The organism is Alkalicoccus luteus (assembly GCF_052061695.1).
GTDB classification, from domain to species: domain Bacteria; phylum Bacillota; class Bacilli; order Bacillales; family Salisediminibacteriaceae; genus Alkalicoccus; species Alkalicoccus luteus.
The window spans coordinates 57,672-115,342 of sequence record NZ_JBPZEY010000005.1; the positions used below are offsets into that span (position 1 = coordinate 57,672).

54 protein-coding genes, 1 other RNA gene and 2 riboswitches (2 of these 57 cut by a window edge) are annotated in these 57,671 nt (G+C 51.1%); of the genes, 4 read left to right on the forward strand and 51 right to left on the reverse strand.

Annotated features, from left to right (window positions below; all coding sequences use genetic code 11):
* A riboswitch (SAM riboswitch) is annotated at window positions 1-20 on the reverse strand; it reaches 97 nt to the left of the window's first position.
* Window positions 21-200: 180 nt separating this feature from the next.
* Window positions 201-308, reverse strand: a riboswitch (SAM riboswitch).
* Window positions 309-366: 58 nt separating this feature from the next.
* On the reverse strand, window positions 367-2,067 hold the full coding sequence (ilvD, locus tag ACSZLD_RS08080; RefSeq protein WP_444684853.1) for a dihydroxy-acid dehydratase: 1,701 nt from the start codon (window positions 2,065-2,067) through the stop codon (window positions 367-369).
* 194 nt (window positions 2,068-2,261) lie between these two features.
* On the opposite strand from ilvD, the gene ACSZLD_RS08085 reads away from it, so the two are divergent.
* Window positions 2,262-3,623, forward strand: coding sequence for a dipeptidase (locus tag ACSZLD_RS08085; protein ID WP_444684854.1), 1,362 nt, complete (start codon window positions 2,262-2,264; stop codon window positions 3,621-3,623).
* Window positions 3,624-4,037: 414 nt separating this feature from the next.
* Here ACSZLD_RS08085 and ssrA read toward each other — a convergent pair.
* From ssrA to rpoN, 15 genes are all read right to left on the reverse strand, one after another.
* Window positions 4,038-4,405: a transfer-messenger RNA gene (ssrA, locus tag ACSZLD_RS08090) on the reverse strand.
* Between the two features lie 76 nt (window positions 4,406-4,481).
* Complete coding sequence (smpB, locus tag ACSZLD_RS08095) at window positions 4,482-4,949, reverse strand: SsrA-binding protein SmpB (protein WP_168005485.1); 468 nt, start codon at window positions 4,947-4,949, stop codon at window positions 4,482-4,484.
* Window positions 4,950-5,024: 75 nt separating this feature from the next.
* Window positions 5,025-7,340: a ribonuclease R gene (rnr, locus tag ACSZLD_RS08100; RefSeq protein ID WP_444684855.1), complete on the reverse strand. Its 2,316-nt coding sequence runs from the start codon at window positions 7,338-7,340 to the stop codon at window positions 5,025-5,027.
* Between the two features lie 40 nt (window positions 7,341-7,380).
* The gene (locus ACSZLD_RS08105; RefSeq protein WP_444685010.1) at window positions 7,381-8,127 is read right to left on the reverse strand and encodes an alpha/beta hydrolase; all 747 of its coding nucleotides are present in this window, start codon (window positions 8,125-8,127) and stop codon (window positions 7,381-7,383) included.
* Window positions 8,093-8,857 (reverse strand): alpha/beta hydrolase, encoded by a 765-nt coding sequence (locus tag ACSZLD_RS08110; protein ID WP_377909658.1) that lies wholly within the window; start codon window positions 8,855-8,857, stop codon window positions 8,093-8,095. Before ACSZLD_RS08110 ends, ACSZLD_RS08105 begins: the two co-directional genes overlap by 35 nt.
* Before the next feature lie 134 nt (window positions 8,858-8,991).
* Window positions 8,992-9,222, reverse strand: a complete 231-nt coding sequence (gene secG, locus ACSZLD_RS08115; protein ID WP_168005481.1) for a preprotein translocase subunit SecG — start codon at window positions 9,220-9,222, stop codon at window positions 8,992-8,994.
* A 98-nt stretch (window positions 9,223-9,320) separates the two neighbouring features.
* Window positions 9,321-10,364, reverse strand: a complete 1,044-nt coding sequence (locus ACSZLD_RS08120; protein ID WP_444684856.1) for a Gfo/Idh/MocA family protein — start codon at window positions 10,362-10,364, stop codon at window positions 9,321-9,323.
* Window positions 10,365-10,785: 421 nt separating this feature from the next.
* Window positions 10,786-12,069: a phosphopyruvate hydratase gene (gene eno / locus ACSZLD_RS08125; RefSeq protein ID WP_377909656.1), complete on the reverse strand. Its 1,284-nt coding sequence runs from the start codon at window positions 12,067-12,069 to the stop codon at window positions 10,786-10,788.
* Between the two features lie 109 nt (window positions 12,070-12,178).
* On the reverse strand, window positions 12,179-13,714 hold the full coding sequence (gene gpmI, locus ACSZLD_RS08130; protein ID WP_444684857.1) for a 2,3-bisphosphoglycerate-independent phosphoglycerate mutase: 1,536 nt from the start codon (window positions 13,712-13,714) through the stop codon (window positions 12,179-12,181).
* Window positions 13,707-14,465, reverse strand: a complete 759-nt coding sequence (gene tpiA, locus ACSZLD_RS08135; RefSeq protein ID WP_444684858.1) for a triose-phosphate isomerase — start codon at window positions 14,463-14,465, stop codon at window positions 13,707-13,709. The genes gpmI and tpiA overlap by 8 nt, the downstream gene beginning before the upstream one ends.
* A gap of 24 nt (window positions 14,466-14,489) precedes the next feature.
* Entirely contained in the window at window positions 14,490-15,674 is a 1,185-nt protein-coding gene (locus tag ACSZLD_RS08140; protein ID WP_444684859.1) for a phosphoglycerate kinase, read from the reverse strand.
* A 247-nt stretch (window positions 15,675-15,921) separates the two neighbouring features.
* Window positions 15,922-16,929 carry a type I glyceraldehyde-3-phosphate dehydrogenase gene (gene gap, locus ACSZLD_RS08145; RefSeq protein WP_444684860.1) on the reverse strand — a complete coding sequence of 336 codons (1,008 nt, stop codon included), beginning with the start codon at window positions 16,927-16,929 and terminating at the stop codon, window positions 15,922-15,924.
* A 78-nt stretch (window positions 16,930-17,007) separates the two neighbouring features.
* Entirely contained in the window at window positions 17,008-18,033 is a 1,026-nt protein-coding gene (locus ACSZLD_RS08150) for a sugar-binding transcriptional regulator (protein WP_377909651.1), read from the reverse strand.
* A gap of 153 nt (window positions 18,034-18,186) precedes the next feature.
* Entirely contained in the window at window positions 18,187-18,426 is a 240-nt protein-coding gene (locus ACSZLD_RS08155) for a glutaredoxin family protein (protein ID WP_444684861.1), read from the reverse strand.
* Window positions 18,427-18,447: 21 nt separating this feature from the next.
* Window positions 18,448-19,752, reverse strand: a complete 1,305-nt coding sequence (rpoN, locus tag ACSZLD_RS08160) for an RNA polymerase factor sigma-54 (RefSeq protein ID WP_444685011.1) — start codon at window positions 19,750-19,752, stop codon at window positions 18,448-18,450.
* A gap of 215 nt (window positions 19,753-19,967) precedes the next feature.
* On the opposite strand from rpoN, the gene clpP reads away from it, so the two are divergent.
* Entirely contained in the window at window positions 19,968-20,558 is a 591-nt protein-coding gene (gene clpP / locus ACSZLD_RS08165) for an ATP-dependent Clp endopeptidase proteolytic subunit ClpP (protein ID WP_377909649.1), read from the forward strand.
* A 217-nt stretch (window positions 20,559-20,775) separates the two neighbouring features.
* Here the strand turns inward: clpP and ACSZLD_RS08170 are convergent, their stop codons facing one another.
* The 7 genes from ACSZLD_RS08170 to ACSZLD_RS08200 form a co-directional block, all read right to left on the reverse strand.
* Window positions 20,776-21,033: an HPr family phosphocarrier protein gene (locus tag ACSZLD_RS08170; protein WP_444684862.1), complete on the reverse strand. Its 258-nt coding sequence runs from the start codon at window positions 21,031-21,033 to the stop codon at window positions 20,776-20,778.
* Window positions 21,034-21,108: 75 nt separating this feature from the next.
* Window positions 21,109-22,050: a DNA-binding protein WhiA gene (whiA, locus tag ACSZLD_RS08175; RefSeq protein ID WP_377909648.1), complete on the reverse strand. Its 942-nt coding sequence runs from the start codon at window positions 22,048-22,050 to the stop codon at window positions 21,109-21,111.
* Between the two features lie 26 nt (window positions 22,051-22,076).
* Window positions 22,077-23,021, reverse strand: a complete 945-nt coding sequence (gene mgfK, locus ACSZLD_RS08180) for a gluconeogenesis morphogenetic factor MgfK (protein ID WP_377909647.1) — start codon at window positions 23,019-23,021, stop codon at window positions 22,077-22,079.
* Window positions 23,018-23,914 (reverse strand): RNase adapter RapZ, encoded by an 897-nt coding sequence (gene rapZ, locus ACSZLD_RS08185; RefSeq protein ID WP_377909646.1) that lies wholly within the window; start codon window positions 23,912-23,914, stop codon window positions 23,018-23,020. Before rapZ ends, mgfK begins: the two co-directional genes overlap by 4 nt.
* Window positions 23,915-23,926: 12 nt before the next feature.
* A complete protein-coding gene (locus ACSZLD_RS08190; protein ID WP_444684863.1) occupies window positions 23,927-24,406 on the reverse strand; it encodes an NUDIX domain-containing protein in 480 nt (159 codons plus the stop codon).
* Between the two features lie 214 nt (window positions 24,407-24,620).
* Window positions 24,621-25,580, reverse strand: a complete 960-nt coding sequence (trxB, locus tag ACSZLD_RS08195) for a thioredoxin-disulfide reductase (protein ID WP_377909644.1) — start codon at window positions 25,578-25,580, stop codon at window positions 24,621-24,623.
* A gap of 138 nt (window positions 25,581-25,718) precedes the next feature.
* Window positions 25,719-26,717, reverse strand: coding sequence for a tetratricopeptide repeat protein (locus ACSZLD_RS08200; RefSeq protein WP_377909643.1), 999 nt, complete (start codon window positions 26,715-26,717; stop codon window positions 25,719-25,721).
* A 217-nt stretch (window positions 26,718-26,934) separates the two neighbouring features.
* On the opposite strand from ACSZLD_RS08200, the gene ACSZLD_RS08205 reads away from it, so the two are divergent.
* A complete protein-coding gene (locus ACSZLD_RS08205; RefSeq protein ID WP_444684864.1) occupies window positions 26,935-27,486 on the forward strand; it encodes an isoprenylcysteine carboxylmethyltransferase family protein in 552 nt (183 codons plus the stop codon).
* Window positions 27,487-27,584: 98 nt separating this feature from the next.
* Window positions 27,585-29,096: a phytoene desaturase family protein gene (locus ACSZLD_RS08210; RefSeq protein ID WP_444684865.1), complete on the forward strand. Its 1,512-nt coding sequence runs from the start codon at window positions 27,585-27,587 to the stop codon at window positions 29,094-29,096.
* A gap of 617 nt (window positions 29,097-29,713) precedes the next feature.
* Here ACSZLD_RS08210 and ACSZLD_RS08215 read toward each other — a convergent pair.
* The 28 genes from ACSZLD_RS08215 to prfB form a co-directional block, all read right to left on the reverse strand.
* Window positions 29,714-30,505, reverse strand: a complete 792-nt coding sequence (locus ACSZLD_RS08215) for an ion transporter (RefSeq protein WP_444684866.1) — start codon at window positions 30,503-30,505, stop codon at window positions 29,714-29,716.
* 384 nt (window positions 30,506-30,889) lie between these two features.
* Window positions 30,890-31,525 carry a bifunctional phosphoribosyl-AMP cyclohydrolase/phosphoribosyl-ATP diphosphatase HisIE gene (hisIE, locus tag ACSZLD_RS08220; RefSeq protein ID WP_444684867.1) on the reverse strand — a complete coding sequence of 212 codons (636 nt, stop codon included), beginning with the start codon at window positions 31,523-31,525 and terminating at the stop codon, window positions 30,890-30,892.
* Window positions 31,522-32,280 carry an imidazole glycerol phosphate synthase subunit HisF gene (hisF, locus tag ACSZLD_RS08225; RefSeq protein ID WP_377909638.1) on the reverse strand — a complete coding sequence of 253 codons (759 nt, stop codon included), beginning with the start codon at window positions 32,278-32,280 and terminating at the stop codon, window positions 31,522-31,524. The genes hisIE and hisF overlap by 4 nt, the downstream gene beginning before the upstream one ends.
* 2 nt (window positions 32,281-32,282) lie before the next feature.
* Window positions 32,283-33,014, reverse strand: a complete 732-nt coding sequence (hisA, locus tag ACSZLD_RS08230; RefSeq protein ID WP_444684868.1) for a 1-(5-phosphoribosyl)-5-[(5-phosphoribosylamino)methylideneamino]imidazole-4-carboxamide isomerase — start codon at window positions 33,012-33,014, stop codon at window positions 32,283-32,285.
* Complete coding sequence (gene hisH / locus ACSZLD_RS08235; RefSeq protein ID WP_377909636.1) at window positions 33,007-33,633, reverse strand: imidazole glycerol phosphate synthase subunit HisH; 627 nt, start codon at window positions 33,631-33,633, stop codon at window positions 33,007-33,009. Before hisH ends, hisA begins: the two co-directional genes overlap by 8 nt.
* Window positions 33,630-34,220, reverse strand: coding sequence for an imidazoleglycerol-phosphate dehydratase HisB (hisB, locus tag ACSZLD_RS08240; RefSeq protein WP_377909635.1), 591 nt, complete (start codon window positions 34,218-34,220; stop codon window positions 33,630-33,632). Before hisB ends, hisH begins: the two co-directional genes overlap by 4 nt.
* Window positions 34,217-35,497, reverse strand: coding sequence for a histidinol dehydrogenase (hisD, locus tag ACSZLD_RS08245; RefSeq protein WP_377909634.1), 1,281 nt, complete (start codon window positions 35,495-35,497; stop codon window positions 34,217-34,219). The genes hisB and hisD overlap by 4 nt, the downstream gene beginning before the upstream one ends.
* Window positions 35,494-36,141, reverse strand: a complete 648-nt coding sequence (gene hisG / locus ACSZLD_RS08250; protein ID WP_444684869.1) for an ATP phosphoribosyltransferase — start codon at window positions 36,139-36,141, stop codon at window positions 35,494-35,496. Before hisG ends, hisD begins: the two co-directional genes overlap by 4 nt.
* Complete coding sequence (locus ACSZLD_RS08255; RefSeq protein WP_377909632.1) at window positions 36,138-37,328, reverse strand: ATP phosphoribosyltransferase regulatory subunit; 1,191 nt, start codon at window positions 37,326-37,328, stop codon at window positions 36,138-36,140. The genes hisG and ACSZLD_RS08255 overlap by 4 nt, the downstream gene beginning before the upstream one ends.
* 212 nt (window positions 37,329-37,540) lie before the next feature.
* Window positions 37,541-38,038, reverse strand: coding sequence for an acyltransferase (locus ACSZLD_RS08260; RefSeq protein ID WP_377909631.1), 498 nt, complete (start codon window positions 38,036-38,038; stop codon window positions 37,541-37,543).
* Window positions 38,039-38,051: 13 nt separating this feature from the next.
* A complete protein-coding gene (gene ppaX / locus ACSZLD_RS08265; protein WP_377909630.1) occupies window positions 38,052-38,702 on the reverse strand; it encodes a pyrophosphatase PpaX in 651 nt (216 codons plus the stop codon).
* A gap of 15 nt (window positions 38,703-38,717) precedes the next feature.
* Window positions 38,718-39,677, reverse strand: a complete 960-nt coding sequence (locus ACSZLD_RS08270; RefSeq protein WP_444684870.1) for a nucleoside recognition domain-containing protein — start codon at window positions 39,675-39,677, stop codon at window positions 38,718-38,720.
* 31 nt (window positions 39,678-39,708) lie between these two features.
* A complete protein-coding gene (gene lgt / locus ACSZLD_RS08275) occupies window positions 39,709-40,521 on the reverse strand; it encodes a prolipoprotein diacylglyceryl transferase (RefSeq protein WP_440898567.1) in 813 nt (270 codons plus the stop codon).
* 18 nt (window positions 40,522-40,539) lie between these two features.
* Entirely contained in the window at window positions 40,540-41,478 is a 939-nt protein-coding gene (hprK, locus tag ACSZLD_RS08280) for an HPr(Ser) kinase/phosphatase (protein WP_444684871.1), read from the reverse strand.
* A gap of 137 nt (window positions 41,479-41,615) precedes the next feature.
* The gene (locus ACSZLD_RS08285; RefSeq protein ID WP_377909627.1) at window positions 41,616-41,972 is read right to left on the reverse strand and encodes a phage holin family protein; all 357 of its coding nucleotides are present in this window, start codon (window positions 41,970-41,972) and stop codon (window positions 41,616-41,618) included.
* Window positions 41,969-42,169, reverse strand: coding sequence for a PspC domain-containing protein (locus tag ACSZLD_RS08290; protein ID WP_377909626.1), 201 nt, complete (start codon window positions 42,167-42,169; stop codon window positions 41,969-41,971). The genes ACSZLD_RS08285 and ACSZLD_RS08290 overlap by 4 nt, the downstream gene beginning before the upstream one ends.
* A gap of 15 nt (window positions 42,170-42,184) precedes the next feature.
* Complete coding sequence (locus ACSZLD_RS08295) at window positions 42,185-43,294, reverse strand: DUF4097 family beta strand repeat-containing protein (RefSeq protein WP_444684872.1); 1,110 nt, start codon at window positions 43,292-43,294, stop codon at window positions 42,185-42,187.
* A gap of 144 nt (window positions 43,295-43,438) precedes the next feature.
* Entirely contained in the window at window positions 43,439-46,306 is a 2,868-nt protein-coding gene (uvrA, locus tag ACSZLD_RS08300) for an excinuclease ABC subunit UvrA (RefSeq protein ID WP_444684873.1), read from the reverse strand.
* Window positions 46,307-46,313: 7 nt separating this feature from the next.
* Complete coding sequence (gene uvrB / locus ACSZLD_RS08305) at window positions 46,314-48,308, reverse strand: excinuclease ABC subunit UvrB (protein ID WP_377909623.1); 1,995 nt, start codon at window positions 48,306-48,308, stop codon at window positions 46,314-46,316.
* 196 nt (window positions 48,309-48,504) lie between these two features.
* Window positions 48,505-49,779 carry a hypothetical protein gene (locus ACSZLD_RS08310; protein WP_444684874.1) on the reverse strand — a complete coding sequence of 425 codons (1,275 nt, stop codon included), beginning with the start codon at window positions 49,777-49,779 and terminating at the stop codon, window positions 48,505-48,507.
* A gap of 235 nt (window positions 49,780-50,014) precedes the next feature.
* The gene (locus tag ACSZLD_RS08315) at window positions 50,015-51,505 is read right to left on the reverse strand and encodes a S41 family peptidase (protein WP_444684875.1); all 1,491 of its coding nucleotides are present in this window, start codon (window positions 51,503-51,505) and stop codon (window positions 50,015-50,017) included.
* A gap of 188 nt (window positions 51,506-51,693) precedes the next feature.
* On the reverse strand, window positions 51,694-52,062 hold the full coding sequence (locus ACSZLD_RS08320; protein WP_444684876.1) for a DUF2500 domain-containing protein: 369 nt from the start codon (window positions 52,060-52,062) through the stop codon (window positions 51,694-51,696).
* 151 nt (window positions 52,063-52,213) lie between these two features.
* Window positions 52,214-53,821 carry a peptidoglycan DD-metalloendopeptidase family protein gene (locus ACSZLD_RS08325; protein WP_444684877.1) on the reverse strand — a complete coding sequence of 536 codons (1,608 nt, stop codon included), beginning with the start codon at window positions 53,819-53,821 and terminating at the stop codon, window positions 52,214-52,216.
* 34 nt (window positions 53,822-53,855) lie between these two features.
* Window positions 53,856-54,749, reverse strand: a complete 894-nt coding sequence (gene ftsX / locus ACSZLD_RS08330; protein WP_444684878.1) for a permease-like cell division protein FtsX — start codon at window positions 54,747-54,749, stop codon at window positions 53,856-53,858.
* Window positions 54,739-55,425, reverse strand: a complete 687-nt coding sequence (gene ftsE / locus ACSZLD_RS08335; RefSeq protein ID WP_444684879.1) for a cell division ATP-binding protein FtsE — start codon at window positions 55,423-55,425, stop codon at window positions 54,739-54,741. Before ftsE ends, ftsX begins: the two co-directional genes overlap by 11 nt.
* Before the next feature lie 237 nt (window positions 55,426-55,662).
* On the reverse strand, window positions 55,663-56,037 hold the full coding sequence (locus ACSZLD_RS08340; RefSeq protein WP_377909616.1) for a c-type cytochrome: 375 nt from the start codon (window positions 56,035-56,037) through the stop codon (window positions 55,663-55,665).
* Between the two features lie 79 nt (window positions 56,038-56,116).
* A complete protein-coding gene (locus ACSZLD_RS08345) occupies window positions 56,117-57,013 on the reverse strand; it encodes a YitT family protein (RefSeq protein ID WP_444684880.1) in 897 nt (298 codons plus the stop codon).
* A 202-nt stretch (window positions 57,014-57,215) separates the two neighbouring features.
* Window positions 57,216-57,671 (reverse strand): peptide chain release factor 2 gene (gene prfB / locus ACSZLD_RS08350; protein ID WP_444684881.1) (it continues 646 nt past the right edge of the window). Within the gene, window positions 57,216-57,671 belong to an annotated coding region that runs on past the window's edge; the region does not span the whole gene.

Here is a 57,671-nt window from a genome sequence, read left to right on the forward strand (position 1 = left end):
TCCGCCTCTCTGGATAAGAGATATCGTTATTATGAAGTTAGGATTAATCTTGAGTTTTTCACTTTGATTAATCTGATAAATTGAATTAGTTTGAATCTTACCAGGCTTCTGATACGCCGTCAACTGGTTTCAGAAAAAAGAAAAACTCCCGGCCTGCCTGCTTAGCAGAAAGGACACGGGAGAGTTCGTTAAAATAAACGGACTTATCTCCCAAAGAGTCGCCTCTCTGCAGGAAGTAGCACCTTTCAGCATACGCTGATGGTTGCCGGGTTTCATCGGGCCAGTCCCTCCACCACTCTGGATAAGTAATCTGTTCAATTGGTTGAACGTATCATATCACGGGACGTTCCCGTCTGTAAAGCAGAATCAGAATTTATCGAGTCCGGCATCTGTAACTGCCCCTTTGGCAGAAGAAGATACAAGCGCCGCATATTTAGCGAGCACGCCGGTTTTGTAACGCGGTTCAGGCGCCTTCCAATTCGCTTTTCGTGCTGCAAGCTCTGCTTCATCGACGTGCATGTTAATTTCCTGCGTGTCACTGTCGATGGTCACCTTGTCACCTGTTTGAAGCAGACCGATCGGACCTCCCATTGCCGCTTCAGGCGCAATGTGCCCAATGACAAATCCGTGCGAACCTCCTGAAAAACGGCCGTCTGTCATAAGCGCTACTTTCCCATTGAGTCCACGCCCGACGATCATCGCCGTGATGGACAGCATCTCCGGCATGCCGGGTCCACCTTTCGGACCGACGTTGCGGATAACAAGTACGTCGTGTTCCACAATTTCACCCGCTTCAATCGCCTTCGTTGCTTCTGCCTCTGAATCATAAACTTTCGCTGTTCCTTCAAAGCGGCTGATTTTCTGACCGGACATCTTCGCAACGGATCCTTCCGGCGCAAGGTTTCCTTTCAGCACGACGAGCGGTCCTGTCGGCTTGAATGGGTTGTCGAGCGGCCGGATAACGTCCTGGCCTTCTTTCAGGGCAGGCGCTTCAGCAAGATTTTCCGCCATCGTCTTTCCCGTTACAGTCAGGCAGTCCCCGTGCAGCAGGCCTGCTGCAAGCAGCTCTTTCATTACGGCTGGCACGCCGCCGACTTCATACAGGTCCTGCATAACGTAACGGCCGCTCGGCTTCAGATCTGCGATATGCGGAACCTGCTTGCGAATACGCTCAAAATCGTCGAAATCGAGCTCTACGCCAGCAGAGTGAGCCATAGCCGTCAGATGCAAAAATGCATTTGTGGAGCCGCCAAGCGCCATCACGACCGTAATTGCATTCTCAAATGCTTTTTTCGTCATGATATCCCGAGGATAAATGTCGTTTCGGAGCAGATCGACAACGAGTTCGCCAGCCTGGCGGCACTCCTCTTCTTTATAATCGTTGACCGCCGGAGTCGAGGAGGAGCCAGGAATACTCATGCCTAAAGCCTCCACAGCAGACGCCATCGTATTCGCCGTGTACATGCCGCCGCATGCGCCGGCTCCTGGACAAGCGCTGCACTCTACTTTATGCAACTGTTCATCGTCGATGATGCCTTCCTGATACTGCCCAACCGCTTCAAACGACGATACGATGTCAATATCCCTGCCGTCGAGCTTGCCCGGCGCAATCGTTCCTCCATATACATAAACAGCCGGCAGGTTCAACCGTCCCATTGCCATCAGACAGGCAGGAGTAGTCTTATCACATCCGCCGACTGCAACAATGCCATCAAGCCGCTCTGCTCCGACAACCGTTTCAATCGAGTCTGCGATCACTTCCCGGCTCGGCAGGGAAAAGCTCATCCCTTCATGCCCCATTGCAATTCCATCCGCTACCGTAATCGTATTAAAAATCATCGGTGCACCGCCGCCCGCGGCAGCCCCGCTTTTCGCCTTCACAGCAAGCTTGTCAATATGTACGTTACACGGCGTCACTTCGCTCCACGTGCTCGCGATGCCGATCATCGGTTTTTTGAAATCGTCATCGGTAAATCCTACCGCCCTTAGCATCGACCGGTTTGGCACCCGGTTTGCCCCTTCACTGATTACTTTACTGCGTATACGCAAATCTTTTTCTTCACTCATGTCCTGTCATCCTCTCTTCTATACCTCTGCGCCTGTCACGCGAAAACTATAACCTTTATCTTAACGACTTTCCCGCGTTTCTGCAATGAGTTTTCAGAATTCAGCCGTTATTCTGAAAGGCACGCGTATTTGCGCGTTCAGCAGCAGAAGGAGTAAACTAAAGAAGCATCCTAACCTGGAGGAGGAGATTACATATGGAACGTGTTAAGCAATATTTGCAGGATCATGAAGAGCGGCTGCTGGAGCAGCTTCAGCAGTTTCTCGCCATTGAGAGCATCAGTACAGATCCTGAAAAGAAACCAGCGATGGAAGAAGCGGTCACTTTTCTAACGAAGTATCTGACAGAAATAGGCTTCGATAAAGTTGAGCGCCGTGAAACCGGCGGTCATCCGCTCGTTTACGCCGAATATACCGGTGCGGAAGGAGCACCGACTGCGCTTTTCTACGGCCACTATGACGTACAGCCGGCCGATCCGTATGACCTATGGGACAGCGCCCCGTTCAGTCCCGAAATCCGAAGCGGCCGTTTGTTCGCCCGCGGTGCAAGCGACGACAAAGGACAGGTGTTTATGCACCTTGCCGTCTTTGAAGCGATGATGAAAACGGAAGGCCGTCTGCCTGTAAACGTAAAAGTCCTGATCGAAGGCGAAGAAGAAATCGGCAGCGAACACCTGTATACGTATCTGGACAATAATAAAGAAGAACTCGCGAGTGATTTTGCCCTCATTTCCGATTCCGGCATGGTCGATAAAGGAGTTCCAACAATTTTATACGGTCTGAAAGGCTTCACCGGCCTTGAGGTCACGCTCACAGGACCAGACCGCGATCTGCATTCCGGTCTTTACGGAGGCGCTGTGAAAAATCCGGCGATGGCGATGGCACAGCTGCTAGCCACGATGAAAAACACGGATGAACAAGTGACCGTGGACGGCTTTTATGAAAGCGCAGAGGATCTCCCGGAAGCAGAGCGAAAGCTCATGAACGAAGCACCGGGCGAACACTACCCGGAGACGACAGGAGTTCCGGAAACAACACCGGAAAAAGGCTATACGGCAAAAGAGCATACAATGGCCAGGCCGACGCTTGAGGTAAACGGATTGTTCGGCGGCTACCAGGGTGCTGGCACTAAAACGATTATTCCATCTGAAGCAACGGCCAAGCTGACGTGCCGCCTCGTTCCCGGTCAGGATCCGAAGCAGATTCAGGATGCCCTCGTCCGCCATATTGAAGCACACGTACCGAAAGGCGTACGCGCTGACATTAAACGGGAGGCTCTTTCAGCGAAAGCGTACAAAGTGGACCCGAATCACCCGCTTCTGCAGAAGGCTGCTGAAAGCTACTCGGCCGCATTCGGGCGCGAAACGGTTTTCGTACGCCTTGGCGGCTCGATTCCGGTGGTCGAATCGATCGACAGCGGCTTCGGCATTCCCGTCGTGCTGCTCGGCTTTGGTACACCGGAGGATAACCTCCATTCGCCGAATGAAAGCTTTCCAGTCGAGCATTTCTCCAAAGGAATGGAAGTCCTCGCCGATTTTTATACGAAAGCAGCAGAATAAATGAGCACAGGCCGGCGCATCCATCATGGGAGCACCGGCTTGTTTTTTTGCCAAGGAAGCATGATAACTTGACTGCTGCGGTTGATACGTTCGGGCGCATGAATGAAAAGATTTTCGTTATAACGTACGCTGAATGATAACAATAATAAGATTTGACCCGAGAATGAAAAGATTCAGCATGAGAATGAAAACATTACGTTCGAGGATAATAACGTCAGGGCTGCGGATGAAACGTTTGAGTCAGCCTGCCATTACCGGTACCGTTGACGTTTCCAGAAATCAGGCTGGCGCTTTTAATCTCCCTTCAACTCCGCCTGTTATAAAGACCGATCCCAAGCAAAAAGCAGGCTGCTCTCCTTCCAGGGAAAGCAGCCTGCTTAAAAATGCCCAATAAAAAACCACCAAATATGTATTTGGTGGAGACGGCGGGAATCGAACCCGCGTCCAGGGATAACGCAACTTACGCTTCTACGAGTGTAGTTGATTTATTAGAATTTCGCCGCTGCTTCAGCCAATCAACAGGCTTCCGCAGGGCTAACCTGATTAATCTCCTGCCGTTTTCCTCAGGTGGAGGAAAACGACCGTAGCCCACTTAGAGTGAGTCCCGGATCCTTCACATGGGCGATGAAGGGCGGAACCGCAAGCAGGGTTTTTACGCCGCTGCTAGTGCGAAGTTTTCTTCTTTGTTGCCAACTATAGGCAAGGTGAGCGTTTTTACGAGGACACTCAGCTCGACTCGCCACGCAAATCCGACCTATCCCTGTCGAATCCAGAACGTCCCCATGCTTGAGAGAACGTTAAGGAGTGTGGACCTTAACGGTAACTTCCATTATAACACAGTCAGCTGTATAGTCAAGTTCAGCGACCGAGCTGCTCGTCTTTGAATGCGCGCTGAATTTCACGCTTGGCGTCCTTCCGCTTTAAGTCTTCGCGCTTATCGAACTTCTTCTTCCCTTTACCGAGTCCAATCAATACCTTCGCGACTCCGTTTTTAATATACACCTTCAGCGGCACAAGCGTGTAGCCCTTCTGTTTTGTCAGACCGATCAGCTGATTGATCTGCTTGCGGTGCAGAAGAAGCTTCCGCGGACGCTCTGGTTCATGGTTATGACGGTTGCCCTGCTCATACTCACTGATATGCATATTGTGCAGCCAGGCTTCTCCATTGGAAATTCGCGCGAAGGAATCCTTCATGTTGACCCGGCGGTTGCGGATCGATTTAATCTCGGTACCGGTGAGCACCATGCCGGCTTCATACGTTTCTTCGATGGCGTAATCATGATTGGCTTTTTTATTTTGTGCAATTGGTTTGTTGAAATCGGACATTGGCAGTGCATCCTTTCTTCGTTGCTTTCAAAACTGCCGCTGAGCCGGAGCATCACTGCTCCGGCATGACGACTGCTATGATTTCTTTTTTGCTTTACGGCGTTGTTTTTTTGGCAGGTTTTCATAAAACGGCTTTTTCTTGCCGCGTTTCTTTTTGCCGCCTTTTTTATCATCCTGCGCTGGTCCGCCTTCCCGCTTCGGCTTTCTGCCACGCTTTTTGGACGAGTCAATCACCTGAGCGGTATCTTTCCGCTTCGGACGACGCTTTTTCATGCCGATGATTTCAAAATCAATAATCCGCTCATCGACGTTGACATTCGCCAGCCGGACTTCAAGCTCATCACCGATTTGAAACGTGGCTTTGCTCCGTTCGCCGACCATCGCCAGACGCTTTTCATCAAAATGATAATAGTCGTCGGTCATGTAGCTGACGTGGACCAGCCCTTCGATCGTGTTCGGCAGGCGGACAAACAGCCCGAAGTTCGTGACACCGCTGATCACACCGGTAAACTCTTCTCCGATCTTATCCTCCATATACTGCACTTTTTTCAGGTCATCCGTTTCACGCTCGGCATCCTCTGCACGGCGTTCCATTTCAGAAGAATGCTTTGTCAGATCGGGAAGCTTCTCCTGCCAGTGGTCGACGGTCTGATCGTCCGTTTTGCCTTCGATCAAATACGTGCGGATCAACCGGTGTACAATCAAATCCGGATAGCGGCGGATTGGCGATGTGAAGTGCGTATAGAAATCTGCAGCAAGTCCAAAGTGGCCTGCGTTTTGAGGATCATATTTCGCCTGCTTCAGAGAACGGAGCAGCATCGTGCTGATCACAGGCTCTTCTGCTTCACCCTTCACACTTCGCAGCAGCTTTTGCAGCGCCTGCGGGTGTACGCCGTTAGCCGTTCCTTTAATGACATAGCCAAATCCGGCTACGGTTTCGAGGAACTGCGCCAGCTTTGTCTCATCCGGATCTTCGTGAATCCGGTACACAAAGGGCAGCTTCAGCCAGTGGAAATGTTCAGCGACGGTTTCATTTGCGGCAAGCATAAATTCTTCGATCAGCTTTTCCGCCACGCTCCGCTCCCGAATTGTCACATCCGTCGGCCGGCCCTCGTCGTTAACGTGAACCTGTGCTTCTTTAAAATCAAAATCAATCGCACCGCGCTGAAACCGCTTTTTACGGAGAACAGCAGCGAGCTCTTCCATGTCTTTAAAGAACGGGACGAGTTCTTTATAGCGATTCATGACTTCTTCATCTTCGTCTTCAAGAATCTTTCGCACATCCGTATAGGTCATACGTTCATTCGTACGAATCACGCTTTCGAAAATCTCGTGGTGCACGACTTCTCCTGACGAGTTGATCTCCATGTTACAGGAGAGCGTCAAACGGTCCACCTGCGGGTTCAACGAGCAGATACCGTTTGAGAGACGGTGCGGGATCATCGGGATGACTCGGTCAACGAGATAGACGCTCGTGGCACGGTCAGATGCTTCTTTATCGATCGGCGAATGTTCGGTTACGTAGTGCGAGACGTCCGCAATGTGGACACCCAGCATGTAGTTGCCATTATCCAGTCGCTTCACCTGAACGGCATCGTCAAGGTCCTTTGCATCTGCGCCGTCAATCGTGACAATCGTTTCTTCACGCAGATCTCGTCTGCCTTCTAAATCTTCCGGATCAATTTCATCCGGTACGTTTTCTGCATGGCGAATGGCCTCCTCCGGAAAGTCTCCCGGCAGCCCGTGCTTGTGAATAATCGACATAATATCGACACCCGGGTCGTTTTTATGACCGATGATTCTCGTCACGTGCCCTTCCGCACTCGCCCGCCCTTCCGCGTAACGAGTGATCTCGACGACAACTTTATGGCCGTCTACCGCTCCGAGCGCCTGATTCTGCGGAATAAAAATATCCGCAGGAATCCGTTTATCATCCGGCACGACAAATCCAAAGCCCTTCTGCTCCTGATACGTGCCGACAGTCTGGGTCGTTCCGCGGCGTAAAATACGCACGATCGTGCCTTCCTGCCGGTCTCCTCCAGATTCCGGCTGAACGCGGACGAGCACCTCGTCGCTGTTCATTGCTCCGTTCATTTCACGCGGCGCGACGTAGATGTCATCTCCTTCGCCTCCCGTTTTAATAAACGCAAAGCCTTTTGGATGCATGATCACACTGCCCCGCTGCAGATTCATCCGCTCAGGCAGTCCGTAACGGTTCGTTCTCGTACGCACGAGGTGTCCTTCTTCTTCCAGCTCGTTCAACAGCTTCACTGCCTCTTTAAACCGGTCTGCTTCTTCGAGCTGTAATAGCTCTTCTAATTCTTTCATTCCAAGCGGTTTATCCGCCTGTTTAATTTCGTCCATAATGAGGTCTTTTGTTATATCCTGCATTATTGGTCTCCTTTCATGATGCGAGACCACTCATGAGTTATTATTCTGTCCAGTCCAGCGATTCAAGGAACGCGTAGATGTCTTCATGCAGCTGGTCTCGTTCTTTATCGAGTGTAATAACGTGGCCTGATTCTTCGTACCACTTCAGTTCTTTATGGTCTGTTTCCACCGTTTCATAGATGATGTTGGCGCTGTTGATGTCAATCATCTGGTCCTTCTTGCCCTGCGCAACAAATGTCGGCGTATAAATCTGATCGAGATTATCTTTTACTTCTTTGTTCAAGCCTCTCAGCTTTTTAATCGTCTCTGTCTGAGTTCCATCAAATGCCTTCATTTCTGCTTCTACTTCTTCTTCCGGCTTCTGCTCGTTTCGCTTGTACTTGCGTGCATATTCCTCCACGCCCTTGTACATTTTTTCTTCACTTTGAATTTCCACTGGTGAACACATCGTAAAAATACCTTTTAACGGCACCGTATAGCCGAGCTTTAAGGAGTAAACGCCTCCGAGAGACAGCCCGCCCGCCACGATTTCTTCGTAGCCGTCGTCTTTCAGCTTTTGATAAGCTGCCTGTACATCCTTCCACCAGTCTTCCGGTCCGGATTTAACCAGCTCTTCAGGAGGCACGCCGTGTCCTGTCATATGCGGCGCGTAGCACGTATAGCCCCGTTTATTCAGGTAGCGGCCGAGCATGCGGGTGTCCGCTGAGTTGCCGGTAAAGCCGTGCAGCAGCAGCACCGCCCTCGGTCCGCCTTTAAACGTGAATGGTTTCGGTTGAGCGATCTTCATCATCTGTCTTTCTACTCCTTTTGTCTTCCGTTCCTGCAAGCTCAGGATTGTTCAGGAAATGGCCGAGCTTGTTTAAAAATGCCTCTTTTTGATCGCCAAACCAGATATAGTGCTTAGCATCCTCAAAAAAGAATATTTCCTTATCTTCTGAACGGATATTCTCATAAATATAGTCAGCACTTCTTGCCGGTACGAGCCCGTCCTTCTCTCCTTGGACGATGAGCGTCGGCACTGTAATATCAGCCAGCGCATGGCGCAGCTTTTTGACAAGACGTGCAAATTCCAGTGTAGCTGTTGCCGGGGTCCGCTTTATTTTATTGCGGTAAAAATGGTATATGTCGTTTCCGTCAAGTTCTCCCTTTATGCCTTCCATGACCCATCCTTTTACATCCTCCGCGATTTGACGCGGATTTAAGTAAAAGACGGCAGAAGAGACGAGCACAAGCTTATCGATCGGATAATGAGCCGCCAGGTAGCCTGCAATCACACCGCCCATGGAAAAACCAATGACATACACTTTGTCACACCGGTTCATCAGTTCCTCCAATGCTACCTTGGCTTTGTAAATCCACTCGCGGTGGTCCGCTTCTTTCAAGCCGTTTTTGGTCCCGTCGTGGCCTGGGAGTTCAGGGGTGTATACGAGCCAGTTGTTCTGCCTCATGTAATGTTGTATATCTTCAACTTCTTTTGGTGTTCCAGTAAATCCATGGATAATCAGACAGCCTATCATGATGCGTCACCTTCCCGGGTTCGTCTTTTCCTGCTGTTATGAGCAGTTATTCCCGAAAAAAGGCTCTGTTAACCCGGGCCCCACAAAAAAAGAGGCCGTCCGGTTCAATTCCGGAACAGCCTCTGTCCTTGCGTTTACATAAAATAACCGAGCCAGAGAGCAAACACGAAGAAAAGAATACCAAGCACAACCGTTGCACGGCTGAGCACTGCTTCCAGTCCTCTTGCTTTCTGCTTGCCGACCATCTGCTCGGCACCGCCTGAGATAGCCCCTGAAAGACCGGCGCTGCGGCCTGACTGAAGCAGGACGACTGCAATGAGCAGAATCGATGTAATGACTAACGCTACTGACAGAAGTTGTTCCACGGAATACACCCCTTGTTAAACGTACATGAATACCTTGTGAAAATATAACACGAACTGTCGATTCGCGCAAGAGCTTCCCGGAAACTGCCGGTATTCGCTCAACGGAACGATACGGCCCTGCCCGTGGCTGCTGACTCATAAAAAGCATCCACCAGCTGCTGGATATACGTTCCCTGAGAGGCCGGTGCAGGAGCAGCTTTTTTATCGAGTACATCAAGAACATGCGCAAGCTGCCTATCGTAGGCATCCCGTTCTTCCATTTTATCGAGAAAGACCGGTGTTGTATCAAGCAGCGCACCGTATTTCTCCCCGTACATCCGAAATGGTGATGTATCCGCTCCGCCTTCATCACCAAAAAAGGAAACGTTCAGCCGCTCCTCTTCAGCCGTATTCGCGGCATAAGACGTTTCCAGCACGAGTGAGCTGCCGTTCTCAAACCGGATCATGCCGGAGGCGAAGTCCTCGACGCTGAACGTGTGCGGATCCCAGTCACCGAGCAGTCCGACTCCAGGTTTCCTCCCGAGCCGCTGATGCGTCACCCCCATCACTTCCACCGGCGTTTGAAACCCGCTGATGTAGGCAGCAAGGTCCAGCATGTGCACGCCGACATCAATCAGCGGGCCGCCGCCCTGCTTTTCCTTGTCCGTAAACGATCCCCAGCCGGGAATCCCGCGCCGTCTCACCGCCTGCACGTTCATATGATAGATGTCGCCAAGCTCGCCGCTGTCGACCGCTTTTTTTAAGACGATCGTCTCCAGTTGAAATCGGTGATGAAATCCGTACATCAAATGACGCTCCGCGTCAGCTGCAGCTGTTTCCATCAGCGATGCCTCGGCAGCATTCATAGCCGGCGGCTTTTCACAAAACACGTGCACACCTGCTTCAAACGCTCTCCGCACCGACGCCGCATGATACGCATTTGGCACACAGATCAGAACGAGGTCAAGCTGTTCCTTCTCATACATGTCTGCTTCCGACGTGTAGACACCGGGAATATGGAAGCGCTCGGCTGCCTTCTGAGCTGTTTCATGCGTTCGCGATGTGACAGCAGCGATTTCCGCTCTGCCATCCTTCAGCAGCGCTGGAATGTGTGCAGATGTCGCAATCATTCCCGGACCAACAATACCGATACGATAAGTCATGGAGTTCCTCCGTTTCTTTCAGGTGCGGAACCTGAGACAGTCTTTTCAATACCATTCGCTTTATAAGCTGGAAATTCCTCTTTCTAAATGAATATAGGATGGCACATCAATTTGTACAAAAAAAGATGAACGTTTTCTGGAGTAAGTTGAACGTTTTCCCGCCGTAAATCATCATTTATTCGTTATAGCAGTTCAAAATTGATGCTCGTAAACAGTTGCCGGTCGAAGTTAGTGCTTTTTTGACACGGAAGTTGAAGCTTTCAGGAGCCAAGTTAATCATTTCAAGTCAAAAGTTGAACACTTTCATTTCACCCAGCCAAGTCCAGCTTTCTGCATATAACACCCATCCCCCTTCAGGCTGCTGACATCCACCAAAAAAACGCCGCCCCAGGTCACTCTGGAGCGGCGTTTTATCTCATACTTATTTGTTCAGGTTGTAGAATGCTGTTTTACCAGCGTATTTGCCAACGTACTGCAGCTCGTCCTCAATGCGGAGAAGCTGATTGTACTTCGCGACGCGGTCTGTACGGGAAGGAGCACCCGTTTTGATCTGACCAGCGTTTGTCGCAACTGCGATGTCCGCGATGGTTGCATCTTCTGTTTCACCGGAACGGTGAGAGATCACGTTCGTGTAGCCTGCGCGCTTTGCCATTTCAATCGCTTCAAACGTTTCAGAAAGCGTACCGATCTGGTTTACTTTGATTAGAATGGAGTTGCCGATGCCTTCTTCAATACCGCGGGAAAGCTTTTCTGTGTTCGTCACGAATAGATCGTCCCCTACGAGCTGGACTTTGTCGCCGAGACGCTCGGTCAGCTTCTTGAAGCCGTCCCAGTCGTTCTCATCCAGTCCATCTTCAATAGAAACGATCGGATACTTATCGCAAAGCTCTGCGTAGAACTCGACCATTTCTTCAGACGTTTTTACAACGCCCTCACCTTTCAGGTTGTACTTGCCGTCTTCATAGATTTCAGAAGCAGCAACGTCCATTGCAAGCTGGATTTCTTCGCCCGGCTTGTAGCCTGCCTTTTCAATCGCTTCAATGATCGTAGACAGTGCTTCTTCGTTGGAGCCAAGGTCAGGAGCAAAGCCGCCTTCGTCTCCTACTGCTGTGTTGTAGCCTTTAGAGCTCAGTACCTTCTTCAGGTTGTGGAAAATTTCTGCACCCATCTGCAGCGCTTCAGAGAACGTGCCCGCGCCGACAGGCATGATCATGAATTCCTGAATGTCGACGTTGTTGTCTGCGTGCTCGCCGCCGTTCAGAATGTTCATCATTGGTGTCGGCAGCGTCTTCGCATTGAATCCGCCGAGGTACACGTAAAGTGGTACGCCGAGTGCGTCAGCTGCTGCGTGTGCAGCTGCCATGGATACACCAAGAATCGCGTTTGCGCCAAGCTTCTCTTTGTTTGGCGTGCCGTCAAGGTCGATCATCAGCTGGTCGATGCCAAGCTGATCGAGAACGTCAAAGCCGACCAGTTCCGGAGCGATCTCATCGTTGACGTTGTCGACTGCCTTCGTAACGCCTTTGCCCATCCATGTGTCGCCGCCGTCACGGAGCTCTACTGCTTCGTATTCACCAGTGGACGCACCGCTTGGCACGATTGCACGGCCAAATGCGCCGCTTTCTGTGTGTACTTCTACTTCTACTGTCGGGTTCCCGCGGGAATCGAGAACTTGTCGTGCATATACATCTGTAATAATTGTCATCGTTGCATTCTCTCCTTTTAATTAGATACTGAATGAAGACTTGCTGCCGGCTGCCGCCCTGATCAGGACAAGGTGAAGCAGAGCGTTTCGCCGGCTTGTCAATCACAGCTTACTTTTTAATGAGGCTCTTGCCTGTCATCTCTTCAGGCTGGTCAATTTCAAGCAGTTCGACCATCGTCGGTGCCAAATCGCCAAGAATGCCGTCTTCGCGAAGCGTCACGTTTTTATCCGTCACGATCACCGGCACCGGGTTCGTCGTGTGAGCGGTCATTGGAGATCCGTCTTCCATTTCCAGAACGTCCGCGTTGCCGTGATCGGCGGTGATGATCGTTTTACCGCCTTTTTCTTCGATCAGATCAACAATTTTGCCGAGACACTCATCAACGGCTTCCACTGCCTTGATGGTCGGTTCAAGCTTGCCGGAATGGCCGACCATATCCGGATTGGCAAAATTGAGAATGATCATATCGTGCTTATCGTTGCGGATTTCTTCCAGCAGCGCGTCGGTTACTTCATACGCGCTCATCTCAGGCTGCAGATCGTACGTCGCCACTTTTGGCGAATCGATCAGAATTCTCTCTTCACCGGGATATTCCTTTTCGCGGCCGCCGCTGAAAAAGAACGTCACGTGCGGATACTTTTCTGTTTCCGCAATGCGAAGCTGCTTTAAGCCCGCGTCAGATACCGTTTCTCCGAGCACGTTCTTCATGCTCGTCGGCTTAAATGCAACCTTGCCCTGAATCGATTCACTGAACTGTGTCAGACAGACATAATGAAGGTTTTTCGGAAAACGTTCGCCGAGATCAAAGTCATCGAAGTCGTTTTTCGTAAACACTTCTGACAGCTGAATCGCACGGTCCGGACGGAAATTGAAGAAAATGATCGCGTCATTATCCTGAATTGTGCCGACCGGCGTTTCGCCGTCTTCTGTAATAACGGACGGAAGGAAGAATTCATCGTGCACTTCTTTTTCGTAGGAAGCGTCAATCGCTTCCTTCGTGCTTGCGAACTTCTCACCTTCCCCATACACCATGGCCCGGTAGCTTTTTTCCACACGGTCCCAGCGCTTATCGCGGTCCATTGCATAGTAGCGGCCCTGAATCGTCGCAAGCTGTCCGGTACCGAGCTCTTTCATTTTATCCTCCAGCTCTTCTAGGTACTGCAGAGCTGTCGTCGGTCCGACATCACGACCGTCCAAAAATGCGTGTACGTACACTTTTTCGACCTTTTCACGATGAGCCATTTCAAGCAGGGCAAACAGATGCTTGATGTGGCTGTGAATCCCGCCGTCAGAAACGAGGCCGTACAAATGCAGGGCCGTTCCGTTTTTCTTGACGTGATCCATTGCTTCCTGGAACTCATCGTTATCGAAAAAGGAGCCGTCTTCAATCGACAGGTTGACGCGCGTCAGGCTTTGGTACACGACACGGCCTGCACCGATGTTCAAATGTCCAACCTCTGAGTTTCCCATCTGACCTTCGGGAAGACCGACAGCCAGGCCGCTTGCCTGCAAAGTGGCGTGCGGATACGTATTCCAGTAGCGGTCAAAGTTCGGCGTATTTGCCTGGGCGACCGCATTCCCTTTCGTTTCGTCCCGGAGGGCAAAGCCGTCCAGAATGATCAATGCTTTTGGTGCTTTACTCATTTCCAGCCTCCACAAGTTTTAAGAAAGAATCTGCTTCCAGGCTTGCTCCGCCGACTAACGCACCGTCGATATCCTGCTGACCGAGGAGATCTTCGATGTTGGCAGGCTTCACGCTGCCGCCGTACTGAATCTGTACAGCGTCTGCTGTATTAGCAGAAAACGTATTAGACAGAACTTCGCGGATCACGCCGCACGTTTCATTGGCATCCTCAGATGAAGCCGTTTTGCCTGTTCCGATCGCCCATACCGGTTCGTAGGCGATGACTGTTTTTTGCACGTCCGCTTCGGAAAGACCTTCAAGGGCACCTTTTACCTGGGTCGTCACGACATCGTTCGTCTTGTTGGCTTCGCGTTCCTCAAGCGTTTCTCCGACACAGATGATCGGTGTCAGACCGTGGCTGAGAGCAGCTTTTACCTTTTTGTTGACAGACTCATCCGTTTCGCCGAACATGTCGCGGCGCTCCGAATGCCCAATGACCACGTACTCTACGCCCAGATCCTTAAGTGCTGCCGGGCTTGTTTCTCCGGTATACGCACCGTTGTCTTCAAAGTGCATGTTCTGCGCGGCAATTTTCAGGTCAGTGCCTTGTGCTTCCTGTACGAGTGCATCCAGAAACAGGTCCGGAGAGCAGACGACCGCATCAACTTTAGACGCTGACGGAATGCTGTTCTTTACTTCCTGTACGAATGAAACAGCTTCTGATTTCGTTTTGTTCATTTTCCAGTTTCCTGCAATGATCGGTTTACGCATTGAGACATTCCTCCTGAATTAAGCTTATTTGTCGTTCAGTGCAGCAACGCCAGGCAGTTCTTTTCCTTCAATAAATTCAAGAGAAGCTCCGCCGCCTGTGGACATATGATCCATCTTATCTGCATAGCCAAATTTCTCAACAGCTGCCGCGGAGTCGCCGCCGCCAATCACGGTATACGTATCAGCCGCATCTGCGAGCGCTTCTGCAACACCGATCGTTCCTTTGGCGAATGAATCCAGTTCAAACACACCCATAGGACCATTCCAGATGACAAGCTTTGAATTCTTGATGACATCTGCATACGTTTTAATCGTTTCCGGTCCGATATCGAGTGCTTCCCAGTCTGCCGGAATATCGTCGATGGAAACGACTTTTTTATTCGCATCTTCACCAAAGTCATCCGCTACTGTCACATCCTGCGGCATGTAGAAGTTGACACCCTTCTCTTCTGCCTTTTGCATGAACTGCTTCGCTAGATCAATTTTGTCTTCTTCAAGCAGAGATTTACCGATTTCTTTGCCCTGCGCCTTCACAAACGTATACGCAAGTCCGCCGCCGATGATGAGGTTATCCACTTTGTCAAGCAGATTGTCAATGACACCGATTTTGTCCTTCACCTTTGCGCCGCCGATAATGGCAGTAAACGGCCGTTCCGGTGATTCGAGGGCTTTTCCGAGAACGTCGAGCTCCTTTTCCATGAGAAGTCCTGCAACAGCAGGCAGATGCTCGGCAATACCTGCGGTAGAAGCGTGCGCACGGTGTGCAGCTCCGAAAGCGTCGTTGACGTAAATGTCTGCAAGCTCTGCAAACTGCTTCGCCAGACCGCCGTCATTCTTTTCTTCTCCAGCTTCAAAACGAACGTTCTCAAGCAGCACGATACCGCCTTCGTCAATGTGCTCCACTGCCTGCTTCGGCTCATCGCCGTATACGGCATCCGTTTTGACTACTTCCCGCTCCAGAAGGTCGCTCAAACGTTTTGCGACTGGGTCCAGGCGCAGCTCTTCTACCGCTTCTCCCTTAGGACGTCCGAGGTGGCTTGCCAGAATCACTTTTGCGCCTTGATCGGCCAGCATTTTAATCGTCGGCAGAGCCGCCCGGATTCGCGTATCGTCCGTCACTTCCCCGTCCTTCATTGGAACGTTAAAGTCCACTCGGCAAAACACACGCTTTCCTTTTACATCGATGTCACGCACAGATTGCTTGTTCATCGCATATAACCTCCTTCAGTCTTATGTGACAGGCAGCGTCAAAAAAGCACGTCAGCTTACATTTCGCTGCCTCCGAGAAAAGTCCTGCTTTTCAGCAGCTTTTCTTATGAGCTCCTTTTTTAAACACGTTGCCTTTGCGCAACTCTTTCTGACAGAGATTCACGATCCGGCACCATGTAAAAAGGAGGCAGGACACGGGCCCGCCTCCTAAAGGGTGTTTCAGGATGGTGTTTACTGCATAAGCAGATTAAAGTCCTTTAGATACGATGTACTCAACGAGGTTGATAACCTGCTGAGAGTAGCCTGTTTCGTTATCGTACCAGGAAATTACTTTAACCATGTTGTCTTCCATAACCATTGTGGACAGTCCGTCAACCGTAGATGCATACGTGTTGCCGTTGTAGTCCTTGGATACGAGCGGCTCTTCGCTGTAGCCGAGGATGCCCTTCAGTTCGCCTTCAGCAGCCTCTTTAAATGCGTTGTTAACATCATCAGCTGTTACGTTCTTGTCGAGCTCTGCTACGAGGTCAACGAGAGAAACGTTAGGTGTTGGTACACGCATCGCGCCGCCGTTCAGCTTGCCTTTCAGTTCAGGCAGAACGAGTGCGACTGCTTTTGCAGCTCCAGTAGATGTCGGGATGATGCTTTCTGCTGCTGCACGTGCACGACGATAGTCTTTGTGCGGCAGGTCCAGAATGTTCTGGTCATTCGTGTACGAGTGAACCGTCGTCATCATGCCGCGCTTCAGACCGAACTTGTCATTCAGTACTTTTGCGAATGGCGCCAGGCAGTTCGTTGTGCAGGACGCGTTGGAGATAACGTGATGCTTTTCCGGATCATACTTATCTTCGTTTACACCTACAACGAATGTTGCATCTTCACCTGAAGCAGGTGCAGAGATAACAACTTTCTTAGCGCCAGCTTCAATGTGCTTAGCAGCAGCGTCTCGTGATGTGAAGATACCAGTAGATTCTACTACTACTTCTACACCAAGCTCGCCCCACTTCAGCTGAGCTGGATCCTTTTCAGAGGTAACGATAATTTCCTTGCCGTCAACGACGAGGTTGTCGCCTTTTGCAGAAACGTCGACATCCAGCTTGCCATGTACGGAATCGTACTGCAGCAGGTGTGCCAGCATGTCAGCGTCTGTCAGGTCGTTTACAGCTACTACTTCCACTTCAGGGCTCTCAAGCGCCTGACGGAATACAACTCGCCCGATACGTCCAAACCCGTTAATACCAATCTTCGTTGCCATGATAAAATTCCTCCTTAAAGTAGGTAAAATATAGTTCAAGGCTTCCCCTTGAAATCCCGTAGTCATCTCCTCCGGTGATCAGCCGCGGTTTAATATCCGCCTTGCTGCTCCTTCATCGGTGACGAGCACCTGTCCAGGCGCCCGCTTCATACAGGCTTCGATGGCGTCTGCCTTGGATGAACCGCCGGCCACTGCAATGATTGCAGGGATCGTCGTCAGCTCTTCCAGCTGCAGGCCGATCGTCGTGACTTTATGAACGATTCCGCCGTCTGCGTCAAAATAATAACCGAATGCTTCTGCTACTGCTTTGCCGTCCTCCAGCTTTTTCAATACGTCCGGCGGTGTATCCCGCCGCTCAGCCATCGTCTTTGCGTCTCCGATGCCGTGTACGACCATCGTTGCTGCATGGATCAGCTTCAGCACGGACTGTACATTTGGTTCGCTGATGAGGGAATCGTATGCTTCCTGGCTCAGCTGGTCCGGTACGTGAAGCAGCCGGTACGACCCCATTGCCTTGCGGGCCATCGTGGAGCAGATCGTGTTCGCCTGATTCTCCACTTGCTCACCGAGTCCGCCCCGAGCTGGAACGAACAGTGCTTCTTTTAAGTCTGCATCCGGCACCAGCATTTCGGCAACAGCTGCAATCGATGTACCGCCGGTTACCGCAATCACGTTGTTATCTGGAAGCAGCTTCCGCTTCATTACGCTGACTGCAGAGCGGCCAAGCTCTTTTTTTACCCAGCTGAATTCATCACTGTCGCCGGGAACGACATGTACTTCCTCCACGTTAAGACGCTTTTGAAGCTCTTCTTCCATCGTTCTCGTGTCGAATACTTCTTTCATGACAGCTTCCAGCTGACCGAGCAGCGTCTGACCTTCATCTGTCAGCAGCATTCCGGTGGCATGAAATTCAACAAGGCCCTGATCTTTTAAAAATGTTACCTCGGCACGCAGCACCCGCTCGGACATCTCGAGGCTTGCAGCTAATGTTCGTCTGCCGATTGGCTGCATGAGCCGGATATAACGGAGCACCCTGTAGCGGAGCCCCATGACTTCCACGAGATCAGGAAGCAGTTTTTTCTGCAGATCAAGCAGCATATTCATGCGGATTCTCCTTTTACCCAGACATGCGGGACATATGTAGTCCCTAGTAGACAAATTGTGTCCCACCAAGGTGTAAAAAAATCACCTTTTTGAAAGGCGTAAGAATACTCCCGCTTACGCCTTTATTGTAGCAGTATCCTTTTCCGTGCGCAACTAGGAAGTTTTCATTGCAGCCAGCAGTTCGCCGTAGCTGACCATCCCCTCCTGAAGCACCCTACCGTCTATCGTTTCTATAACCGGTATGCGCAGCTGGTAAACTTCCAGCCATTCATCCCGCTGATAAATATTACGTTTTTCCCAGCTGATATCCGTCTCCTCTGCCGCCATTTCGAGCTTTTCCTCTGCCTCATCACAGAGCGGACAATTTTCTTTTGTATAAAAGTACAGCTTCATGACCGTCCCTCCGATTCTGTTTTATGATTCATACCGCTTCCGCTTTGAAGATGACGGGACGTGCATTTCCTCACGGTACTTAGCGACAGTCCGCCGCTTCAGCTCAATGCCGTGCTCGTCAGCGAGCAGCTGTGACAGTTTTTGATCCGACAACGGTTTTCGCTTATTTTCGCCGTCAATCATTTTCTTCAGATAGATCTTCGCCCTGTCTGCAGACTGATCTGCCCCGCTTTCCGTTACGACACCGGATTTAAAGAAAAATTTTAGCTCATATAACCCCCGCGGTGTCTGTACGTATTTTTTCGTTGCTGCACGAGAGACCGTGGATTCATGTATATCCAGCTTTTCTGCAACAGTCTTCAACGTCAGCGGCTTCAAGTGTTCCGGCCCGTGTTCCAAAAACGCACGCTGGTGCTCGACAACTGCTTTTGTAACGCGCAGGATCGTGTCCTGACGCTGGGCAATGCTGCGCTGAATCCAGAGAAACTGCTCCTGCTTCTGTTTCAAATAAGACTGGACCTCCTGCTCGTCCTGCCGGTAAAGCTGCTCGTAGCTGCGGTTGATCCGCATAACCGGCAGCGCATCGTTGTTCAGCTGCACAAGCCACTCCCCGTCCTTTAATGTGACCGTTGCATCGGGGGTTATATATTCAGCAGGCTCCTGATAAAAAGCTGCCCCTGGCTTTGGATTCAGCGTTACGATAAAATCGGCTGCTGACTGCACGTCGGCAGCCGTCACGTTTTCATCTTTGGCAATTTGCTTAAACTGCCTTGAAGCCAGCCGGTCCAGATGCCTGTCGACTACCGCCTCTGCGAGTCTGTCACGTACAGGCATCCGCTCGAGCTGAAGCAGCAGACATTCGCGCAGCGAGCCTGCGCCGACACCGGCCGGCTCAAGCGATTGAAGCAAACGAAGGCAAGCCGCAATAAGCTCTTCCGGCTCATTCAGCTCCTCTGCAAACTGCGCAGCATTGCCGGCGAGGTAGCCATTTTCGTCGACATTAAGTGCCAGATACGATGCAACTGCGTATTCCTTTGCATCCAGCTGCTGCTCCCGCAGCTGACTGAGCAGGTGGTCCTGCAGCCCCTCTTCTCCAGCCGCAACAAAGTCCAGCGCGGAGATTCCGGCATCGTCACTGCTGACAGGCCGGTGAAAATCTTTTTCCGCTTTGCTGACATCAAGTTCGATCAACGGATTTTCCAGCTGCTGTTCCTGTAAATAATCATGAAGGTCCTGCACCGAATACTGCAGCATCGTGATCGCTTGTCGCAGTTCATTCGTCATGACAAGCTTCATGGACTGCTGCTGGATCATACTAAAATCCATGTTCACCGGGCATTCCTCCTTCGCTTTACTCTGCAGTCTATTTTATCATAATCCATCGTGTTTGAGTTTTCCGATGAACGGTAATGGAAAGTAGTGATATACTAAAATGGATGATGACGCGAATTGTTTGACCTTAATTGACCTTAGCGGTAAGATGGGTACATACGGAAGAACAAGCGTCCCGTAGTATCATTATTTTTAAAGGAGGAATTGTAATGAATCTAGTACCTACAGTTATTGAACAAACGAACCGCGGGGAACGCGCATATGATATTTACTCCCGCCTTCTAAAGGACCGTATTATTATGCTCGGTTCCGGGATCGATGATAACGTGGCGAACTCTATCGTAAGTCAGCTGCTGTTCCTGACGGCAGACGATCCGGATAAGGACATTTCGCTTTACATTAACAGCCCGGGCGGATCTATCACGGCCGGAATGGCAATTTACGACACCATGCAGTTCATCAAGCCAAACGTTCAGACAATCTGCATTGGGATGGCTGCATCAATGGGAGCATTCCTGCTTGCTGCAGGCGCGAAAGGCAAGCGCTATGCGCTGCCAAACAGTGAAGTCATGATCCACCAGCCGCTCGGCGGAACGCAGGGACAGGCATCGGACATTGAGATTCACGCGAAGCGTATCGTGCGCATGCGTGAAAAGCTGAACGAAATTCTGGCGGAGCGTACCGGTCAGGATATCAGCACGATCAGCCGTGACACAGACCGCGATAACTTCATGAGCGCTGTTGAAGCTAAAGAATACGGCCTCATTGATGAAGTAATGGACAAATCTCAAAAGGTTTAATGATCATGCTGCTTCCTTAACAGGGGGGCAGCTTTTTTTTATGGAAAACCATCTCCGCGAAAGCGTGACGTTCTGTCTGAACGCCGACATCACCTTACTCTGCTCGTCAGGAGCTCCGCCTTTATTCGCTTAGGGTGCTTTTTCACGATAACCCGTCCAATGGAACACGTTTTGTTCTCGCAGCAACAAAAAAACCGCCCTGCTGGACGGCTTTTGACTACTCTTCTTTTTCAACAAAGGAGCTGAGGGCGCTGAGGGCTTCTTCTTCATCTGGACCGTCGGCTTTAATTGTAATACCCTTGTTTGCTCCTACGGCAATACTCATAATTCCCATGATGCTTTTTGCGTTCACGTTTTTTCCGTCTTTTTCAATAAAAATATCTGCGTGAAATTTATTTGCTTCCTGCACGAACAGGGCAGCGGGCCTGGCTTGAAGACCTGTCTTTCGTTTTACTGTTACATTTTTTTCGATCATTGACTGATTCCTCCTTTGATTCATATCGGGATCATGACAAACGCTTACATCGCTGAGTAAGAAAGAAGCGGGGGATTATACTTTTTCCCCCGCACGAAGCTTGTTGGCAAATTCTTCGATCTTGCGAAGCCGGTGATTGATTCCGGACTTGCTGACCGATCCACCCTTCAGCATTTCGCCAAGTTCCTTTAAGGAAATATCCTGATGCTCAATCCGAAGCTCGGCCACTTCTCTCAGCTTATCCGGGAGCGCCTCCAGGCCGATCTCATCGCGGATAAAACGGATGTTTTCGACTTGACGCATGGCGGCTCCTACGGTTTTGTTCAAGTTCGCTGTTTCACAGTTCACTAGCCTGTTCACCGAATTTCGCATGTCCTTCATGATCCGCGTGTCCTCAAATCGCAGCAGCGCCTGATGGGCACCGATCACGTTTAAGAAGTCACTGATTTTCTCTCCTTCTTTCAAATAAAGCACGAAGCCCTTCTTGCGTTCGATCATTTTAGCGGGAAGATAAAACTCCTGCATCAGCTCCATCAGCGAACGGGTATGCTCCTCGTAGAAGGAGAATATCTCCAAATGATAGGAAGCGGTGTCCGGATGATTGACCGATCCTCCGGCTAGAAATGCGCCGCGCAGGTAGGACCGCTTGCAGCACGTTTCACGGATCAGATCCTCGTCGATCGATCGCGTAAAGCTGAACGTTTCATCGACAATTTTCAGCGATTCGAGAAGCCGCCGTGCATCTTTTGAAATACGGACGACGTACACGTTGTTTTTCTTAAGCCGCATCTTTCTGCGGACGAGAAGCTCCACGTGAACCTCGAAAATCTTCTTGAGCAGCGTGTAAATTCGTCTTGCAATTGCTGCATTTTCTGTTTGAATATCAAGTGACATCTGCATGTTGCGAAGCGATACCGCTCCGTTCATGCGAACCAGCGCCGCAAGCTCAGCCTTCGAACAGCACGCGTCGGCCTCAAGCTGGGTTAATTCTTTTTTCGTCTGAGATGCAAATGACATGCTTCATCCCTCCCCTCGGGAAGTCTCTACAGCAGGGATAAAAGCCGCTGGGAGACCTTCATTGCATCGTGGCGCAGCAGGCTGCCCGAGATGGTGAGCAGCCTGTCGGAAATGATAGTAACATCCATGTCCTTCAGTCTGTTTTCATCAACAGCGACGTGCGATGCGCCTTCTTCTTTATACTTTTCCGCAAACGTCTCGGGAATTTCCTGTGTATTTAATAATACCGCATCTACTACGTTTGTGCCAACATGAGCATGTATCGCTTCGACATGATCGGCAACCGAATACCCGTCTGTTTCACCTGGCTGCGTCATCACGTTGCAGATATACACCTTCGGCACGTCCGACCGGATCAATGCTTCCTTCATGCCCGGCACGAGCAGGTTCGGAATAATGCTCGTATACAGACTTCCGGGTCCGAGAACGATCAAATCCGCCTGCTCAATGGCATAAACAGCCTCTGCCATCGGGCGCGGCCACTCCGGCTCCAGGTACACCCGCTTGATCGGCTTGCCGACGGTGGGAATATTTGACTCTCCCCGGCAGACGGTTCCATCTGTGAATTCAGCTACGAGCGTTAAATGCTCATTGGAAGCAGGAATCACTTTCCCTTTCACATTCAGAACCCGGCTGATTTCCTGAACACCCTGGGCAAAGTCTCCTGTAATGCTGCTCATCCCCGCCAGCAGCAGGTTCCCGAGCGAATGGCCGGTGAGCCCAGCGCCGTTGGTGAAGCGATGCTGAAACAATTCTTCTACAAGCGGCTCTACCTCTGACAGTGCTACGAGCACGTTCCGCACATCTCCAGGAGGCGGGATATCAAGTTCTTCCCGCAGTCTGCCTGAGCTGCCGCCGTCATCCGCTACCGTTACAATCGCTGAAATATCAACTGGAAATGTCTTTAGACCGCGAAGAAGCACAGACAAACCGGTGCCTCCCCCGATCACGCAGACGTTCGCCCGTTTCATTTCTCGCGCCGTCCTTTTTCCACGTCGCGGTGCGACACATACGCCTGGTAGTCGAGCTCTGTGAGCCTCTTCTGAAAATACTCCGCCAGCGTAACGGAACGGTGCTTGCCTCCGGTACAGCCGATCGCAATCACCAGCTGGCTCTTTCCTTCCCGCTTATAGTGGGGGAGCATATATTGAAGCAAATCGTCCAGCTTTTCTACGAATTTTTTCGTTTCATCCCACTTGAGTACGTAGTCGGACACTTCTTGATCGAGACCGGTCAGCGGCCGCATGTGGTCAATGTAGTGCGGATTCGGCAGAAAACGTACATCGAACACGAGATCTGCATCAATCGGCAGCCCGTGCTTGAATCCGAAAGAAAGCACGTTTACCTGAAACGTATCTTTCTCCTCCGATGAAAATTGCTGCAAAATTCGTTCCCGCAGCTGCAGCGGCTTCAGACCGGTCGTATCGAGAATCACCTGTGCAGCACCTTTTAATTCATCCAGAAGCTCTCGTTCCGCATGAATTCCGGTCAGCGGAGACGACTGTTCAGACAGCGGGTGTGAACGGCGGGTTTCTTTGTAGCGCTTAACGAGTGTTTCATCATCCGCATCCAGGTAAAGAATTTTCGGCGTCACCTTGGATTCTGCGCCTATCCGGTTCATCGTTTCAAACAGCTGATCAAAAAACTCACGGGCGCGCAGGTCAATCACAAGCGCCGCCTTCTGCATTTTTCCCGCTGAACTGTCGACAAGATCAATGAATTTTGGTATCAGCGCAGGGGGAAGGTTGTCGACACAAAAATACCCCATGTCCTCAAAGCTCTGTACAGCGACGGTTTTCCCTGCACCGGACATGCCGGTGATGATGACAAGTTCGAGTTCATTATGTTTAGCCACGTCTTCCATTCCCTTCTGCCTCTAAAGTCGTCTCCCATTCAATTCAAACACTGCTTCCTGCAGCTCCCGGTGATGATTGTAAATCAGCGTGCCATACAAGAGCCCCGGTTCGTTCATAACTGCGTTGACGGCCTTCCGGTCCGCTTCGTCCATCGGAATATCGCTCAATCCCGATACCGGGATCCAATCAAGCTCTCCTTCAGGCGACCGGCTGCGCAGCGTGCCACTGAATCCTTTTGCGTAGAACAGAAACATCGTGCGTTTTTCCACGTAGCTTTCGCCATCGGTCACAAGGTGCGTTAAAATACCGCGCAGCTCCGGACGTCTGATCGTAAGTCCGGTTTCTTCGTATACTTCCCGGGCAGCCGCTTCCGGCGCCAGTTCTTCATGCTCCATTTTACCGCCCGGCACATACCACCAGCCGCGCTTCGGCTTTTTGATCATGAGAAGCCGTCCTTCATACTCAATCATACAATTCGTAATCCGCTGCAACGTCTCCACCTCCGAAACTTCCTAAGCTGTTTCCAGTATACTACAAAATTCGAACGGATTAAAAAGCAATCAGCTGAGCCGGTCCGGCCTCGAAAACAAAAAAAGGGCACGGACTGCGGTCGTCCGTGCCGAAAAACAATATAAAAGGGGGTCAATTACAATCCCTAGTATAACGAATCATTGTTGCACATTGGTTACAGCTCAATTAAAGAGTCATTACGATTTAGACAGACTCTTTTTCCGTTTGCAGCTCTTCCATCAGGTTTTCAATATAATGCTGGGCAGACTGTGCTGCAATACTGCCGTCCCCTGTTGCGGTGACGATCTGGCGGAGCATCTTATCACGGATGTCGCCTGCTGCAAAAATGCCCGGAATGTCAGTCTGCATGTCGCCGTCTGTGACAACGTACCCTTCTTTATTCGTAATGCCGAGATCAATAAACGGTTTGTTCAGGGGCAGCATGCCGATATAGACGAACACGCCGTCCGTTTTATACTCTTTTTCGGACCCGTCTTTCTTATTAATCAGCGTCACACTGCCGACTTTTCCGTTTTCCTCGTGAATTTCTTTTAACACGTGGCTCCAGATAAAGTCGATCTTTTCGTTATTAAAGGCACGGTCCTGCAGTATTTTCTGTGCCCGCAGCTCGTCGCGGCGGTGCACCACCGTAACCTTGCTCGCAAAACGCGTCAGATAGACGGCTTCTTCAACCGCTGAATCTCCTCCGCCGATAACAAAGAGCTCTTTCTCTTTGAAGAAAGCTCCGTCACATACGGCACAATAGGAAACACCGCGTCCGCCGAGTTCTTCTTCACCCGGCACACCGATTTTTTTATATTCGGCACCAGTAGAAATGATAATGGAACGTGTTTTAATTTCACCGTTTCCGAGAACAATTGTTTTGTACTCGCGTCCATCTTTAATTTCCTGGACATCCCCATACTTGTATTCCGCACCAAACTTTGTTGCATGCTCAAACATTTTGTTTGAAAGATCCGGTCCGAGAATATGATCGTAGCCCGGATAGTTTTCGACTTCTTCTGTATTGGCCATTTGACCTCCAGGCATGCCGCGCTCAAGCATGACAGTGGACAAGTTTGCACGGGACGTATAGACGGCAGCCGTCATACCGGCAGGTCCTGCACCGATAATCACTACATCATAAATGGTTTCTTCACTCATTGTTTCACTCTCCTATACGTAATTAATTCCCCTGGATTTCTGATGAACTGTCTTCATCCTAAAGAATTTGCAGATGCGTGTCCACTTATCTGCTCATATACCCCCACAGGCATACAAAACGTGATCATGACAAGGTTTTTAATACGTCCAATCCTCCATCCAGGCATCTGCCTCTACAGAACGAAGCTTCATAAACCGCTCCCGTTTTTCGGGCTGCATCGAAGCCGCCTGCTCCCAAAGTCTTGACGCCCGGCTCTCATAGCCCGCATATTTTGCGGCTGCAGCAAGCTGATGCAGGTAAACCGCCCGTTCGACCGGCACGGATTCGCGGAGCAGGTGATACGCCCGCTTGAAGCACCCTGCCGCAAACAGCACTTTTGCGAGCACGTAGCGCTCCCAGCGATCCATCGGATAAAGACCGGCAAGATCTGCTTCCAGCTCTTCTTTCGTCCGGCTTCCCTGCATAAGCGTCCCAAGCTCCAGCAGGCATCGCGCACTCGTATCCGCACCTTCTTTTTCCATTAAGTTGTTCAGGATATCGGCCGCTTCTTCAAATTTCCCCTGCCGAATCTGTGCTTCCGCCAGCACACCGTACATGAACCAGCAGCGGCTCTGTTCGGCTGTGAAGCGGAGCGCCTCTTCCTCTGCTTCTGCGAACTGCCCCTCGTGCAGCAGCATAACAGCGTGTGCGGTAAATGGATCCGTACGGTGCCGGTCCGTATGTTCCTGGCCCAGCTCTACTTTCAGCAAATAGTGCAGGGCATCGGCATCCTCCCGGAAATCTCCCGTGCAGTCCAGTTCCATGTACATTTCCAAATAGGCCTTCGCTTCTTCAAACTCCCCGCTGTGTGCCAGATTGTTCGCAAGGAAAAAGTAGCTTTCGCTCATCGACGGATCAACGTCTTCAATAATCTGCCGCAGCCATCGGTTGGAGGACGAGTAGTCGCCTTCCTCCGCTAGCAGAATGGCGAGCTGGCAAAGAAATACGGGCTCTTCCGGGTCCATGTCCACAGCACGCTTGATCAGATGAATGGATTTAGCTGTCTGTTTATTCTGGTACGCTTCAATACCCTTTTTATAAAAAAAACTACCATCCCTCATGAAAGGGATGACTTGCGCGTTTCTCGTCTGCGTCATGGAGACACGTCCTCCGTTCAGAAAATCGGTCATTTTTCTTTAAGAAGTATAACATGCACGGCACACGCGGACAATGTGATTTTCCACTCTTTCTCGCGGTTGGGATTTTTTTCTGAATATTGGTGCAGATGGGTTAGACACGTTGTATAACGGGTATGGGAGGAAAGAGCCGCAAACTGGCTTCCTACATATATCAGGCAGAACGGAGCTGGGACGCATGCCGCTTTATGACATTATTTTCACTGCCCTTTCGATTATCTGGGTGCTCGAATTTCTCTTATTTAAAAGCCGCAGAAATACTGACCGGTCAGAACGCGGATCGTTTCCGTGGATCATGACAGCTGCTGTTTCTGCTGTCATTTTATCCATCGTGAGCCGCGAGGCCGGTCTTCTTACGTTCGGCGGTGCAGGTTTACTGACAGCTGGACTCATTCTCTATGCTTCCGGGATCGCGCTCCGCTACTGGGGCATTCTTGCGCTCGGCAGGCAGTTCACACGCGGTGTACAAGTCCGGGAGGGCGATCAGCTCGTCAGTCACGGGCCGTTCCGGCTGCTCCGCCACCCGCTCTATACCGGCCTGCTTCTGCTGTTAGCCGGTTTTGCCCTGTTCATGACGAGCCTGCCCGGACTTGCTATCGTGCTGTTTGTGTTTCTGCCGCTTTTGCTTAAGCGGATTCGCGATGAGGAAGCGGCGCTTACACGCTCGTTTGGCAGCACGTATCAGGAGTGGCTGGAAGGCCGCTATCGAATTTTACCGTTTATTTATTAAACTTAGGCTGCAGCAGCTGGGTACGTCCCCTGCACGGCGGCTTTTGCAGACATCCACGATCGACAGACTACACTAGTAAATATGGAGGTGCGGGAAAGATGACAGTGAAACAAAAAGCAGTGGTGATCGGGGCCGGACTCGGCGGCCTTTCAGCAGCAATGAGACTGGCCGGAGACGGCTATGACGTAACAGTCCTCGAAAAAAACGAGCGGATCGGCGGCAAGCTGAACCAGCGCAGCGGAAAGGGGTTTACGTTTGATACGGGACCTTCCATTCTGACGATGCCCTGGGTGCTCGAGCAGCTGTTTAACAGCGTCCACCGCAATGTCGATGATTACATGGACATTGTCCGTATCGAGCCGCAGTGGAAAACATTTTTCGAGGACGGTACGACACTGAACGTGCTGTCCGATATACCGGATATGCTGAATGAAATGAAGAAAGTGAAGCCCGATCCGGGACACTCCTTTATGAAGTTCCTCAGCTATTCCCAGGACATGTACGATCTTTGTATGAAAAGCTTTTACAAAACGAGCATCACGGGGTTAAAAGATTTAAAGCAGCAGCATACGCTGAAGGAGCTGCTTTCCATGGATCCATTTAATACCGTTGCTGACAGCACGAAAAAGCATTTCGACAACAAATACTTGGAGCAGCTGTTCAACTTTTTCGTTATGTACGTCGGCTCTAATCCGTACCAGTCGCCCGCCATTTTGAACCAGCTCGTTTACGTTCAGCTTGGACTCGGCATTCATTACGTAAAGGGCGGCATGTACAACATCGCACGCGGCATGAAAAACGTGCTGGACGAACTGCGCGTCGACGTCCGCACCGATACACCCGTTTCCCATATCCACCTGGAGAATGATGCGGCTACCGGCGTTGTTACGGAAGACGGCGACTACGTTCCGGCTGATATCGTCGTCTCCAATCTGGAAGTCATTCCGGCCTATGAGACGCTTCTTCCGAAAAACGGGCGCACGAAAAAGGAAGTGAAATCACTCTCGAAAACATATGAACCGACCGTTTCCGGACTTGTCCTGCTGCTGGGCACCGACCGCGAGTTCCCGCAGCTTGAGCATCACAATTTCTTCTTCTCAGAAGATCCGGAGAAGGAATTCAAACAAATTTTTGAAAAAGGGGTGCCGGCTGATGATCCAACGATTTATATTGGGGTTTCTTCTAAAACCGATCCTTCGCAGGCTCCGGAAGGGAAGGAAAACCTCTTCGTTCTCACCCACGTCCCGCCAAAGACCGCGATGAAGAAAAAAGGAGACTGGGACCGCTACAGGGAAGTCGTCCTCGACAAGCTGGAGCGAATGGGGCTGACCGGACTGCGCAGTTCTATTGAATTTGAATATGAATTCAATCCGGATACGCTGGAAGAGCTTTACGGTGCCAACGGCGGATCCATTTACGGGATCGCCGCCAACAAGGATACGAACGGCGGCTTTAAAATTCCGGCACGCAGCCAGCTGTATGATAATCTCTACTTCAGCGGCGGATCCACTCATCCTGGCGGCGGAGTGCCGATGGTTACCCTATCCGGCCAGCTGACAGCTGATCTGATCAAAGAAGACCAAAAAGCAAAGGCTAAAAAAGCACAGTAACTACCAAAAGACCGGTACAAGGCATTTTCGTACCGGTCTTCAGGCTGTTGAAAAAGCCTTTCGACTTACATGTTTATTCGTTTTGTAGTATTTCCCCTCTGCTTACCTAGCCTGCCGTGGGCTGGCCTTCAGCTATTTCTTAGGGGGATCTCCTTTCTGCAGGGAGGATGGCGCGGCTTCACTCGGACACAGGCTTCTCACCAGAAGCCTTCAAAAGCCAGTCCGGTTCTGCTTGTTGGGGACCAACGTCAGAACAGGCAGACGCGACTGCTTTTTTTACATTTATCATGAATATGATGAAGTACGGTCACCCCGATTCAACATCGAAACGTCCCATCGGGAAGGTTCTATCCTGTATGGAAGCCGATCGTGCAGTCCTAATCGGGTACGTGAAACAGACTGCCAGCTGCCGACATCGAAGGACCTCGACTCCAGGAGGATCAGAAGAACGAGGCGAAGATCCAGCGCTTCCGACGGAAGAAGGAAGAGCCGAGCCCGTTCCCTCCGGAAAGCGAGTGTCCGCAGATACAGGCAGATGCAACGTTACTCACCTGAAATGACTTTATCCACATTCTGAAGACCGGTATGAGGCATCCTCGTAACGGTCTTTTTTCGTGTTATCGGTCCTTATCGCGCAGCAAAATATCCTTGATTTCCTGAATGTCCTGGCGCAGCGCCTCGTTTTCTCTGTACAGGCGCTCCATGTTTTCCTTCTGCGCTTCCTCGTCTTCGTGCCCGAGATAATCGAGAATGACAGCAACGACAAGGTTCAGAATCACGAGGGCCCCGATGACGATGAAGGAGACGAAGTAGAACCAGGCCCATGGAATTTCGGCAATAACCGGCCGCGCTACCTGACTCGCCCACGATTCAAACGTTACCACCTGAAGCAGAGTAAACAAAGACGTATGAAAGCTTCCGAAAAATTCATACGGCAGCACTCCACGGAAAAACGTCGTTCCGATAATCGCATAAATCGAAAAGATCAGGGCCGTCAGACCAAGAATACCCGTCAATGCCGGCAGCGAGCGCATGAGCGAATCAATGATTTTCCGCAGAGCCGGTATAGCCGGGATCATGCGGATCAAGCGCAGCACGCGGATCAGACGAAGCACGCTGACGAGCGGTGTGTTATAAAAGATAAGGCTGAGGGCGACGATCGTAAAATCGAAAATGTTCCACCGTTCAGAAAAATAACCGCGAACCCCGAGACCGATTATCTTGAGCACAAGCTCGACGACAAAGATCCAGACGATAATCGTATCGAGCAGCAGCAGAATTGAATCTCCCGGCCGATAGGATTCCGCTACAATGACAAGACCATTCAACAGAATGACCCCTATAATGACAGGCTGAAACAGGCGGTGCTCGACCAGCCGTCTGATGGTATCACGAAATGATGACTGCATATATGTAATCCGTCCTTCTTTAAAATAATCACGCTCCTGATTATAGCATGAATGCTGCTGTTTGACTCGATCTTACAGCGTTAAAGGCGCTGCATCAGCCCGAATTTCGCAAGCTGCAGTCTACGGAACCAGCGAAGGGTCCTGAATGACTCGCCGGCCTGTGATAATTACGTAACGTCCAGCGCAGGTCACGTAAGGGCGGGCAACGATACCTGACGCCGCAAGATCGAGATAAACCTTCAGCTGCTGAAACAAGACTTTAGAACTCCGGAAAGCGGCAGACGCTCGCATAAGCGGAGTTTTCATTCACAGCCGGTTTCCTGCTCTCCGATTATAAAAAACACTGAAAAAGGAGGCTTTCCCCCTTTTTCAGTGCTCTGTCAACTAGACACCTTTTTTGCCGCTGTGCCGTTCTTCAAGACGCTTGAGTACATCGTCGACGGAAAGCTTCTGCTCCTGCAGAAGAACAAGCCAGTGGTAAAGAAAGTCTGCACTTTCCCAAACGAGCTCCTGCTTATCGCCGTTTTTCGCCGCAATAATAATCTCAGACGCCTCTTCGCCGACCTTCTTGAGAATCTTATCGATTCCCTCTTCAAACAAGTACGTCGTATAAGAGCCTTCCGGCATCGTCTGCTCCCGTTCTGCCAGGAGCCGCTCGAGCTCTTCAATGACGGCAAAGCGATTGGCTGCCGGCGCTTTCTGCAGCATGCTTTTGCTGAAGCAGCTCACCGCACCGGTGTGACAGGCTGGTCCAGCCGGTTCCACCAGTACAACGAGAGCGTCCTGATCGCAGTCAAAACGGACATCTGTCACTCGCTGCGTATTGCCGGATGTCGCTCCCTTGTGCCAAAGCTCCTGGCGGGAACGGCTGTAAAACCACGTTTCACGTGTTTCCAGCGTTTTCTCCAATGATTCTTTATTCATATAGGCAAGCGTGAGAACTTCTTTCGTTGCCTGATCCTGAACGATCGCAGGGATCAGCCCCTGATCGTCAAACGTTAGTTCTTCGATTGCTGTCATCGGATTGGAATCCCCTTTTCTTTAAGATACGCTTTTACTTCTGCCACAGATGTTTCGCGGTAATGAAAAATGGAAGCCGCAAGCGCTGCATCCGCTTTTCCATTTACAAATACAGATTCAAAGTGAGCGGCACTGCCGGCTCCTCCGGATGCAATTACCGGCACCGAAACTGCTTCGCTGACTGCTTTCGTTAGTTCTTCTGCAAAGCCGCTCTTTTCTCCATCCTCGTCCATGCTCGTCAACAGAATTTCCCCTGCACCGAGACGGACGGCCTCGGTTACCCAGGAGATGACGTCCCGCTCCGTCGGCTTTCGACCACCGTGCGTGTACACTCGCCATGAGTCTAATTCGTCATCCCATTTGGCATCCACCGCCAGCACGATACACTGGCTTCCGAAAAAGTCTGCGCCTTCTCTGATCAGCTCCGGCCGCATTAAGGCCGCCGTGTTAAGCGACACTTTATCAGCCCCGGCCCGCAGGATCCGCTTCATGTCTTCCAGAGAATTGATGCCGCCGCCGACGGTAAACGGAATCGCAAGCTTTCCGGCCACTTCTTCGACGACGTCCACCATCGTTTCCCTTCCTTCGTGAGAAGCGGAAATATCGAGGAAAACAAGCTCATCGGCCCCCTGCTCATCGTAAAACGATGCGAGCTCAACCGGGTCACCCGCGTCGCGGAGGTTCACAAACTGAACCCCCTTGACGACACGGCCTTCTTTTACGTCTAAACACGGAATGATTCGTTTTGTCAGCATGCTTACGACTCCTCCTTCAGCGCATCCTCCAAGGTAAGAGCATCGGTATAAATCGCTTTACCAATGATCGCTCCGGAAATACCGTCTCCGCTGCGCGAGGCCAGCTCCTTTACGTCATCCATGCTGCTGACTCCGCCCGATGCAATCACGCGCTTGCCGGTTGCCCGTCCAAGAGAAGCAATGGCCTCGACGTTCGGTCCGGACATCATGCCATCCTTCGAAATGTCTGTCATGATAAACGTCTCTGCGCCTGCCTCAGCGAGCCGCTTACCAAGCTCATCTGCTCTCACCTGTGACGTTTCCAGCCAGCCGTGTGTAGCAGCGTATCCGTCACGCGCATCAATTCCGATTGCAATCCGGCTCCCGTATTTCTCCAGCATTTCTGAAGCAAACTCTGGATCGGCGACAGCCGAGCTGCCAAGAATCACACGTGCAACCCCGGCTTCCAAATAGCGGGTTATGTCTGCTTCTGTACGGATTCCACCGCCGATCTGAATATTTGCGTCCAGCTCTTTAGCAGCACGAATAACGTGTGCATCGTTCACCGGTTTACCTGCTTTTGCCCCGTCCAAATCCACCATATGAATCCAGGAAGCGCCTTTTTCTGCAAAAGCCGCTGCCATATCGAACGGCGAATCGCCGTACACTGTTTCCTGATCGTAGTCTCCCTGCAAAAGACGGACGCACTTGCCGCCGCGGATATCAATCGCCGGATAAATAGTGAAATCAGTCAACTTCAACGCCTCCCTTCTGCTCTACAAAGTTTTTCAGCATGCTCATCCCGACACTGCTGCTTTTTTCCGGATGAAACTGTGTGGCCCAGACCGATCCGGATGCTGCGACTGCCGGCACTTCTGCATCTGCATAATCGGTTACGGCTACCAGTACCTCATCCGAACCTGCCTCCACGTAATAGGAATGCACAAAATAGACGTGCCCCTCTTCAACCTGATACAGCACCGGGTGTGCGGGCTGTTTAAAATGGAGCTTATTCCAGCCCATGTGAGGTACTTTCACACCGTTCTCCCGAAAACGGACGACCTTGCCCGGCAGCAGGCCGAGCCCCTTTGTCGATCCGTTTTCCTCGCTCTCGTCAAACAGAAGCTGCATGCCGAGACAGATACCAAGCAGCGGCTTGCCGTCACGAGCCCATTCTATAACAAACGTATCGAGCCCTCGTTTCGCAAGCTCCGCCATCCCATCACGAAACGAACCTACACCAGGAAGAATCAGCATGTCTGCTTGTTTCAGCTCGGCAGGATCTTCCGACAGAAAGGGATCGTGGCCGATTCGTTCCAGCGCTTTTGTGACGCTGTGCAGATTCCCCATTCCATAGTCGATGATACCGATCATGACAAACTTCCTTTCGTGGATGGAATTCCCTTCACACGCGGGTCCAGCTGAACCGCTTCATCCAGCGCACGGCCCAGCGCCTTAAATACCGCTTCGATGATGTGATGCGCGTTCGTTCCGTAGTGTACGTTCACATGCAGGTTCATGCGGGCCTCGAGCGCGAGCTTCCACAGAAATTCTTCGATCAGCTCGGTATCAAATGTCCCCAGCTTCTGATGCGGGATGGTGCCTTTCAGCTCAAAATGAGGCCGGTTGCTCAAATCAATTACCACGTGAGCAAGCGCATCATCCATCGGTACAAATGCAGAGCCGTAGCGGCGGATGCCCCGTTTATCACCGAGCGCTTCCTGAAGTGCAGACCCGAGCACAATACCGATGTCCTCAGTCGTGTGGTGATCGTCAATTTCCGTATCACCACGTGCTGTCAGCTTCAGATCGAACAGCCCATGCCGCGTAAACAGATCAAGCATGTGCGTCATAAAAGGTACGTCCGTGTGCAAGTCTGCTTCTCCACTTCCATCGAGGTTCAGCTCCAGCTCAATCTGTGTTTCCTTCGTATCCCGTTTTCGTTCTGCAGTCCGGCTCATGGTCGGTCTCCCTTCTTCATGCGAATCTCAATGGCTCGTGCATGTGCTTCAAGCTGCTCCAGCCTTGCAAATGCGGCAATTTTAGCGCCGTTGTCTTTCAGCGCCTGTTCGCTGTATGATAAAATGCTCGTTTTCTTCGTAAAGTCATCCACGTTCAGCGGACTTGAAAAGCGTGCCGTGCCGTTCGTCGGCAGCACGTGATTCGGTCCGGCAAAATAGTCACCTACCGGTTCTGAGCTGTTTTCTCCAAGGAAAATAGCGCCGGCGTGGCGAATTTTAGCCATCACGTCCCACGGCTTGGCAGTATGGAGCTCGAGATGCTCCGGAGCAAGTTCATTCACAGCTGCACATGCTTTATCCAAATCGGCCGCAACGTAGATCGCGCCGTGATTATCGATCGACGGACCGGCAATTTCTTTTTTCGGAAGCGTCTGCAGCTGCTTCTCCACTTCCTGCTTCGTCTCCTCAGCCAGCTCCTGACTCGTTGTGACAAGCACAGCTGATGACATCGGATCATGCTCAGCCTGGCTCAGCATATCGGCTGCGATGAAATCTGCATGTGCCGATTCATCTGCTAAAATGACAATTTCACTCGGTCCTGCCAGCATATCGATGTCGATATGGCCGAAAACGAGCTGCTTCGCAAGCGTCACAAAGATGTTGCCCGGTCCGGTGACCTTATCGACCGGTGCGATTGTTTCTGTCCCAAACGCCAGCGCAGCAACCGCCTGCGCGCCACCGACTTTATAGATTTCCTTAACGCCCAGCTCATGCGCCACAGCCAGAACGACCGGCGCCAGCTTTCCATCTGAATCCGGGGGACTCACCATGACGATTCGATCGACTCCTGCCACTTGAGCGGGGACGACGTTCATGATGATAGAGGACGGATAAGCAGCTCTCCCGCCAGGTACGTAGACGCCTGCTGCATCGAGAGGCAGAATGCGCTGGCCCAGGATCGTCCCGTCTGCCTTCGTAGTGATCCACGTTTCCCGTCGCTGCCGTTCGTGAAAATCGCGGACATTTGCCGCTGCTTCCCGGATAATGCTGCGCGTCTCTTCTGAAACGGCTGCTGCGCCGGCTTCCAGCTCTTCAGGTGTCACGCGCATGCTGTCCATGACCGCGCCATCAAAGCGCTTTGTCAGTTCAGCTACGGCCTCGTCTCCGCGTGTGCGGACGTCCTCTAAAATCTGCTCCACCGCTCTGCGCTGCTCCGATGTGCCCTGATCAATTGAACGCTTCAGGGACATGCCGCTCGTTAGTGCTTCCAGTTTCATGCTTGTTCCTCCCCGTTGATGACCTCTGCAAGCCGGTCGACCATGTCATCGATCCGGTCGGCTTTCGTGCGGTAGCTGACCGGGTTCACAATGAAGCGCGACGTAATTGGTATCATCGTCTCGAGCTCTACCAGCCCGTTTTCTTTCAGCGTCTGACCAGTGGAGACGATATCAACAATCCGGTCGGCAAGACCGACTATCGGTGCCAGCTCAATCGATCCGTTCAGCTTAATTATTTCGACCTGCTCTCCCTGTTCACGGAAATAGTCGGAAGTCAGCTTTGGATACTTGGAAGCGATTTTCGGTGCGACATCGAGTTCGGGACTGTAGTCCGGGAGGGCCGCAACGGCCATATAGCAGGCGCTGATTTTTAAATCCAGCACTTCGTAAACGTCACGTTCTTCTTCGATCATCACGTCTTTGCCTGCAACTCCGACGTCCGCTACCCCATGCTCCACATATGTCGGCACGTCCATCGGCTTTGCCAGAATAAACTGCATGCCGGACTCCGGCACTTCCAAAATAAGTCTGCGGGAGTCATCGAATTCCGGAGGCAGATCATATCCTGCTTTGCGAAGAAGCCCGACGGCTTCTTCAAATATCCGTCCTTTTGGCATCGCAACGGTCAAGAGCTCCTGATTCATGACTGCGCTCCCCCCTCTCCATTAGATCCAACATAGTACGCCGTGCGGTCGAACTGCTTGGAATATGCATCAATATTAGCAATTCCGCTGATTTCCTGAATCACAACGGAACGGCCTTCGGAACGGAGACGCTGCGCTTCAGCGAACGCTTCTTTCCGTCTTTCTCTGCTGTAAATCACGCAGACATCCTTTTTCACCGACTGTTTCGCCTGGCCAAGTGCTTCTGTCATGCGGTCGACGCGCAGACCGAAGCCCGTTGCCGGCTCTTCGTGATGAAACCGTCCGAGCAGCTGGTCGTAACGCCCGCCGCCTCCAAGCGGATACCCGAGTCCTTCGCTGTACGCTTCAAAGACGACACCGGTGTAATAGCTCATGTGCATGACGAGGTTCAAGTCCAGAATGAGACAGTCCTCTACGTCAAAATCAGCAAGCACATCAAGCAGGCTCTCCAGCTGATCAAGCGCTTTCTGACCGGCACGTGATTCGGTAATGCTGCGGGCACGCTCAATAATGGAGGCGTCCCCTTTTAGACGAAGCAGTTCCAGCAGCCGCCGCTTATCAAGCGAAGAAAGCGGAAGCTGTTCAACTGCTTTGCGAAAGCCGACATAATTTTTCTCATACAAATAACGCCGGAATTCGGAAGCCCGCTCCTCGTTGCCGAGAACTTCCTTCAAAAGAGCATTTACGAAACCGACGTGACCGACTGCCACTTGATACGTCGGAAGACCAGCTGCTTTCATAGAGGAAACCATCAGCGAGATCACTTCCGCATCTGCGCTGACCGAATCATCTCCGATCAGCTCGACGCCTGCCTGTTCAAACTCAGCCGGACGTCCTCCTTCATACTGCTGTGCCCGAAAAACGGGAGCATCATAGGTCAGCCGCAGCGGGCGCTCCGCTGTCTTCATTGTGGAAGCAGCGATTCGTGCGATCGGTGCAGTCATATCCGGACGCAGCACGAGCGTATTGCCTTCCTGATCCAGCAGCTTAAACAGCTGTCGGTCAAGAATGGCAGATGCACTACCGACCGTTTCGTTAAATTCAACAGCGGGAGTTTCCACAAACTCATAGCCCCACTGTGTGACTTCCTGCGTCACCCCCCGCTTAATCTGCTGCTTCAGCTGATATAGCTCAGGCAATGTATCCCGCATTCCCTGCGGTTTTTCAAACATAAACAGCTTCGTCATGTCATCAGTCTTCCTTTCCTGTCTGTATCGATTGATTCCGGATCCCGGAACCGACCTGTTCTCCGTTCACTTTAATGTGCTAACGTGATAGAGCAATAAAGATCTTATGACATATATTACACGCCATCCCTGCCTCCGTCAACCGGAACGGAATCGATTAAAAAAGCGGCCTGACAGAGCATCCCCTATCAGTACCGCCTCTCCGGCTCTGTTCATTTTTCCGTCTCGCCTGGACGGATCAGTTGCATCGGATTCCCGCCTACAAACGCTCCAGGCGGCACGTCTTTATGCACAAGTGTAGCCGCGGATACTACCGCCCCGTCTCCGATCGTAACACCGGGCAGAATCGTACAGTTCGCTCCGATCATGACATTGTCGCCAATGATCACATCACCCAGACGGTATTCACTGATCAAATATTCGTGTGCCAGAATCGTCGTGTTATAGCCGACTACACTGTTCCGGCCAATTGAGATGCGCTCCGGGAACATCACATCAAACATGACCATCAGCGCAACAGCAGCTTCCGGACCGATCTTAGCTCGCAAAAACGTACGGTAAAGCCAGTTTTTCACAGGCAGAAACGGTGTATACCGCGCCGTTTGAATAACAGCAAAGTTCCGCACCACCTTCCAGAACGGAACAGTTTTGTAGATGTGCCAGAGTGAGTTGGCGGTCTCCACCGGGTAGCTTGTCGTGTTCCGGGGCATGGCGCTCCTCCTCTCAGTGCTTTTCCACAAAGGAAATCAAATCAGTCATCTGCTCCAGCATCGCATCCGGCTCAAACCGCTGCAAATGATCGCGGCCTTTAATAGACCAGGAGACACCGGCTGAACGCGTTCCCGTGTTTTTTCCGGCGAGAATATCGTGCTCGCTGTCGCCGACCATCACCGCCTGCGCAGGCCGGCGGTTCAGCTGTCCAAGCGCGTTTAGCAGCGGCTCCGGATCCGGTTTCCATTTCGATACGTGATCGAGCGCCACGACAACTGGAAAATACTGCTCCATGTTCATCAGCTTCAGCCCTTTTCGTGCTGTATCACTTCGCTTCGTTGTGACAACTGCAAGTGAATAAGCGTGACGCTGCAAATAGTCCAGCGTTTCATGTACCCCGTCATAGCCTTTTACCAGCTCATCATGGTGCGCGTGATTAAAGCGGCGGTAAACGCTGATCATGTCGTCAGCGTAGTCCGGATTCAGCCTCGTGAACGTCTCCGATAGAGGAGGACCGATAAACCCGGCAATGTCCTCTCTTCCGTATACTCCCGGGAAATACTGGTTCAACGTATGCTCAAACGAGGCGACAATGAGGTCAATCGTATTGATCAGCGTACCGTCCAGATCAAACAGCACGGTATTCAGTTCGTTCTGTTTCATGTCGATTCGTCCTTTCTACCGGTCTGACGATGCGGCTGCAGCCGGCTGCTCTTCTTCCTGCTCCTGCCGCTCAAGCCTGTTCCAGATAAACGCCACAGCGGCTGTCAACAAAATCGCTGTTACCAATCTGACTAGCAGCAGCGGCCACAGCGGAATACCCAGCGGTGCAAAAATCAGCGTATCTTCGATCACTGCGTGGCAGGCAACGAGGAAAATAAACACCAGATACAAATCCTTTTTCGATACGCCGTCTTCTTTTGCCGCCTGGATCATGACCCCTGCTCCATACGCGAGCCCGAACAGCAGTCCGGATGCCAGCGTCGTCGATGTGTTCGGTTTCACACCGAGCAGCTTGGTAAACGGCGTCATCCACCTTGAGAACACAGGCAGCCAGGAGAGGTCCTTCATAATTTGTACAAACAACATGATCGGAATGACAATCGCAGCCAGCTGCAGAATTCCGATAAAGGCAGCTTCCACCCCGTAGAAAAAGATATCGGCCGTACCGCTTACTTCCTCGGGGCTCGCCGGCACAAAGCCGTAGCTCGCCTGCTCTGATCCGCCGCGCCAAACGAGATGAATCACCCAGGCAGACACAAGCGCCAGCCCGATTCGCACTGCAAGCACAACGCTGATCCGCAAGCCGACCTGCTTTGCGACAGCAGATTCTACGAACAAGTTATGTGAAAACGACAGCATAACGGCAAGAATAAATACTTGCTTTACCGTCAAGTCCATTGTCAGCATGGCTCCGATCGCCGCATACAAATTCAGCACATTGCCAAGGACAAGCGGAATAGCTGCCTCTCCCGGAAGACCGATCAAGCCCATCATCGGAGAAAGGACCCTCGTCAGCCAGTCCATGACAACGGTCTGACTGAGCATCGTCACAATCAGCGTGATCGGAAAGATTATTTTACCGAGCTTCCACGTCGTTGCAAGTCCGGCGAGCAGGCCTTTTTTTAATGTCTGCATAAGAAAACTAGCATCCTTTCCCGCTTGACGGTCAATCGTCTAAATAACGCTTCGTATATCCTGCTTTGCGCCAGTAGATAATTAACGCAATACTACCTGCAATCAGGACGGCAGACAGCACCATCGCGGTTCGGAAGGTTCCAAAGAGCAGGAGGTAGTCGGTACGTATTCCTTCTATAAAGAATCGTCCGATTGAATAGTAAATCACGTATGTCAGAAACAGCTCGCCACGGCGCAGGTTGACACGCCGTAAATAGAGCAGCAGCGCCACCCCGGCCAGGCTCCAAAGCGATTCATACAAAAAGGTCGGGTGATAATAGCTGCCGTTAATGTACATTTGATCGATAATAAACGTCGGCAGAAACAGAGATTCGAGGAACTGACGGGAGACTTCCCCTCCATAAACCTCCTGATTCACAAAGTTTCCCCAGCGGCCTACAGCCTGTCCGAGCAAAATACTCGGCGCTGTGATGTCCGCCATCTTCCAAAAAGAAACATTTTTCACGCGGCAGAATAAATAAGCGGTCAGCACGGCTGCAATCAAACCGCCGTGAATCGCAAGCCCGCCTTCCCAAATAAAGAAGACGCGCACTGGATCTTCCGCAAATTGTTCCCACCGGAAAATCACGTAGTACAATCTCGCTCCAATGATTGCTGCCGGTAGCGCCCACATGAGCAAGTCCGCTAGCAAATCATCCGGCATCCCGCGTTTTTTCGCTTCGCGATTGGCAATCAGATAACCTAAAAAGGCACCGAGTCCGATCAGCAGGCCGTACCAGTGGATTGAGATTGGACCAATTTCAAATGCGATTGGATTCATAGGTTGTATCGAATATAGCAACATGGTCACCTCAACTGTTGTTTAGTCATGATCGTGATCGCCTTCTTCAATCACGGTCGCAAGCCGTTCGGAAAACTGTTCGGCTGCATTAATACCCATCCGCTTAAGGCGGAAGTTCATCGCCGCTACTTCAATGATAACGGCCAGGTTCCGGCCTGGTCGCACCGGCACCGTAATTTTTGGAAGGTTCGTTTCGAATATTTGAATAAAATCCTCATCCAGTCCGAGCCGGTCGTACTGTTTTTTCTGATCCCACGCCTCGAGATCAATGGCAAGTCCAAGCCGTTTTTCATTTCGCACAGAGCCGGCGCCGAAAAGCGTCATCACATTGATGATGCCAAGCCCCCTTATTTCAAGCAGGTGACGGATTAAATCCGGCGAACGCCCAACTAGCACGCCGTCCTGCTCTTCGCGGATTTCAACGGAATCATCGGCTACGAGCCGATGCCCGCGCCTGACAAGGTCCAGCGCTGTTTCACTTTTACCAACACCGCTCGAGCCGGTGATCAGCACGCCGATTCCGTAAATATCGATCAGCACGCCGTGCATCGCCGTCATCGGTGCGAGCCTGCTTTCCAAATAGGTCGTCAGCTTGGAGCTGAGTCTCGTCGTGGCAATCTCAGCGGAAAAGACGGGCACGCCTACTTCGTTAGCCGCATTTTTTAACGTATCGGGTACTTCGATTCCCCTGGAAAGAATGATCGCCGGAGTATCATACGTGCAAAGACGCTGCATCCGGTCCACCTGGTCCTCTTCCGCCAGCTGCTCATAAAACGACATCTCTGTTTTCCCTAACAGCTGAATCCGCTTCGCCGGATAGTATGTAAAAAAGCCAGCCATTTCCATGCCCGGTCGCGAAATATCACTTGTTGTAATAGGACGGTAGGTCACCGCTTCTTCGTCATTCATCAGCGTCAGGTCAAATTCCTCCATCAGTCGATCTGCTGTCACTTCTGCCATGCTGCATCTGCTCCTCTCCTGCTCGCTTCATCTTTTTCCATTCTAGCATACCAGAGGAACTCCCGGACGGAAAGCGCCTCCGCTCTCCGCACGAAAAAACGGTCCGGCTGATGCCGGACCGCTGCAGACGTCCATCGCTACCGCTTCGTGAGCGGATCGATGATAAAGTTCGATATGATCGCATTCAGCAGCGCAAAGATCACCGCTGCAAGCAGACCGTTGAAAAAGCCGTCAATGACAAAGCTGTCTCCCATAAACCATGCGGTCAGCATGAGCGTAATGGCGTTGATGACGAATAAAAACAATCCGAGTGACAAAATCGTAATCGGCAGCGTCAGTACGACGAGAATCGGCTTCACAATGACGTTCACAACGGCGAGGATCAGGGCGGCAATCACAGCCGCACCGAAGCCTGTCAACTCGATACCGTTGAAGAAATACGCGATAATCAGGAGAACGACTGCGTTCACAATCAGCTGTATCAGCCAGCTCATAGTCCTCTCACATCCCCCTCATTCGGCATGAGAAATACTCCGATCAAATAGAGTGACACGACAAGCAGGGAAAACGGGAAAAACAGAACAATCGCTGCAATACGCACGACCGTCGGATCAATTCCAAAATACTTGCCGAGTCCTCCGCACACTCCTGCCAGCTTGCGGTCTTCAATCGTCCGGGACAGCTGTTTCATGCAAGACACCTCCGGTTATTTAACGTGAATCGAACCTGTAGTGGATTCGGCCTCAATATAGAAATGGCCGTCTCCCTCCTTGTTCGCAAGAAACGTCTGCCGCTTCTGAGCATAATCCTTTTTCTCTTCAATCACGCTCATATTCGGCAGCTGGCAGTGCAGACCGCCGACAGTGGTCTTCACGTCTGCTTCCACTTTTACGCCGTCCGGAACTGCCACATAGACGCTGCCCATCACCGTTTTCAAGTATGCCTTGGACTGGGACGCTTCCGAAAGACGGAAATGCAGCGTGCCATTGACTGATTCCAGATGAAAGTCGCCTCGTCCGGCATCCACTGTTACCGTCCCGTTCATGGATTTCAATTCTCCATCCATCGCATTAAATTGGCGCACGGTAATCGAGCCGTTCGTCGTTTCAATTCTGGCTTCTTTTGCATCGATCCGTTCAACGGCGATCTTACTGTTGACGCCCCGGATATCGAGTTTATGAACCGGCAGGCTCCCGGCATTTATACGTCCGTTGAACGCATATATTTTCAGCTTTTCCAGATCGCCGGTCGGCAGATACACCACCGTATTCACTTTCATCGATTTTTTACGGACATCAAAGCGGAGCCGGCCGTTGGAAATGCTGAACTGGGCTTCGCGTAAAAATTCACGTCTGGCCGTTTCTGCATCCTTCACGCGAAACACCTGGACGTCGCATTCAATCCGCACCTTCTTCTCGTCGGAAGGACGAATTTCAACCGCACCGTTCTCCACGTGAATATCGGCTTCCTTTACATACACATCGCGCTGCTGAAACACATGATCGATTTTCTCAGCGGTTCCGAAGTTAAAATCAAGATCAAACTCCTTCAGCCGGTGCACAGCATCATCAACAAAGCCGGAAAACTTATTGGCAAAGCTCGTCATCTTTTCTTCTGCACGGCGATAGCTCCATTCGCCGCTCTCCTGGCTGTTTCTGTCCGAATGCGCAGAATCGTCTTCAAAAGAAGTCTGTTCCGGTTCCGGCTCTGCCTGCTTTTCACGCTCATTAATCGTTTCCAGCAGACGCATACCTTCCTCGGCAGAAATTTTCCCGTCCTCGATCATCTTCAGAATCATTTTCCGTTCTTCCTGCATGATCAAACGCCCCTTTCCATAGTCGGCAGGTCCAGTTTCCCGCCCCTGCCTTCATAATACAGCAGCCTCCACAGAGTTCCCTCCGTCCGGAGGCGTATTCTCCATCGGCATTCGGGTGTATTACGGATCAGCGCCGCAGATGTTTCATCTCGCGGTTGCCGGTTCTGCTTTCTCATTCATTCGCTTGCGCTCACGCTCCAGGATCGGCTTCAAAAAGCGTCCGGTATGGGAGGCTTCCACTTCTGCGACTTCTTCCGGCGTTCCTTCGGCCACCAGCTCCCCGCCGCCGTTTCCGCCTTCCGGACCGAGATCAATGACGTGGTCGACCGTTTTAATCACGTCAAGATTGTGTTCGATGACGACGACCGTATCCCCGTTCTCCACAAGGCGCTGCAACACGTGAAGCAGTTTCTCAATGTCTGCAACGTGCAGCCCGGTTGTCGGCTCGTCCAGTATATAGAAGGTTTTCCCGGTGGAACGCCGGTGCAGCTGCGAAGCCAGTTTAACCCGCTGCGCTTCCCCTCCGGAAAGCGTCGTTGCCGGCTGGCCGAGCTTAATATAGCCGAGACCGACATCCTGCAGCGTTGTCACCTTTCGTTTAATTCGCGGGATATTTTCGAAGAAATCGACTGCTTCATCCACCGTCATATCGAGTACATCCGCGATATTTTTGCCTTTGTATTTAATTTCAAGCGTTTCTCGATTGTACCGTTTTCCGTGGCATTCCTCGCACGGGACATAGACATCAGGAAGGAAGTGCATCTCGATTTTAATGATCCCGTCACCGCGGCAGGCTTCACAGCGGCCGCCTTTCACGTTAAAGCTGAAGCGCCCCTTCTTATAGCCGCGCACCTTCGCTTCGTTCGTCATTGCAAACACGTCGCGGATATCATCAAACATGCCTGTATACGTGGCTGGATTTGAACGCGGCGTTCTGCCGATCGGCGACTGATCGATGTCGACCACCTTTTCCAGCTGATCGATTCCTTTTACTTCCTTCACTTTGCCAGGCTTCGCCTTCGCTGTTGTGAGCTTTAAAGACAGGGAACGTTTCAAAATGTCGTTAATCAGCGTACTTTTCCCGGATCCCGATACCCCGGTCACGGCATTGAGCAGTCCAAGCGGAATAGACACGTCTGTGTTTTTCAGGTTATTTTCTGACGCTCCCTTAATCTGCAGACGGCGTTTCGTCGGCTTCCGTCGTTCAGTGGGGAGGGAAATAAACTTTTCACCGGACAAGTACTTGCCTGTCAGCGATTTTTCGTCTTTCATCACTTCCTCAGGAGTGCCGGTTGAACAAATGCTGCCGCCGTTCACTCCGGCCCCAGGTCCGATATCAATCAGATGATCGGCCGCTAGCATCGTATCCTCATCGTGTTCAACAACGATCAGCGTGTTGCCGAGATCCCTCATTCTTTCGAGCGTGCTGATCAGCCGGTGATTGTCCCGCTGATGCAGCCCGATGGATGGTTCATCGAGAATGTAAAGCACGCCCATGAGAGAAGATCCGATTTGAGTAGCGAGCCGGATTCGCTGCGCTTCTCCGCCGGAAAGCGTTCCTGCCGAACGTGACAGCGTCAAATACTCAAGACCGACATTTACCAGGAACCCGAGCCGCTCCTTAATTTCACGAAGTATCATCCGGGCAATTGTCATATCCTTTTCCGACAGCGTCAGGCTGTCAAAAAACTGATCTGCTTCGGAGATCGACATATCGGTTACTTCCCCAATATGCCGGCTGTCTATTTTTACCGCCAGCGATTCCTCGCGCAGACGGTTCCCATCGCAGGACGGACATGGTTTTTGAGCCATGTACTGCTCCATCTGTTCGCGGATATAGTCTGATCCAGTTTCCCGGTAGCGTCTGGCGACGTTTTTCAGCACGCCTTCAAAGTAAATATCCTTCTCGCGGACGCGTCCAAACTCATTCTCGTAGCGAAAGTGGATTTTTTCGCGGCCGCTTCCATCAAGTATAATCGCTTTTTCCTTTTTTGAGAGCTTTTTAAACGGCTTGTCCATATCAATTTTATAGTGAGCGCAGACGCTTGCAAGGAGCGAAGGGTAATACTGGGAGCTTGTCGGCTTCCAAGCCGCAATCGCATGTTCGTTCAGCGTCAGCGACGGATCAGGTATAATCAGCTCCTCATCCACCTCAAGCTTATGGCCGAGACCGTCACAGCTCGAGCATGCGCCGAACGGGCTGTTAAAGGAGAACATCCGCGGCTCCAGCTCGCCTATGGAAAAGCCGCAGTGCGGACAGGCATGGTGCTGGTTAAACAGCAGCTCTTCCTGGTCAATTACATCGACAATGACCTGACCTTCAGCAAAATTCAGTGCCGTCTCAAGCGAGTCCGTGAGCCGTGTTTCAATTCCTTCCTTTATCATGATCCGGTCGATAATGACTTCGATATTATGCTTTTTATTCTTATCGAGTGTTATCTTTTCTGCCGCTTCACGCATCTCTCCATTGACGCGGACTCTGACATAACCCTGTTTCTTTATATCTTCCAGTACTTTCGCATGCGTTCCCTTGCGTCCAGAAACAACCGGTGCGAGAATCTGCATTTTTGTGCGCTCTTCGTATGCCATGAGCTGGTCTGCCATCTGCGTTACCGTCTGTGAAGTGATTTCCACTCCGTGAACCGGGCAGATCGGCGTTCCGACTCTCGCAAACAGCAGGCGAAGATAGTCGTAAATTTCCGTAACGGTTCCCACTGTCGACCTTGGATTTTTCGACGTTGTTTTCTGATCAATGGAAATAGCCGGGCTCAGTCCGTCAATCGAATCAACGTCCGGTTTATCCATCTGGCCGAGAAACTGACGGGCGTAAGCAGACAGGGACTCCACGTAGCGCCGCTGCCCTTCCGCGTAAATCGTGTCAAAAGCGAGCGAAGATTTACCTGACCCTGAGAGACCGGTCATGACAACGAGCTTGTTTCTCGGAATCGTCACATCAATATCTTTCAGGTTGTGGGATCTGGCCCCCTTCACAACAATGTTATCTAAAGCCATGTTTGTCTCATCCTTCCGCTTTCAATTCTAAGATGACGTCACGCAGTTCGGCAGCTCGCTCGAAGTCGAGGTCTTTAGCAGCCTGCTTCATTTCAAGCTCCATACGCTCCACTACTTTTTCACGTTCCTTTTTCGTCAGCTTTTTATTCGGTGCTTTTTCAAGCGCTTCGTATGTTTCGTCTTCCTCAGCAGCGAATGTTGCCTTTATCAGCTCCGGAATTGCTTTTTGAATCGTCGTAGGTGTAATTCCGTACTTGTCGTTATACTCTTTTTGTATGGAACGGCGGCGTGTCGTTTCATCGATCGCCACCTGCATGGAGTTCGTCATTTTATCTGCGTACATAATAACGTGACCGTTCGAGTTACGAGCCGCCCGTCCCATCGTCTGAATCAGCGAACGCTCTGCCCGGAGGAAGCCTTCTTTATCCGCATCCAGAATCGCAACGAGTGACACTTCCGGAATGTCGAGTCCCTCCCGAAGCAGGTTAATCCCTACAAGGACGTCGAATTCTCCCTGACGCAGTTCACGGATAATTTCAATGCGTTCCAGCGTTTTAATGTCTGAATGAAGGTACTGCACTTTAATCCCGACCTCTTTTAAATAGCTCGTCAGGTCCTCCGACATTTTTTTCGTCAGCGTCGTGACAAGCACACGTTCACCGCGCTCGCGCCGCAGCCGGATCTCTTCAATCAGATCATCAATCTGTCCTTCAATCGGCCGCACATCAATCGTCGGATCGAGCAGTCCCGTCGGCCGGATGATCTGCTCTACCATTTCTTTTGTATGCTCAATCTCATACGGACCTGGTGTAGCAGATACAAACACGATCTGCCGGATGTGCTTTTCGAACTCTTCAAACTTAAGCGGACGGTTATCTTTTGCCGAAGGAAGCCGGAAGCCGTGGTCAACCAGCACATTTTTGCGGGCCTGATCGCCATTGTACATGCCTCGGACCTGCGGCAGCGTCACGTGGGACTCGTCAATAATAATGAGGGAATCCTCCGGGAAATAGTCAAGCAGTGTGTACGGAGTCGCCCCGGCCTCCCGGAACGTCAGATGCCGCGAGTAGTTCTCAATTCCGGAACAGTATCCGAGCTCCTGCATCATCTCCAGATCGTAGCGTGTCCGCTGTTCCAGCCGCTGAGCCTCCAGCAGCTTGCCTCTGTCATGCATATCCTTTAAAACAGTCTCAAGCTCCGCCTCTATGTTCTTCATTGCACGCTGCAGCTTTTCTTCCCGTGTAACGAAGTGGGAAGCCGGAAAGATAGCAGCGTGCTGCCGTTCGCCTAACACTTCTCCAGTCAGCGCATCTACTTCAGTGATCCGGTCGATTTCATCACCAAAAAACTCCACTCGTAAACAGTGTTCATCGCGGGAAGCCGGGAATATCTCCACGACGTCTCCGCGCACACGGAACGTTCCCCGCTGAAAGTCGATATCGTTCCTCGTATACTGCACATCGACGAGCTGTCGCAGCAGGTCATTGCGTTCACGCTCATCGCCGGTCCTTAATGACACAACAAGATCCCGGTATTCCTCCGGGGAACCCAGGCCGTAAATGCAGGAAACGCTGGCCACGATGATGACATCGTCGCGCTCAAACAGTGAACTCGTCGCGGAGTGGCGCAGCTTATCAATTTCATCATTTATGCTGGCATCTTTTTCGATAAACGTATCCGACTGCGGAATATATGCTTCCGGCTGATAATAGTCATAGTAGCTGACGAAATATTCGACCCGGTTTTCCGGGAAAAACTCTTTAAACTCGCTGTATAGTTGTCCGGCAAGTGTTTTGTTGTGAGCAATGATCAGCGTCGGCTTTTTCACCCGTTCGATCACGTTGGACATCGTAAATGTTTTACCTGTTCCGGTAGCCCCCAGCAAGGTCTGGAATTTCTCTCCCTGCTGAATGCCTTCTACGAGCTTTTCAATTGCTTGCGGTTGATCGCCTGCAGGCTTGTATTTGGATTCTAACTTAAATGGATAGGTTTCAACAGCCACGTTCTGTCACCTTGCCTTCCCTCATTAAACTTTATTCTCCTCATCTAATACCCGATTTTATCCTGATTCACCCATTATATCACGAAATGCAGCTCCGTGCGAACATACATTCTGTTCCTGATTTGGAAGCAGTCCGTCCGGGCTTATACGTCAAAAAACTGTTCCGGAAATGTTCCGGAACAGCCGCGCAGCACAGTCAGCTGCTTTTTTCTTCGTGAGTATTTTCCTTCTCTTCGTCAGCACCTGCGGTTTCTCTGCGATCCTGACGAAGGACGACAAGAGAACGGAGTCCGCGCAGTGATAAATTTGTGTTCTCGTCATCCGGAATAAACAGGCATCCAATTAAATAATGATCGTTCTCATAAATCGACGCCTGCGCAATTCGCTTTTCGCCGTCGCGGTCTACTACTTCCAGCTTCGCATACGCAGAACTCTGTTGCAGCGCTTCGTAAAATGCCGCCTGCGTTTCCACCTGCACACCGTTTGTCTTGACGATGGTTTCGCCCGGCAGAATGTTCAGCTTCTCAGCAGTCGATCCCGGCAGTACACCAAGCACCGTCAGCCCGTTTTCCCGTGCGGTATAAATGCTGACACTTCTTCGGTCTGCTGCCTCAAACGCCCATCCGGCGCTCACACGGCCGAGGAGAACAACGGCGGCGGCTGCGTAAATCATTACCGGCATAAAGAAAGAGGCTGCGAAGAAAACCCCGGTAAGAAGAGCCGTCACAAACAGTCTCGCTCCAACTCGCTCCGATGCAACATCTGGATAACTAGACTGCGCCTTCACCTGATAGCCGAGCAGAAACGGAATCAGCATAAAGCCAAACGTTCCGGTCCCTCCGTCAAGCAGCGGCCACCATCCCTGTGAAACAGTTCCTCCCGCTGGAAAGAGCACCACCGCAGGCATCAGCCAAAGGTTCGATACGGTGTGAGCCCCGACCATCTTGCCGCGAGGACTATTCTGCAAAAGCGGAGAAGAAGAAGCCGCTGTTCGGAATAAAACGGCTTCAAGCAGCATAAGCGTTACGAGCAGCACGCCCAAGTGAAGCATATTCACTTCCTGAAGGGACGCAAGCATACCGTTCAGCCAGGCAGAATCGGTGCCGCCGGCTGGTAAAAAGGGCAAAAGAAGCATAGAAACAGCTGCGGTTACCGTAAAGCTATACCAGGAAGCATGCTGGAACGGCAGCTGGAGCAGCCATACTGCTGTAAACAGCAGCAGAAGTGCATAGGACAGCTCGACCCCGGTTACGACAAAAACAACCGCTGCAGTGAATCCGGCGATCAGTGCTTTAGGTACCGGTGAAAGCAGTGCACTGACAACGTCATGCACCTTCGTATGAAAATGGCGCCTCTCCCGCTTTACGCGTTTTATATGATAAAGAAACAGCCCAAGCACAAATATGTATGTCAGCGGATGCAGAAACAGTCTGCCAACCGCCGTTAACGCTTCAAGCAAAACGGATCCCATGGTGATTCCCTCCTAAACAAACCTGTATATTCTATTCTAAAGGAATTCTTGGAAAAGAACAGCATTTTTCGATTAACTTTTCGTGTCGTTTCTCACCATTATCCCCATGGATTTTATCAATAATAGTCCGCTTTATACGATCAGGTGAAATAACGCATGATGTTCGGGGACACGACGTGATGTGTTCATGAAAAAGAGACTCCGGAAGCGGATCCGGAGTCTCCCTTACAATTATTTACTGAGCCTGTTCCAGCAACAGGTTGAGTGCCTCCTGATACTGAAGATCGTTTTCCTGATCCTGAACGGATTCAATAATCCGTTCCTGAATCGCATCAGCAGTTTCTTCATTGATTTCACCGGTTGCCTCAAGTCCCTCGTCTTCCTGGAATGAGCGGACGGCGTCTTCTGTTGCTTCATCAAAATAGCCGTCTGTCCGATCAGTTTCGTAACCGAGGCCTGTCAGCATTTCCTGTGCACTTTCGACATGCTCACTGAACATATCGAGTACGAGCGGTTCTTCCGCATCAATCGGCGTGCTGTAGAAATAATCAGGCTGCTCAACTTCTACGGTCGGACTGACACCTGCCTCATTGATGTCATTGCCGTCTGATGTAAGCCAACGGAAAAGTGTCAGCTTGAGCTGACTGCCGTCGTCCATCGGCATTGTCTGCTGAACGGTACCTTTGCCGAACGTCGTCGTACCAACGATATCGTGGCCGCCTGCTTCTAGCAGAGCCGCTGCCAGAATTTCAGATGCAGAGGCACTTCCTTCATTAATTAATCCAACAATTGGATAATCCTTTTCTTCTTCCAGATTGGAAACGTGCCGGGTTCTGTCTCCTTCCCGGTCCTCGATCTGAACGACTGTTTCTCCACCAGGAATAATCAGGTCTCCAATGTCTTCAACACTTTGCAGATATCCGCCGGGATTACCGCGGACATCGATCATCAGGCCATCGATGCCTTCTGACTCAAGCTCACCAAGCTCTTCTTCAAACCGTTCAGCTGTATTTTCAGAGAAAGAACGGATTTCAAGAACTCCGATGCTCTGGCCGTCCTGTTCCACAATGTCTCCGTATACTGTTTCCACCGGAATTTCATCGCGCACAACATCGACGTCCATATAGTCCGACATTCCGGGACGGTCTATCGTCAGCGTGACCGTCGTTCCTTTTTCCCCGCGAATTTTCAGTACGGCATCATAAAGCGAAAGTCCTTCTATATCTTCTCCATCAATTTCGATAATCTGATCATTTGGCCGAAGTCCTGCATCTTCCGCCGGCGAATCGCGAAATGGTGCCACGATCGTAACACGGCCGTCTGTCATGCTGACTTCTGCCCCAATCCCTTCAAATGACGATTCCAGTGAGTTCATAAATTCCTCAGCGGTTGATTCATTCATAAAGTCAGAAAAAGGATCATCTAACGTTTCAATCATTCCGGAGATGGCCCCTTCGATAAGCTGCTGCTCATCTACATCTTCCAGATATGTGTCAAGAATCATTTCCATCGCACGCTGTATCTGATCATCATCCGGCTCGGAACCGGTGCTTTCGGTGCTGCCCTGGCTGCTGTCATCATCACTTTCGGCAGATGCCTGCTCGGATGTATTTTCCTGCGGTGCCGCTTCCTGATTGTCTGAAACAGACAGATATGCAAACATACCGCCCGCACCGATTAACAGTGCGAGAACAAATACGACCGGCAGAAATATTCGATTGTTCATATTCCCACCCCATTCATAGAGAAAATGTCTTCCCCCTGATCGATCAGGTATTGTCTACAATCATAACAGAATCCACTTAAAAATTGAAAGAAAGCAAAAACCGTTACATAATATTTCACAGCGATGAAAGCAAGCAATCATATGTTAAAAAACGAGAACATCCCATAATCGGGACGTTCTCAGCTGAATCAAGCAGAGAAATGATGCATGAACGAAACGACTCTTGTTCCTTGAAGAACTGCCGTTCCTTTCTCTCCCTCTTTTATTTGAGCATCGAGCCTGCTGCTTACACGATATTCCTGCCTGCTCTCATCACTGAATTGCAATGTGACAAAATACGTTCTTTTCACCTGGCTTCTTCCAACTGAGAAACCGCCTCCACTCCGGCCCGGACTTGTTCGACGTTTCGATTCCTTTCGTTTGGATACTATGCGGACGTTCCAGGATTCTTCTGGCTGTTTATTGTTTTCCAGCCACTCTTTCAGCCGACTCCCATTCCTAATCAAAGCAACTCCTGCGAAAATGGCAGCAAGTAAGGCAATGATTATACCATCCATGCATATCCCTCCTTCGTACATTTACGTAAAGCTGCTTTTTAACGTTTCACCAGCTTACACAAAAGGGAGCCCCTTTGAAATGAAAGAAGAGGATCAACAAAATACCGCCCGGCATGAGAGCCGGACGGCGAAATAGTGGATTCAAGTTTAGTTATGGAAGATACGATGCCGGATTGACGGCAGATGAACCGCCGGCATATCCCCCGGGGTGAACCTCAAAGTGCAGGTGTACACCAGTTGAAACTCCGGTGGTTCCCATTGTGGCAATCACTTCGCCGCGGCCGACACGGTCCCCTGCCGACACGTTCATCGAAGCCAGATGTGCGTAAAGCGTCGCGTACGTCTGTCCATTAATGACATGTGTCACGACAACGGTGTTTCCATAACCGCCCATCCATCCTGCAGAAGATACGGTTCCGCTTTCTGCAGCATAAATATTTGTGCCGCCGTCACTGCCATAATCGATTCCGCGGTGCGGCCGGACATCTCCGTGCACCGGATGGCGCCGGTTTGGATTAAATCCTGATGTAACACGTCCGTCTGCCGGGCGGTGGAACGTCGCTGATCCGGATGATGGTGCAGCTTGCTCCGATGAAGTACTTTCCGAAGAGCCAGAGCCGGACGAGCTTTCAGAGCTGCTAACAGAAGAACTGGAGCTGCTTGAGCTGTTTGAGCTGCTGGAACTGCCGGAACTGCTTGAACTGCTTGAACTGCTTGAACTGCTGGACGAGCTTTCAGAACCGGATGAAGCAGCTACCTGTGTTTCTTCCTCTTCTTCCTGCTGGCGACGCTCTTCTTCTTCACGACGTTCCTGCTCGCGCTGGCGTTCTGCTTCTTCCTCTTCTTCTGCCTGGCGCTGCTCCTCAGCAGCTCGCTGACGCTCTTCTTCTTCGCGCTGGCGCCGCTCTTCTTCCTCGCGCTGGCGCCGCTCTTCTTCCTCACGTGCGCGTCGCTCTTCTTCTAAGCGTCGTTCCTCTTCGATCCGACGCTGCTCTTCTTCCCATTCTGTCAGCTCCTGCTCGGCAGCGGCTTCCTGGGCAGCAAGAAATTCTGTTTCTTCTTCAAGTGAGAACAGACTGTCTTCCAACACATACCCTCGTTCTGCCAGTTCTTCTAAAAGCGTATCTTTCTCCGCTGTCTGTGCTTCCAATGAAGCCTGAAGAGACTGAAGCTCTGCCATCTGCGTTTCTAACGCTTCCAGCTGCTCCTCCAGCTCTGCTGTGGCACGTTCCAGCGTTTCCATATCTGCTATGTGTTCATCGAGAATCTCCCGGTCCTGGGAGGCTATGTTATGAAGCGTCGACACCCGTTCAAGCAGATCGCCAAAGCTTTGTGCGCCTAAAATCACTTCAATGTAGCGGACAGAACCGCCGGACTGATGCATGGAGCGTACGCGCTCCTTGAGCACGTCATCCCGCTCGTCAATCCGGATTTCGGTTTCTTCGATTTCTTCCCGAAGCTCCTCTGTCCGATCGGTTGTCGTATCAATTTCTCCCTGCTTCTCGTTCATCTTACCTGCAGTTTCACTCATTTGTTCATCGAGGTCCCGAATGTCTGTCTGCACTTCGCCTATTTCACGTTCGACTTCATCCAATTCCTCTTCTGTCTGCTCTGCTTCCCGTTCCGTTTCCTGCTGCTGTTCCCGGTACTCTTCGATCTGTTCCTCCAGCTCGTCGCCGGTGTTGTCTGCAAAGGCAACACCGGGAGAGAGAAGGAGCAGGCCGGCAGAGAAACCAAGCAGCGTTTTTCGAATCAGCATCTGCACTGCCCCTTTTATTAGTAGATTGTATGCGTTATATACGAAGGAATTTTCTTACGCTCATCAGGCTTCCCCATACTCCAACGACTGCTCCGATTACAAGCAGCAGAATGGAAGTCTGCAAAATCAGCGGATTAGCCGGAAGGAAGTTAAAGAACTCCAGTCCCGTCGCCGTTCCGATCGAATCATAAAAGCGCTGATAGCCATAAGTCAGCAGTATAATCGGTATTGCTGCTCCGAACACACCCAGCAGCAGTCCCTCTATAAAGAACGGCCAGCGGATGAAGCTGTTCGTCGCACCTACAAGCTTCATAATTTGTATTTCTGTCTTACGTGCCATGATTGTCAGCTTAATCGTGTTAGCAATCAAGAAGACGGCTGTAAAAAGCAGCCCTACAATCAGCACCAAACCGACAATTCGCACGAAGTCGGTTGCCGCAAACAGCTGTTCAAAAATATCAGAGCCGTATTCAATATCATCCACGTAGCTTAATGCATCAATTTCCTCAGCTACAAGTTCTGTATCCTGAGGATCCGCAGCCTGTACGACAAAAACATCATTCAGCGGATTTTCATCCCTCAGATTTTCAAAATAATCTCCTTGTTCGCCGAGACTTTCAATGAAGTTTTCCAGTCCTTCATCTCTCGGAATAAATTCAATATCCTCGACCTGATGGATGGTGCCGATTGATTCCTCGAGCTCCTCCTGTTCGGCCGCTTCTGCTTCGCGGTCTACGAAGACCCGGACTTCCACATCGCTCTCAAGAGAATCCGCAAAGTGATTAACGTTTAAAATAACCATGAGAAAGGCACCGACAACGAGCAGCATAACCGTTACGGCACTGACAGAAGCAAACGTCATCCAGCCATTGCGGACGATATTCTTTCCGCCTTCTTTTATGTGACGGCCGACCGTTCTAGCTTTCATAGCCGTACGACCCCCTAACTTCATCACGGGAGATCCGGCCGCCTTCGATAGCGATAACGCGCTTTCGCATATTGTTTACGATGCTGCGGTTGTGTGTCGCCATCACGACCGTCGTACCGCGTTCATTGATCTCTTCAAGAATATGCATGATTTCCCAAGATGTATCCGGATCGAGGTTTCCAGTCGGCTCATCTGCAATCAATACAGCCGGACTGTTCACAATCGCCCTCGCAATAGCGACGCGCTGCTGTTCTCCTCCAGAAAGCTCATGCGGCATAAACCGCGCTTTATTTTTTAAGCGTACGATATCGAGAACATTCATGACACGCTTGCGGATATCGTCTCGTCCCGCTTCGATAACCTCCATCGCAAACGCAACGTTTTCAAACACCGTCATTGATGGAAGCAGCTTGAAATCCTGGAACACGACGCCGATATCACGCCGCAGATAAGGAACATGACGTTCTTTCATCAGCCGCAGATTCTGGCTGTTAATTAAAATGTCGCCCCGTGTCGGTCGCTCCTCCCGGTACATCATTTTTATAAACGTTGATTTTCCTGCGCCACTCGGTCCCACTACATAAACAAATTCGCCTTTTTGTATGTATACCGTTAATCCGTTGACCGCCATGACGCCATTCGGATATGTTTTCCAGACGTCTTTCATTTCGATCAAAATGCATCACTTCCCACTGTATAAAGTCCCGTTTTCCCCTATCACAAAGCACTACGTTTGTCGTTCTATGTCGAATTTCTCGAATTCGTCAACTTCGCTATTATACCACGAAGCGTTTTTAAAAAAAGCTTCAGGAAGTTTACAATTTCATTTCAAAACACAACAAAAAGAGCATCTGAACGGGTCATGCCGTTTTATCAGATGCTCTCTTCACATATGTGTTTGCTGACTGCCGTATTATCCCTGGTCTTCCACCCATGCTGCTACGTCTTCAGCGTCATCGCCTTCAACGAGATCAGCAGGCATGCTTCCAGGACCTTCCTGAATCGCACTAAGCACCTCATCGAAGGAATATCCTTCAAGTGCTGGTCCTGTTCCGCCTTCCAGCTCACCGCCGTGGCAGGAAGCACAGTTACCCTGATAAAGCTCTTCCCCGTTTGCGAGATCGTACTCTCCATCGTCTCCGCCGTTGTTGTTGTCAGCAGCTTCTTCGTTCGTGTTGTTAGCGTTGTTGTCTGCCGGATCGTTGGCAGGTTCGTTGTCTCCGCCGTTGTCTCCACATGCTGCAAGCAGCAGGGAAGCAGCAAAGAGACCTGCAACCATTTTCTTCATACATTCCCCTCCTCGAATTAAAAAATAACAAAAAGAACTGGCAGGATATAGAAATCCCGTCTTAACCATTATAACCGATTCAGCGTCTTTTGAAACCTTCTCCGAGAACTTCAGACGTATCGCTTACGATTACGAACGCACTGGGATCAATAGTCCGTACGAGCTGTTTCAGTTTCGTCACTTCATTGCGACCGACGACGCAGAGAAGCACAGGACGATCGTGGTTTGTATACCCACCGTAGCCAGCCAGCTTCGTTACGCCCCGGTCCACTTGCGTCAGCAGCCCCTGCTTCACTTCCTCTTCGTATTGGGAAATGATCATGACCATTTTCGAGTACCCGAAGCCAATCTGGACGATGTCAATTGTCTTACCTGTAATGAACAACGCGATCAGTGCATAAAGTGCAAACTCAAATCCAAAGATAAACGCGGATGACGTAACGACGAGCCCGTCCATGACGAAGACGCACGCTCCGAGTGACATTCCTGTATATTTATTAATGATCTGAGCGGCAAGGTCCGTTCCGCCGGTGGATGAATTCGACCGGAAGACGATCCCAAGTCCGACACCGACACCGACGCCTCCCATAATGGAGGCGAGAAGCGGGTCCGTCGTAGCCGGCTCCCAGTTCCTCGTCAAATACACGACGTATGGCAGAAACAGCGTGCCGATCAGAGTTTTTCCCCCGTAAAACAAACTGCCGCTGATGCTTCCGCCGAGTAGCAGAACACCCGCAACAAATAGAGGAATGTTAAAGGCCCACTGCGTGTAGGCCGGCTCAAAGCCGAAGACGTGTAAAAACAGCGTCGAAATACCGGCTACGCCGCCGGATGCAATCTGATTCGGCAGCAGGAATAAGTTAAACGCAATCGCGACGATTGCCGCTCCGACTAATACGTGGCCAATTTCGAACACCGCTCTTGTAAACGGAGTTCGCGGCGCGGCTGTCCCGCGCCGGTTCATTTTTTTCATCATATGTATACGCCCCCGTCAGCAAAATCCTTCCGTAGTATATCACCAGTGGAAATGCTTGTAAACGCGGCTCCGCTAACGCTTTAACACGTTGTAGCAATATCTGCTGGCTGCAGGCGGACCTCGTTCTTCTTTTGCTTATCAGGGGCGAATCTGCACAAACAAAAAGCACCGGAATCATCTGCTCCGGTGCTCTCCTGCTTTCTTATTGAATACGCGAGCGCAGGTACGAATCGATGAACTGTGTCAGATCACCATCCATAACGGCCTGCGTGTTGCCTGTTTCCGAATCCGTCCGATGGTCCTTCACCATGTTGTACGGATGAAAGACGTAGGAGCGGATCTGGCTGCCCCAGCCAATTTCAGACTGCTCACCGCGTATTTCCTCTGCTTCCGCGCGCTGGCGGTCCAGCTCCTGCTGGTAAAGCTTCGCTTTCAGCATCTTGATCGCTTTTTCCCGGTTTTTGATCTGCGATCGCTCGGACTGACAGCTTACGACCGTATTCGTCGGAATATGCGTCATCCGCACGGCAGAATCTGTCGTGTTAACGTGCTGTCCGCCGGCACCGCTGGATCGGAAGGTGTCCACGCGAATATCCTCCGGCGAGAGGTCAATTTCTACATTGTCATCAAGCTCCGGCATAATATCACACGAGACGAA

Bases quoted from the DNA above. Each gene is read 5' to 3' on its own strand.
- ilvD (WP_444684853.1), bottom strand. From the start codon at position 2,067: ATGAGTGAAGAAAAAGATTTGCGTATACGCAGTAAAGTAATCAGTGAA.
- ACSZLD_RS08085 (WP_444684854.1), top strand. From the start codon at position 2,262: ATGGAACGTGTTAAGCAATATTTGCAGGATCATGAAGAGCGGCTGCTG.
- smpB (WP_168005485.1), bottom strand. From the start codon at position 4,949: ATGTCCGATTTCAACAAACCAATTGCACAAAATAAAAAAGCCAATCAT.
- rnr (WP_444684855.1), bottom strand. From the start codon at position 7,340: ATGCAGGATATAACAAAAGACCTCATTATGGACGAAATTAAACAGGCG.
- ACSZLD_RS08105 (WP_444685010.1), bottom strand. From the start codon at position 8,127: ATGAAGATCGCTCAACCGAAACCATTCACGTTTAAAGGCGGACCGAGG.
- ACSZLD_RS08110 (WP_377909658.1), bottom strand. From the start codon at position 8,857: ATGATAGGCTGTCTGATTATCCATGGATTTACTGGAACACCAAAAGAA.
- ACSZLD_RS08120 (WP_444684856.1), bottom strand. From the start codon at position 10,364: ATGACTTATCGTATCGGTATTGTTGGTCCGGGAATGATTGCGACATCT.
- eno (WP_377909656.1), bottom strand. From the start codon at position 12,069: ATGACAATTATTACAGATGTATATGCACGACAAGTTCTCGATTCCCGC.
- gpmI (WP_444684857.1), bottom strand. From the start codon at position 13,714: ATGAGTAAAGCACCAAAAGCATTGATCATTCTGGACGGCTTTGCCCTC.
- tpiA (WP_444684858.1), bottom strand. From the start codon at position 14,465: ATGCGTAAACCGATCATTGCAGGAAACTGGAAAATGAACAAAACGAAA.
- ACSZLD_RS08140 (WP_444684859.1), bottom strand. From the start codon at position 15,674: ATGAACAAGCAATCTGTGCGTGACATCGATGTAAAAGGAAAGCGTGTG.
- gap (WP_444684860.1), bottom strand. From the start codon at position 16,929: ATGGCAACGAAGATTGGTATTAACGGGTTTGGACGTATCGGGCGAGTT.
- ACSZLD_RS08150 (WP_377909651.1), bottom strand. From the start codon at position 18,033: ATGAATATGCTGCTTGATCTGCAGAAAAAACTGCTTCCTGATCTCGTG.
- ACSZLD_RS08155 (WP_444684861.1), bottom strand. From the start codon at position 18,426: ATGAAGCTGTACTTTTATACAAAAGAAAATTGTCCGCTCTGTGATGAG.
- rpoN (WP_444685011.1), bottom strand. From the start codon at position 19,752: ATGGATTTTAGTATGATCCAGCAGCAGTCCATGAAGCTTGTCATGACG.
- clpP (WP_377909649.1), top strand. From the start codon at position 19,968: ATGAATCTAGTACCTACAGTTATTGAACAAACGAACCGCGGGGAACGC.
- ACSZLD_RS08170 (WP_444684862.1), bottom strand. From the start codon at position 21,033: ATGATCGAAAAAAATGTAACAGTAAAACGAAAGACAGGTCTTCAAGCC.
- whiA (WP_377909648.1), bottom strand. From the start codon at position 22,050: ATGTCATTTGCATCTCAGACGAAAAAAGAATTAACCCAGCTTGAGGCC.
- mgfK (WP_377909647.1), bottom strand. From the start codon at position 23,021: ATGAAACGGGCGAACGTCTGCGTGATCGGGGGAGGCACCGGTTTGTCT.
- rapZ (WP_377909646.1), bottom strand. From the start codon at position 23,914: ATGGAAGACGTGGCTAAACATAATGAACTCGAACTTGTCATCATCACC.
- trxB (WP_377909644.1), bottom strand. From the start codon at position 25,580: ATGAGTGAAGAAACCATTTATGATGTAGTGATTATCGGTGCAGGACCT.
- ACSZLD_RS08200 (WP_377909643.1), bottom strand. From the start codon at position 26,717: ATGACGCAGACGAGAAACGCGCAAGTCATCCCTTTCATGAGGGATGGT.
- ACSZLD_RS08205 (WP_444684864.1), top strand. From the start codon at position 26,935: ATGCCGCTTTATGACATTATTTTCACTGCCCTTTCGATTATCTGGGTG.
- ACSZLD_RS08210 (WP_444684865.1), top strand. From the start codon at position 27,585: ATGACAGTGAAACAAAAAGCAGTGGTGATCGGGGCCGGACTCGGCGGC.
- ACSZLD_RS08215 (WP_444684866.1), bottom strand. From the start codon at position 30,505: ATGCAGTCATCATTTCGTGATACCATCAGACGGCTGGTCGAGCACCGC.
- hisIE (WP_444684867.1), bottom strand. From the start codon at position 31,525: ATGACAGCAATCGAAGAACTAACGTTTGACGATCAGGGGCTGATCCCT.
- hisF (WP_377909638.1), bottom strand. From the start codon at position 32,280: ATGCTGACAAAACGAATCATTCCGTGTTTAGACGTAAAAGAAGGCCGT.
- hisH (WP_377909636.1), bottom strand. From the start codon at position 33,633: ATGATCGGTATCATCGACTATGGAATGGGGAATCTGCACAGCGTCACA.
- hisB (WP_377909635.1), bottom strand. From the start codon at position 34,220: ATGAGCCGGACTGCAGAACGAAAACGGGATACGAAGGAAACACAGATT.
- hisD (WP_377909634.1), bottom strand. From the start codon at position 35,497: ATGAAACTGGAAGCACTAACGAGCGGCATGTCCCTGAAGCGTTCAATT.
- hisG (WP_444684869.1), bottom strand. From the start codon at position 36,141: ATGAATCAGGAGCTCTTGACCGTTGCGATGCCAAAAGGACGGATATTT.
- ACSZLD_RS08255 (WP_377909632.1), bottom strand. From the start codon at position 37,328: ATGACGAAGCTGTTTATGTTTGAAAAACCGCAGGGAATGCGGGATACA.
- ACSZLD_RS08260 (WP_377909631.1), bottom strand. From the start codon at position 38,038: ATGCCCCGGAACACGACAAGCTACCCGGTGGAGACCGCCAACTCACTC.
- ppaX (WP_377909630.1), bottom strand. From the start codon at position 38,702: ATGAAACAGAACGAACTGAATACCGTGCTGTTTGATCTGGACGGTACG.
- ACSZLD_RS08270 (WP_444684870.1), bottom strand. From the start codon at position 39,677: ATGCAGACATTAAAAAAAGGCCTGCTCGCCGGACTTGCAACGACGTGG.
- lgt (WP_440898567.1), bottom strand. From the start codon at position 40,521: ATGTTGCTATATTCGATACAACCTATGAATCCAATCGCATTTGAAATT.
- hprK (WP_444684871.1), bottom strand. From the start codon at position 41,478: ATGGCAGAAGTGACAGCAGATCGACTGATGGAGGAATTTGACCTGACG.
- ACSZLD_RS08285 (WP_377909627.1), bottom strand. From the start codon at position 41,972: ATGAGCTGGCTGATACAGCTGATTGTGAACGCAGTCGTTCTCCTGATT.
- ACSZLD_RS08290 (WP_377909626.1), bottom strand. From the start codon at position 42,169: ATGAAACAGCTGTCCCGGACGATTGAAGACCGCAAGCTGGCAGGAGTG.
- ACSZLD_RS08295 (WP_444684872.1), bottom strand. From the start codon at position 43,294: ATGCAGGAAGAACGGAAAATGATTCTGAAGATGATCGAGGACGGGAAA.
- uvrA (WP_444684873.1), bottom strand. From the start codon at position 46,306: ATGGCTTTAGATAACATTGTTGTGAAGGGGGCCAGATCCCACAACCTG.
- ACSZLD_RS08310 (WP_444684874.1), bottom strand. From the start codon at position 49,779: ATGGGATCCGTTTTGCTTGAAGCGTTAACGGCGGTTGGCAGACTGTTT.
- ACSZLD_RS08315 (WP_444684875.1), bottom strand. From the start codon at position 51,505: ATGAACAATCGAATATTTCTGCCGGTCGTATTTGTTCTCGCACTGTTA.
- ACSZLD_RS08320 (WP_444684876.1), bottom strand. From the start codon at position 52,062: ATGGATGGTATAATCATTGCCTTACTTGCTGCCATTTTCGCAGGAGTT.
- ACSZLD_RS08325 (WP_444684877.1), bottom strand. From the start codon at position 53,821: ATGCTGATTCGAAAAACGCTGCTTGGTTTCTCTGCCGGCCTGCTCCTT.
- ftsX (WP_444684878.1), bottom strand. From the start codon at position 54,749: ATGAAAGCTAGAACGGTCGGCCGTCACATAAAAGAAGGCGGAAAGAAT.
- ACSZLD_RS08340 (WP_377909616.1), bottom strand. From the start codon at position 56,037: ATGAAGAAAATGGTTGCAGGTCTCTTTGCTGCTTCCCTGCTGCTTGCA.
- ACSZLD_RS08345 (WP_444684880.1), bottom strand. From the start codon at position 57,013: ATGATGAAAAAAATGAACCGGCGCGGGACAGCCGCGCCGCGAACTCCG.